The sequence below is a fragment of the Streptomyces sp. NPDC047108 genome (assembly GCF_040643575.1).
Taxonomy (GTDB): Bacteria; Actinomycetota; Actinomycetes; order Streptomycetales; family Streptomycetaceae; genus Streptomyces.
In genome coordinates this window covers 57,672-111,097 of sequence record NZ_JBEYUP010000021.1, presented here as the reverse complement: position 1 = coordinate 111,097, position 53,426 = coordinate 57,672, and the positions used below count along the sequence as shown (strand labels likewise).

The 53,426-nt window shown below is 72.2% G+C and carries 40 protein-coding genes, 4 pseudogenes and 1 riboswitch (1 of these 45 only partly in view); of the genes and pseudogenes, 24 read left to right on the top strand and 20 right to left on the bottom strand.

The features are described 5' to 3' along the window. Positions 1-85: 85 nt before the first annotated feature. The 5 genes and pseudogenes from ABZ822_RS28160 to mgtA form a co-directional block, all read left to right on the top strand. Positions 86-667 (top strand): annotated as a pseudogene (locus ABZ822_RS28160) (thioredoxin domain-containing protein); the annotation flags it as partial. Further along, on the top strand, positions 664-1,569 hold the full coding sequence (locus ABZ822_RS28155) for a cytochrome c biogenesis CcdA family protein (protein WP_360860195.1): 906 nt from the start codon (positions 664-666) through the stop codon (positions 1,567-1,569). The pseudogene ABZ822_RS28160 and the gene ABZ822_RS28155, both read left to right, overlap by 4 nt. Before the next feature lie 520 nt (positions 1,570-2,089). Then, positions 2,090-3,064: a helix-turn-helix domain-containing protein gene (locus ABZ822_RS28150; RefSeq protein ID WP_360860192.1), complete on the top strand. Its 975-nt coding sequence runs from the start codon at positions 2,090-2,092 to the stop codon at positions 3,062-3,064. Between the two features lie 155 nt (positions 3,065-3,219). After that, a complete protein-coding gene (locus ABZ822_RS28145; RefSeq protein WP_360860189.1) occupies positions 3,220-3,582 on the top strand; it encodes a metalloregulator ArsR/SmtB family transcription factor in 363 nt (120 codons plus the stop codon). Between the two features lie 5 nt (positions 3,583-3,587). Continuing rightward, positions 3,588-6,230: a magnesium-translocating P-type ATPase gene (gene mgtA / locus ABZ822_RS28140; protein WP_360860186.1), complete on the top strand. Its 2,643-nt coding sequence runs from the start codon at positions 3,588-3,590 to the stop codon at positions 6,228-6,230. Between the two features lie 148 nt (positions 6,231-6,378). Here the strand turns inward: mgtA and ABZ822_RS28135 are convergent. Continuing rightward, positions 6,379-7,389: pseudogene (locus ABZ822_RS28135) on the bottom strand (LCP family protein); the annotation flags it as partial. A gap of 289 nt (positions 7,390-7,678) precedes the next feature. Here ABZ822_RS28135 and tatA point away from each other — a divergent pair. Further along, complete coding sequence (gene tatA / locus ABZ822_RS28130; protein ID WP_360860182.1) at positions 7,679-7,960, top strand: Sec-independent protein translocase subunit TatA; 282 nt, start codon at positions 7,679-7,681, stop codon at positions 7,958-7,960. Between the two features lie 42 nt (positions 7,961-8,002). On the opposite strand, the gene ABZ822_RS28125 is transcribed toward tatA, so the two are convergent. The 3 genes from ABZ822_RS28125 to tsaD all read right to left on the bottom strand — a co-directional run bounded on the left by ABZ822_RS28125 (position 8,003) and on the right by tsaD (position 10,203). Next, positions 8,003-8,434 (bottom strand): Sec-independent protein translocase subunit TatB, encoded by a 432-nt coding sequence (locus ABZ822_RS28125; RefSeq protein ID WP_360860179.1) that lies wholly within the window; start codon positions 8,432-8,434, stop codon positions 8,003-8,005. 150 nt (positions 8,435-8,584) lie between these two features. Continuing rightward, positions 8,585-9,139, bottom strand: a complete 555-nt coding sequence (locus tag ABZ822_RS28120; RefSeq protein ID WP_360860176.1) for a GNAT family N-acetyltransferase — start codon at positions 9,137-9,139, stop codon at positions 8,585-8,587. Then, entirely contained in the window at positions 9,136-10,203 is a 1,068-nt protein-coding gene (gene tsaD, locus ABZ822_RS28115) for a tRNA (adenosine(37)-N6)-threonylcarbamoyltransferase complex transferase subunit TsaD (RefSeq protein ID WP_360860173.1), read from the bottom strand. Before tsaD ends, ABZ822_RS28120 begins: the two co-directional genes overlap by 4 nt. 205 nt (positions 10,204-10,408) lie before the next feature. On the opposite strand from tsaD, the gene cbiE reads away from it, so the two are divergent. Beyond that, positions 10,409-11,752: a precorrin-6y C5,15-methyltransferase (decarboxylating) subunit CbiE gene (cbiE, locus tag ABZ822_RS28110; protein WP_360860170.1), complete on the top strand. Its 1,344-nt coding sequence runs from the start codon at positions 10,409-10,411 to the stop codon at positions 11,750-11,752. After that, positions 11,749-12,498, top strand: a complete 750-nt coding sequence (cobM, locus tag ABZ822_RS28105) for a precorrin-4 C(11)-methyltransferase (RefSeq protein ID WP_360860167.1) — start codon at positions 11,749-11,751, stop codon at positions 12,496-12,498. The genes cbiE and cobM overlap by 4 nt, the downstream gene beginning before the upstream one ends. Before the next feature lie 123 nt (positions 12,499-12,621). On the opposite strand, the gene ABZ822_RS28100 is transcribed toward cobM, so the two are convergent. Both ABZ822_RS28100 and ABZ822_RS28095 read right to left on the bottom strand, forming a co-directional pair. Next, positions 12,622-13,254, bottom strand: a complete 633-nt coding sequence (locus ABZ822_RS28100) for an HAD-IA family hydrolase (RefSeq protein WP_360860165.1) — start codon at positions 13,252-13,254, stop codon at positions 12,622-12,624. A gap of 130 nt (positions 13,255-13,384) precedes the next feature. Beyond that, the gene (locus ABZ822_RS28095; RefSeq protein WP_360860162.1) at positions 13,385-14,545 is read right to left on the bottom strand and encodes a cobalt-precorrin-5B (C(1))-methyltransferase; all 1,161 of its coding nucleotides are present in this window, start codon (positions 14,543-14,545) and stop codon (positions 13,385-13,387) included. Positions 14,546-14,556: 11 nt separating this feature from the next. Between ABZ822_RS28095 and ABZ822_RS28090 the strand changes: the two genes are divergently transcribed. After that, on the top strand, positions 14,557-15,396 hold the full coding sequence (locus ABZ822_RS28090) for a cobalt-precorrin-6A reductase (protein WP_360860159.1): 840 nt from the start codon (positions 14,557-14,559) through the stop codon (positions 15,394-15,396). Here ABZ822_RS28090 and ABZ822_RS28085 read toward each other — a convergent pair. Genes ABZ822_RS28085 through cobG form a run of 3 tightly spaced genes read right to left on the bottom strand, consistent with a single transcriptional unit; the run spans position 15,381 to position 18,948 of the window. Then, the gene (locus ABZ822_RS28085; RefSeq protein WP_360860156.1) at positions 15,381-16,976 is read right to left on the bottom strand and encodes a precorrin-2 C(20)-methyltransferase; all 1,596 of its coding nucleotides are present in this window, start codon (positions 16,974-16,976) and stop codon (positions 15,381-15,383) included. The two genes, ABZ822_RS28090 and ABZ822_RS28085, sit on opposite strands and share 16 nt — an antisense overlap. Continuing rightward, positions 16,973-17,599 carry a precorrin-8X methylmutase gene (locus tag ABZ822_RS28080; protein ID WP_360860213.1) on the bottom strand — a complete coding sequence of 209 codons (627 nt, stop codon included), beginning with the start codon at positions 17,597-17,599 and terminating at the stop codon, positions 16,973-16,975. The genes ABZ822_RS28085 and ABZ822_RS28080 overlap by 4 nt, the downstream gene beginning before the upstream one ends. Positions 17,600-17,613: 14 nt before the next feature. Continuing rightward, positions 17,614-18,948 (bottom strand): precorrin-3B synthase, encoded by a 1,335-nt coding sequence (gene cobG, locus ABZ822_RS28075; protein WP_360860210.1) that lies wholly within the window; start codon positions 18,946-18,948, stop codon positions 17,614-17,616. Positions 18,949-19,049: 101 nt separating this feature from the next. Then, a riboswitch (cobalamin riboswitch) is annotated at positions 19,050-19,122 on the top strand. A 54-nt stretch (positions 19,123-19,176) separates the two neighbouring features. On the opposite strand from cobG, the gene cobN reads away from it, so the two are divergent. After that, positions 19,177-22,776, top strand: coding sequence for a cobaltochelatase subunit CobN (cobN, locus tag ABZ822_RS28070; protein WP_360860207.1), 3,600 nt, complete (start codon positions 19,177-19,179; stop codon positions 22,774-22,776). 113 nt (positions 22,777-22,889) lie between these two features. Here the strand turns inward: cobN and ABZ822_RS28065 are convergent, their stop codons facing one another. Further along, positions 22,890-24,704 (bottom strand): hypothetical protein, encoded by a 1,815-nt coding sequence (locus ABZ822_RS28065; protein WP_360860154.1) that lies wholly within the window; start codon positions 24,702-24,704, stop codon positions 22,890-22,892. A gap of 162 nt (positions 24,705-24,866) precedes the next feature. Then, entirely contained in the window at positions 24,867-25,922 is a 1,056-nt protein-coding gene (locus tag ABZ822_RS28060; RefSeq protein WP_360860151.1) for a HoxN/HupN/NixA family nickel/cobalt transporter, read from the bottom strand. Positions 25,923-26,293: 371 nt separating this feature from the next. Here ABZ822_RS28060 and ABZ822_RS28055 point away from each other — a divergent pair, with 371 nt between their 5' ends. Both ABZ822_RS28055 and ABZ822_RS28050 read left to right on the top strand, forming a co-directional pair. After that, entirely contained in the window at positions 26,294-26,719 is a 426-nt protein-coding gene (locus tag ABZ822_RS28055) for a hypothetical protein (RefSeq protein WP_360860148.1), read from the top strand. A 472-nt stretch (positions 26,720-27,191) separates the two neighbouring features. Then, positions 27,192-27,938: a hypothetical protein gene (locus ABZ822_RS28050; RefSeq protein WP_360860145.1), complete on the top strand. Its 747-nt coding sequence runs from the start codon at positions 27,192-27,194 to the stop codon at positions 27,936-27,938. Between the two features lie 105 nt (positions 27,939-28,043). Here the strand turns inward: ABZ822_RS28050 and ABZ822_RS28045 are convergent, their stop codons facing one another. After that, positions 28,044-29,165: a bifunctional class I SAM-dependent methyltransferase/NUDIX hydrolase gene (locus ABZ822_RS28045; protein ID WP_360860142.1), complete on the bottom strand. Its 1,122-nt coding sequence runs from the start codon at positions 29,163-29,165 to the stop codon at positions 28,044-28,046. Between the two features lie 251 nt (positions 29,166-29,416). Here ABZ822_RS28045 and ABZ822_RS28040 point away from each other — a divergent pair, with 251 nt between their 5' ends. After that, positions 29,417-29,680 (top strand): hypothetical protein, encoded by a 264-nt coding sequence (locus ABZ822_RS28040; RefSeq protein ID WP_360860139.1) that lies wholly within the window; start codon positions 29,417-29,419, stop codon positions 29,678-29,680. Positions 29,681-29,728: 48 nt separating this feature from the next. On the opposite strand, the pseudogene ABZ822_RS28035 reads toward ABZ822_RS28040, so the two are convergent. From ABZ822_RS28035 to ABZ822_RS28025, 3 genes and pseudogenes are all read right to left on the bottom strand, one after another. Beyond that, positions 29,729-31,435, bottom strand: a pseudogene (locus ABZ822_RS28035) (ATP-binding SpoIIE family protein phosphatase); the annotation flags it as partial. A gap of 1,927 nt (positions 31,436-33,362) precedes the next feature. Continuing rightward, on the bottom strand, positions 33,363-33,569 hold the full coding sequence (locus tag ABZ822_RS28030) for a hypothetical protein (RefSeq protein WP_360860136.1): 207 nt from the start codon (positions 33,567-33,569) through the stop codon (positions 33,363-33,365). Between the two features lie 180 nt (positions 33,570-33,749). Further along, positions 33,750-34,592: a glycoside hydrolase family 16 protein gene (locus ABZ822_RS28025; RefSeq protein ID WP_360860133.1), complete on the bottom strand. Its 843-nt coding sequence runs from the start codon at positions 34,590-34,592 to the stop codon at positions 33,750-33,752. 397 nt (positions 34,593-34,989) lie between these two features. On the opposite strand from ABZ822_RS28025, the gene ABZ822_RS28020 reads away from it, so the two are divergent. Beyond that, the gene (locus tag ABZ822_RS28020) at positions 34,990-35,439 is read left to right on the top strand and encodes a hypothetical protein (protein ID WP_360860130.1); all 450 of its coding nucleotides are present in this window, start codon (positions 34,990-34,992) and stop codon (positions 35,437-35,439) included. A gap of 241 nt (positions 35,440-35,680) precedes the next feature. Then, the gene (locus ABZ822_RS28015) at positions 35,681-38,521 is read left to right on the top strand and encodes an MMPL family transporter (protein ID WP_360860128.1); all 2,841 of its coding nucleotides are present in this window, start codon (positions 35,681-35,683) and stop codon (positions 38,519-38,521) included. A 146-nt stretch (positions 38,522-38,667) separates the two neighbouring features. Here the strand turns inward: ABZ822_RS28015 and ABZ822_RS28010 are convergent. Further along, positions 38,668-38,949: pseudogene (locus tag ABZ822_RS28010) on the bottom strand (DUF6228 family protein). Between the two features lie 103 nt (positions 38,950-39,052). On the opposite strand from ABZ822_RS28010, the gene ABZ822_RS28005 reads away from it, so the two are divergent. Beyond that, on the top strand, positions 39,053-39,793 hold the full coding sequence (locus ABZ822_RS28005; RefSeq protein ID WP_360860125.1) for an alpha/beta hydrolase: 741 nt from the start codon (positions 39,053-39,055) through the stop codon (positions 39,791-39,793). A gap of 102 nt (positions 39,794-39,895) precedes the next feature. Here ABZ822_RS28005 and bla read toward each other — a convergent pair whose 3' ends face one another. Further along, on the bottom strand, positions 39,896-40,855 hold the full coding sequence (bla, locus tag ABZ822_RS28000; RefSeq protein WP_360860204.1) for a class A beta-lactamase: 960 nt from the start codon (positions 40,853-40,855) through the stop codon (positions 39,896-39,898). A 174-nt stretch (positions 40,856-41,029) separates the two neighbouring features. On the opposite strand from bla, the gene ABZ822_RS27995 reads away from it, so the two are divergent. The 3 genes from ABZ822_RS27995 (at position 41,030) to ABZ822_RS27985 (ending at position 43,042) form a co-directional block, all read left to right on the top strand. Further along, positions 41,030-41,938, top strand: coding sequence for a LysR family transcriptional regulator (locus ABZ822_RS27995; protein ID WP_360860122.1), 909 nt, complete (start codon positions 41,030-41,032; stop codon positions 41,936-41,938). Continuing rightward, positions 41,928-42,830, top strand: coding sequence for a serine hydrolase (locus tag ABZ822_RS27990; protein ID WP_360860119.1), 903 nt, complete (start codon positions 41,928-41,930; stop codon positions 42,828-42,830). The genes ABZ822_RS27995 and ABZ822_RS27990 overlap by 11 nt, the downstream gene beginning before the upstream one ends. A gap of 65 nt (positions 42,831-42,895) precedes the next feature. Continuing rightward, positions 42,896-43,042 (top strand): hypothetical protein, encoded by a 147-nt coding sequence (locus ABZ822_RS27985; protein ID WP_360860116.1) that lies wholly within the window; start codon positions 42,896-42,898, stop codon positions 43,040-43,042. Between the two features lie 47 nt (positions 43,043-43,089). On the opposite strand, the gene ABZ822_RS27980 is transcribed toward ABZ822_RS27985, so the two are convergent. Both ABZ822_RS27980 and ABZ822_RS27975 read right to left on the bottom strand, forming a co-directional pair. Further along, entirely contained in the window at positions 43,090-44,514 is a 1,425-nt protein-coding gene (locus ABZ822_RS27980; protein ID WP_360860113.1) for an SPFH domain-containing protein, read from the bottom strand. Between the two features lie 159 nt (positions 44,515-44,673). Beyond that, complete coding sequence (locus ABZ822_RS27975; RefSeq protein WP_360860110.1) at positions 44,674-45,177, bottom strand: hypothetical protein; 504 nt, start codon at positions 45,175-45,177, stop codon at positions 44,674-44,676. A gap of 444 nt (positions 45,178-45,621) precedes the next feature. Between ABZ822_RS27975 and ABZ822_RS27970 the strand changes: the two genes are divergently transcribed. The 3 genes from ABZ822_RS27970 (at position 45,622) to ABZ822_RS27960 (ending at position 49,998) form a co-directional block, all read left to right on the top strand. Continuing rightward, on the top strand, positions 45,622-46,809 hold the full coding sequence (locus tag ABZ822_RS27970) for a pyruvate carboxyltransferase (RefSeq protein ID WP_360860107.1): 1,188 nt from the start codon (positions 45,622-45,624) through the stop codon (positions 46,807-46,809). An 85-nt stretch (positions 46,810-46,894) separates the two neighbouring features. After that, entirely contained in the window at positions 46,895-48,829 is a 1,935-nt protein-coding gene (locus tag ABZ822_RS27965; protein WP_360860104.1) for an FAD/NAD(P)-binding protein, read from the top strand. Then, positions 48,826-49,998, top strand: coding sequence for a pyridoxal phosphate-dependent aminotransferase (locus ABZ822_RS27960; protein WP_360860101.1), 1,173 nt, complete (start codon positions 48,826-48,828; stop codon positions 49,996-49,998). The genes ABZ822_RS27965 and ABZ822_RS27960 overlap by 4 nt, the downstream gene beginning before the upstream one ends. Positions 49,999-50,091: 93 nt before the next feature. On the opposite strand, the gene ABZ822_RS27955 is transcribed toward ABZ822_RS27960, so the two are convergent. Then, positions 50,092-50,823 (bottom strand): response regulator transcription factor, encoded by a 732-nt coding sequence (locus tag ABZ822_RS27955; protein WP_360860098.1) that lies wholly within the window; start codon positions 50,821-50,823, stop codon positions 50,092-50,094. A 383-nt stretch (positions 50,824-51,206) separates the two neighbouring features. Between ABZ822_RS27955 and dhaL the strand changes: the two genes are divergently transcribed. Continuing rightward, the gene (gene dhaL / locus ABZ822_RS27950) at positions 51,207-51,905 is read left to right on the top strand and encodes a dihydroxyacetone kinase subunit DhaL (RefSeq protein ID WP_360860094.1); all 699 of its coding nucleotides are present in this window, start codon (positions 51,207-51,209) and stop codon (positions 51,903-51,905) included. 445 nt (positions 51,906-52,350) lie between these two features. Beyond that, positions 52,351-53,426, top strand: the 5' portion of a protein-coding gene (leuC, locus tag ABZ822_RS27945; RefSeq protein ID WP_360860091.1) for a 3-isopropylmalate dehydratase large subunit. 328 nt of this gene lie beyond the right edge of the window; only the first 1,076 of its 1,404 coding nucleotides appear in the window; its start codon is at positions 52,351-52,353; the stop codon falls past the right edge of the window.

Below are 53,426 nucleotides of genomic sequence, written 5' to 3'. Positions count from 1 at the left end.
CAAACTGGAGTTGTTGCGCGATGAACAAGCGAACCGTGTGCTGTGCAGTGTCCGCTGCCCTCGCATCGACGTTGTTTCTTGGCGGTTGCGGAGGCTCGCGCGCCGCAAGGCCGGGGACACGATGGCGCAGGGCCGCAAGGACGCGCCCGTCGTGCTCGTCGAGTACGCCGACTTCGCCTGCTCGTTCTGCGGGAAGTTCGCCCGCGACACCGAGCCCGGACTCGTACGGAAGTACGTCGAGCGCGGCACTCTCCGGATCGAGTGGCGCAACCTGCCGATCTTCGGCGAGGACTCCGAGCGCGCGGCGCGCGCGGCCTGGGCGGCCGGCGAGCAGGGCCGTTTCTGGCAGTTCCACCGGGCGGCCTACGCCGACGAGGACTCCAAGGCCAAGGGGTTCGGGCCGGAGCGCCTGGACGCGTTGGCGCGTGAGGCCGGGGTCCGCGACCTGAAGCGGTTCCGCCGCGACCTCGGCAGCGACGCGGCGCGCGCGTCGGTGCGCCGCGACCAGGAGGAGGGATACGGACTCGGGGCGACCAGCACCCCGTCCTTCCTCGTCAACGGGCGGCCGATCGCGGGGGCTCAGCCGGGCGAGGTCTTCACCGAGGCGATCGACGCGGCCGCGAAGGCGGCGCGGGAGCAGCCGGGCGGGAAGGGTGCGTCCCGGTGACCGACATCGGCTATCTGGCCGCGTTCCTGGGCGGGTTGCTCGCGCTTCTCAGCCCGTGCAGCGCCCTGTTGCTTCCGGCCTTCTTCGCGTACTCCATACAGTCCCAGGCCCGGCTGCTGGCCCGGACGGGAATCTTCTACCTCGGTCTGGCGACCACCCTGGTCCCGCTGGGCGCGGCGGGTTCCTACGCGGGACGCCTCTTCAGCGCCCACCGTGACCTGCTCATCGCCGTGGGCGGTTGGCTGATCATCGCCTTCGGCGTGGCCCAGATCCTCGGGCTCGGCTTCGCGTCCCGGAGGCTCCAGGCGGCGTCGGGACGTATCCGGCCCACGTCCGCCGCGTCGGTCTACGCACTGGGTGCGGTCTACGGGCTGGCCGGTTTCTGCGCCGGCCCGATCCTCGGGAGCGTCCTGACGGTGGCGGCGGTGAGCGGCAACCCGGTGTACGGGGGCGTGCTGCTGGCGGTGTACGCGCTGGGCATGGCAGCGCCCCTGTTCCTGCTCGCCCTGCTCTGGCAGCGCTACGACCTGGGCCACCGCCGCTGGCTGCGCGGCAGGCCCCTGCGGCTCGGCCGCCTGCGGCTGCACACGACGTCGCTGGCGTCGGGTCTCTTCTTCGTCGCCATCGGCGCGGTGTTCCTGCTCTACGACGGGACGTCCGCGCTGCCGGGCCTGTTCGGCGTCAACAGCGCCTTCACGGCGGAGCGTTGGGCCCAGCGGCTGGGTGCGGCCGTCCCGGACGCCTTGCTGCTGACGGGTGTGGTGGTGGTCGTCGCGGCGGTCCTCGTGGTCCGCGGGGTGCGTGCGCGGCGCCGCGAAGGGGCGCCGGAGGGCGCGGGCCCCGAGGACCGCCTCGGGGCGCCGGGCGGTGCGGACTCGCCCGGCCAGCGGCAGGAGACCTAGCGCACCGGCACCTGAGATGCCTTCCGGCTTCAACGCCCGTTCACTGAAGGGGCGTTGAAGCCGGGGAAGGACGTGGTCCCCTCGCGTGTGACGCGCTGTGCACGGCACCGCACGGTACGCCCCGCCGCCGACATCGTCCACGTCTCGGTCGCGAGGACGGAGGTGATCCGGAGCCGTACCCGTCACCGTACTGCGGGCGGACGCCGGGCGTGATCGGAGAATCCGTGACCGCAGAGTTCCACCGTCGAGGTGGCCCTGGCCGTGATCGACCGCCGACTGGGCGTCCTGCGGGGAGCCTGCGGCGGGCGGTGGATCCGCGGTGACCCGTGCCCGCTGATACCCCCGCAGCAGGTGGGGCGGCCGCGTCGGACCCGCCGCGAGGATGCCGGGACAGGCCAGGGATGCGCCGGGTTCCGGTCATCCCGCGCGGGTCTGGGTGCGCCGTCGTGAACCGCGGTGCACAGGCGTGTCAGCCTCCTCGGTGGCGACGACCGGAGCGGTATGGCGAGGAGGGGGCTCCGTGCTGGGAGCGACGGTGTTCCGGACCGTGGAAGTGGACCCGGCCGACCGGTTCGACTGCTGGCGCGAGCTGATGTCGAAGACCTTGTGTCCCATGGAGATGAGCAGCGAGGACGCGGACCGGTTCCAAGCGGAGACACGGCTGTTGGAACTGGGACCCGTCAGCGTGTGGCCGACCGTGGTGAAGCCCATGACCTGGCGGAGGACGTCCCGGCTGATCCGGCAGTCCGACCCGGAGAACTATCACGTCACGCTCACGATCGCCGGGTCCGTCGGGGTCACCCAGGCGGACCGGGAGACCGTCCACGGGCCTCTGGAAATGCACGTGGCGGACACCTCGCAGCCGTTCCACTGCGTCACCAGCTCCCTGCGGGCGGTGGGTCTGGAGGTGCCCAGGAGGCTGGTGCCCCTCCGCAAGGAGAGGGCCGACCTGCTGCTCAACCGGCACCTACCGGTGCATGAAGGCTACGGAAGCCTCCTGGCGCAGCTCCTGGGGCAGTTGGCGAAGGACACGGGAGCGTACGGCCCCGCGGACGGGCCGCGGCTGGGCTCGCTCATCGTCGACCTGCTGTCCTCGCTGCTGGCCCATGTCCTCGACCGGGACACGTCCCTGCCCCAGGAGACCCGTCAGCGGACCCTGACCCTGCGCATCCGGGACTTCGTCGAGAACAACCTGGGCGATCCGGGGCTCACTCCGCGCGCCGTGGCGGAGGCGCACCACATCTCGCTGAGCCATCTGCACCGCCTCTTCCAGCAGGAGGAGGAGACCGTCGCCGCCTGGATCCGCCGCCGGCGCCTGGAACGCGTACGCCGCGACCTCGCCGACCCGGTTCTGAGCGACACCCCGATCCACGCCCTCGCGGCCCGCTGGGGCTTTCCCCGCGCCGCCGACTTCAGCCGGGTCTTCCGCCGGGCGTACGGAGTGCCGCCACGGGAGTTCCGGCGGCGGGCGCTGGTGGGCACCGGGACGGGGTGAGCGGCGGGGCAGGCCACGAGCGCCGGACACCGTACTCGTGCGGTCCGCCCGAGCGCCCGGGGTTTCCCGGAGAGGCGCCTAGACTGGGGCAGCGCGAACGCGGTGCTGACGCCGCGGGCGCGGTGGTGACGATCGGGGCGGAACGGGAGAAGGCTGTGGCGGCAGGCGTCGATGGCTTCGAGGATCCGTCCGCCGAGGTGCTGGCCGAGGCGGCCGCGGCCTTCGGGCTGCTGGCGTCGTCGGCACGGCTGCACATCATGTGGGCACTGGCGCAGGGCGAGAGCGATGTGACGGCTCTCGCGGACCGCGTGGGCGGGGCGCTGCCCGCGGTCAGCCAGCACCTCACCAAGCTGAAGCTCGCCGGTCTCGTACGCGCCCGCCGCGAAGGGCGGCGACAGGTGTACTTCGTCGACGACCCCGACATCGTCACCGTGGTCCGGTTGATGGTCGGGCAGCTCACGGCCCGCGCCGGGGACGCCTCCCCGCCCGTGGCCCGGCTGCGCGGGACCGGTGCCTGAGGCCGGTGCCCGAGCACGTCACGGCACCTCCGCACGCCCCCGCCCTCGAGGCCGGGGGCGCGACGCCGGACGCGCCGACCGTGCTGGAGGTGCTGCGACGGCTCGGCACCGGCACGCGGGGGCTGACCGAGACGGAGGCCGCGGAGCGCCTGGCCCACTCCGGCGCGAACACGGTTCCAGACCGGCACGGCCCGTCCTGGCCGCGGCTCGTCGCCCGCGGCCTGCGCGATCCGTTCACCGCGGTGCTGCTGTGCGCGGGCGCGGCGTCGGCGCTCGTGGCCTGGTGGGGCACCGCTTGTGTGGTGCTCGTCCTGGTCGCGGTCGGCGTGGGCCTGCGCGCGTACGGGGAGCAGCGGGCCGACCGGTCCATGACGGCCCTGCGGGACCTCGTGGTCTCCACGGCGACGGTGCTGCGCCGCGACAGCGCGGGCACGGCGCCGGTGGAGCGGGAGATTCCCGTGGAGGAGCTGGTCCCGGGCGACGTGATCCGCCTGGGCCCCGGCGACCTGGTGCCGGCCGATGTCCGTCTCCTGCGGGCGTACGGTCTGTCGGTGCACCAGGCGGTGCTCACCGGAGAGTCGTCCCCGGCGCCGAAGGACGCCTCCGATACGGCGGACGCGTCAAGAACCCCGGACACGGCACGGGACGACGGCCTCCTCGCGCCTCAACTGTGCTTTCAGGGCAGCAGTGTCGCGTCCGGGAGCGGCACCGCGGTGGTCGTCGCGACCGGCGCGCGGACGCGGCTGGCCGCGGCGCACGGACTTCTCGCCGCCCGGCGCGAACCGGGCGCCTTCGACCGCTGTGTGCACGGCGTCTCCTGGGCTCTGGTCCGGCTCATGCTGCTGGTGCCGCCTCTGGTGCTGCTCGCGGACGCGGCACTGCGCGGGCGGGGCCTGGCGACGCTGCCGTTCGCGATCGCGGTGGCGGTCGGCCTGGTCCCGGAGATGCTGCCGGTCGTGGTCACCACCTGCCTGGCGCGGGGAGCCGGGGCCCTGGCCCGTACGCGCGGGGTGCTCGTACGGCGGCTGCCGGCGCTGCACGACCTCGGTGCCGTCGACGTCCTGTGCCTGGACAAGACCGGGACCCTCACCCGGGACCGGCCCGTCGTCGAGCGCGCGCTGGACGGGCGGGGCCGGGAGGATCCGGAGGTGCTGCACTGGGCCGCGGTGAACGCGTGGTGGACGCTGCAGCTCGCGGACCTGCCCACGCCCGACGCCCTGGACGAAGCGGTCCTCGACGCGGCGGGCGAGGACGGTCCGGCGGCGTACGAGGGGGTGGCGGCCGTACCGTTCGATCCGGTACGGCGGTTGTCGGTCGCCGTCGTCCGGACACCCGGTCGGCTCGGCACGCACACCGTGGCCGTCAAGGGCGCCGTCGAGACCGTCCTGGAGCGCTGCGCGCTGACCACGGAGGAGCGCGAACGCCTCCTCGTCGCCGCCGCACGCCAGGCGGGGCGGGGCCTGCGGGTGCTGGCGGTCGCCGCCGCCGAACGCCCTGTCCGCCTCCGTGCCCCCTCCCCCGCCGAGACGCGCGGGCTGACCTTCGTGGGCTTCGTCACCCTGCGGGACACGGTGACAGACACTGCCGCCGATGCCCTGGCGGCGCTCGCCGACCGGGGCGTCACCGTCAGGGTCGTCACCGGCGACCATCCGGGGACGGCCGTACGGGCCTGCCGCGATCTGGGGATCCCCGTGTCCGCGGGCGGGGTGCTCACGGCCGACCGCGTGGACGCGATGAGCGACGGTGAACTCGCCGAGGCTGCCGGGCGCGTGACCGTCTTCGCCCGCTGCGCTCCCGGACACAAGGCGAGGATCGCCGCCGCCCTGCGTGCCGGTGGGCACACCGTCGGGTTCCTCGGGGACGGCGTCAACGACCTGCCCGCGCTGCGCGTCGCGGACGTCGGGATCGCGCCGCGCGACGCCGTGCCCGTCGTCCGGGAAACGGCGGACGTGGTCCTCGCCGGAAAGGACCTCGGCGCCGTCGGCCACGCCATCGAAGAAGGGCGCCGGTCGAGCGGCAACATCACCACGTATCTGTGTGTCAGCCTGTCCTCGAACCTCGGCAACGTGGTCGCGATGCTCGTGGCGGGCGTGCTCCTCCCCTTCCTGCCGATGCTCCCTTCGCAGGTGCTGGTGCAGAACCTCTGCTTCGACGCGGCCCAGCTCGCCTTCGCGCACGACCGCCCGCACCCGGGGGTGCTGCGCCGCCCGACCGTGGTGCGCGCCCGCGGCCTGCTGCGCTTCGTGACGGGATTCGGCGCCCTCAACGCCGTCGCCGACCTCGCTACTTTCGCCGTGCTCGCGCTCACCTTGCACGGGACCGGCTCCCTGGGCGACGAAGCGCTGTTCCACTCCGGCTGGTTCACCGAGAACCTGGTGACGCAGGCGCTGGTGATGGTGCTCCTGCGCGCGGGCGGAAACGCGGCCCGGGGAGGCATGCCGGGGCCGGTCGGCCGGGCGGCGGTCGCGCTGGCCGCCGCGGGCGTGCTGCTGCCGCTCTCGCCGCTCGGACCGCCGCTCGGCCTGACCGCGCTGCCCCCTCTCTTCTACGCCCTGCTGGTCGTCGTACTCGCCCTGTACGCGGCCGCGTTGGCCGTGCTGCGGGCACGCCGCGCCGGGGCGGGCGGGGAGCCGCGCGCCGCCGCGTGAACCCCCGGTGCGGGCGGCGCAGGCGTCATCCGAAGGAGAGCCCGGAGCAGAGGTCGTCGGCGGCGGACCGGGAGTCGTCCTTGACTCTCGGGGGCACGGGAGAGGTGCTCTTCATCCCACGACCGTCCTTGCCGCGCCTCTCCTTGTCCTTCTCGCTCTTCCCGCCCGCGAACTTGCCGTCGATCGTCCGGTCGTCCTTGATCGCGCGCCACAGGGCGTCGGTGTCCGGCTGGACGAGGGCGACACGCGAACCCTCGTACCGCCAGGGGACGGTGACGAACCTGACGTCCGACAGGTCGATGTCCTTCAGCGACATCGCGAACGAGATCAGCTTGTCGGCGGATCCGAGCCCCGGGTCGACGGTCAACGACTTCGTCGCGGCGTCCGCGAGGGGCAGCAGCCTGGTCGGGGTCAGCCCGTCGCTCTTCACCTTGGCCATCAGGCTTGCCACGAACGCCTGTTGGCGCTTGATGCGGCCGATGTCCGAGCCGTCCCCGATGCCGTGCCGGATGCGGACGTAGTCCAGCGCCCGGTCCCCGGCGACGGTCTGCCTGCCCTTGCGGAGCAGCCTTCTGCCGCGGGTGGCACGGCCCGGGTCGAGGTCCTTCTGGTAGACGTCCTGGGGCAGGCACACCGGCACGCCCCCTACCACGTCGGTGAGGCGCGAGAAGCCCTTGAAGTCGACGACGACGGTGTGGTCGACGCGTAGTCCGGTCAGCTTCTCGACCGTGTTCTGGGTGCAGGCGGGGTTGCCTTCGTCGGTCTGTCCTGTCGAGTAGGCCTCGTTGAACATCGTGTTCCGCCGGGTGCTGGTCCAGGAGCCGTCCGGGAGCTTGCAGGGCGGGATGTCGACCAGGGTGTCGCGCGGGATGGAGACGGCGACGGCGTGGCGGCCGTCGCCGTAGACGTGGAGCAGGAACGCGGTGTCGGAGCGGCCCGTGTCGTCGGCGCTGCCGCCGCCCAGGGCGGAGTTGCCGGAGGTACGGGCGTCGGAGCCGAGGACGAGCACGTTCCGGCCCTTGGACGAGCCGGGCGCCGGGCGGTTCCGTGCGATGCCGTCGGCGCCGAAGGTGTCGATGTTGCCGTCGAGTTCGGCGTAGAGCCAGCCGGCGCCGGCCACGATCAGGGCGAGGACGGCGGCGGCGACGGCGAGGGCCACCCGCGTACGGCGCCGTCCGCGGCTGCTCCTGCGTCGCCCGCCGCCCGCTCCGCGTCGGGAGCGACGATCGGAACGACGGTCCGAAGGACGGTCGGCATGACCGTCGAAACGGCGGGACGGCTTGGGCGCGGTCCTCCTGTGGCGCGGTCCCTGCCTGCGGCTGGTCGTCGTCGTCGTACGCGTCGCGGTGCGCGTGGAGATGCGGCTCATATCCGAGAGGACGACCGAAGACGCCCATTGGTTGTACAGTTGCGCAATCCAGCAATTATCAAGAAGGAGGGTGGGGCGGATGATCCGCAACGCACTGGAACCCTGGCACCTGCTGATCGTGGTGCTCGTCGTGATCGTGCTGTTCGGCTCGAAGAAGCTGCCGGACACCGCGCGGGCCCTGGGCAAGTCCATGCGGATCCTCAAGAGCGAGGCCAAGGCGATGAAGGGGGACGACGGCGCCCCGCCGACCCCCACGACAACGGCATCCCGCGCCGGAGAAGGCCCGGCGGCACCGCACGTCGTCAAGGCCGCACCAGGCGAGGCCCGTCCAACGGCCGCCGAGGACGCGTCCACCCGCTGAGACCGCCGACCCCCTGCCCCGGCGAGCACGCGCGGGCCCCCTTCAGGTGGCATCCGGGTCGAACGGCGGGTGCGCGGCCGCCTCGACCGGCTCGTCCTTCATGAGGCCCACCGGAGCCGTCGCGGACCGCGCCGACCCGTCGCCACCCCTCCCACCCCTCGCGGTCGCGGCGACCTCCGCGATCTCCTCCCTGGGGTCGAGAGCCTGCCGGACCTCGTCGAGCCCGAGGCGATCACCACCCTGGAGCTGCTTGCGCACGAACGCCCGGGGGTCGAGGTCCTCGAACTCGAAGTCCTTGAACTCCGGCCCCAGTTCGGAGCGGATCTGCTCCTTGGCGCCGTCGGAGTACTCCCGCACGGCGCGCAGGAAACCCAGCGCCTTCCCGACAGCCCCCGGCAGCCTCTCGGGACCGAAGAGGAGAAAGCCGAGAACGGCCATGGCGACCAGCCCCAGCGGGCCCACATCAGCGAACACCTACCCCACCCCATCACCGTCCGGATCACCTGCACACAGCCCCGACACTTTCAATATTGCGCAAGTAATGCAACCATGGCGAGTGGCGGACGGCGACCGCCAGAGAGCGATCAGAGACCGGCCGGAACGGTCAGAGAGCAGCCGGAACGGTCAGAGAGCAGCCGGGTGGCGGGGGCCCAGGAAGACGACGACGCCCCGGCCCTCGGGCGCGGGGTGGGTGGCCTGACGCCAGCCGATCCGCCGGTAGAAGCGGAGCGTGGAGCGGGCCCGTACGGAGGTGAGCAGCCAGCACCGGCCGTCCTGCGCCGGGGCGGTGACCCGCTCCAGCAGCGCGGCACCGAGGCCGAGGCCGCGCGCCCCGCCGCGGACGGCGAGCTCGTCGACCTCACGGCCGCCGCACAGCCAGGCGCCGGTGCGCTCCGGCCCCAGGGCCGCCGTGACCTGCGAATAGCTGCGGTCGGACGGGAACGGCTCGGGGGTGGTCCAGCCGGTGGCGAAGCCCAGTACGCGGTCGCCTTCGAGGGCGACCGCCGCGGCGAAGCCCGGTCGGGCCGCATCCGCGGCCAGCCGCTCCAGATAGGCGTCGGCCATCGACTCCTCCTGGCCCCAGGGCGGCCGGGCGAAGGCGTCGGCGTACACCTGCCGTACGCCGTCGCCGTACGCCGACAGCCGCTCGCCGCCCAGGAGTTCGACGCGGGCGCTCATACCGCGGCCTCCGGAGCGAGGCCCGGCGTCAGGGCGGCGAGGTGAAGGGGCGCGGACGGGTCGATGGAGAGGTGGAGCGGCGCCGGAGCGGCTCCGGCCCGTACGAGCAGGTCGCCGACGGCGGCGATCATCGCGCCGTTGTCCGTGCACAGCCCCGGCCGCGGGACGCGCAGGGTGATGCCCGCGGCCCGGCAGCGCTCCTCGGCCAGCGCGCGGACACGGGAGTTGGCGGCCACGCCTCCCACCACGACCAGGGTGCCGACGCCGTGATCGGTACAGGCGGCCACGGCCTTCGCCGTGAGTACGTCGGCGACGGCCTCCTGGAGGGAGGCGGCGCCGTCGTGCAGCGGGAGTTCGGCGCCGGCGGCGCGGTGACGTTCGGCCCAGCGGGCGGCGGCGGTCTTCAGACCGGAGAAGGAGAAGCCGTACGGGTACGCCCGGGACGCGGCGAGCGGCCGCGGGAAGTCCACCGCGTACGGATCGCCGTCCCGTGCGGCCCGGTCGACGGCCGGTCCGCCGGGGTAGGGCAGCCCGAAGATGCGGGCCACCTTGTCGAAGCACTCCCCCGCCGCGTCGTCGAGGGTGTCTCCGAGGTGCGTGATCGGATCGCGCACCAGGTCCCGTACGAGCAGCAGGGAGGTGTGGCCGCCGGAGACGACGAGGACCATGCAGGGCTGCGGCAGCGGGCCGTGGTCGAGGGTGTCCGCGGCGACATGCCCGGCGAGGTGGTGCACGCCGTGGAGCGGTACGCCGAGCGCGTAGGCCAGTGCCTTGGCGCCGGAGACGCCGACCTGAAGGGCGCCGGAGAGCCCGGGCCCTGTCGTCACCGCGACGGCACCGATGTCGCCGTAGCCCAGTCCGGCGTTCTCAAGTGCCCTGCGGATCACGGGAGTCAGGGCCTGTACGTGCGCGCGTGCCGCGATCTCCGGCACCACCCCGCCGAAGCGGGCGTGTTCGTCCATGCTCGACGCGACGGCGTGCCCGAGGAGGCGGCCGTCGCGAACCAGGCCCGCGCCCGTCTCGTCGCACGACGACTCGATGCCCAGCACCACCGGTGACGCCATGACCCACTCCTCTTGCCAGGTTTCCGTAGTTGCAACCTATACGCAATAAGTGAGACGGGAGGGGTCCCGGAGAGGAGACGCAGGTGAGGCGGCCAGTAGAGTGCGGTTCCGCACGCCCTCCCGTCCCCGTCACACGCGCCGACCGCCACCACCACACCTCCCGTCCCGTCACACACCGCGTCTCCCCGTCCCGAGGAATCCCGCCGTGAGCCCCGCACCCGAACCCGCCGTGACCGTCGTCGGCATCGGCGCCGATGGATGGACCGGGCTCCCCGCGCCCTCGCAGGAAGCGTTGCGGAGCGCGGAGACACTCATCGGAAGCGCGCGCCAACTGGGCCTTCTCCCCGAGGAGTGCGCCGGTGAGCGCGTGGCCTGGCCCTCGCCCCTGCGACCGGCCGTCCCCGGGCTGCTCGCCGCGCACGCCGGACGCCGCGTCTGCGTCCTGGCCAGCGGAGACCCCATGTTCTACGGCATCGGACGGGCGCTCACCGAGGTGCTGGGCGCGGACGACCTGCGCGTACTCCCGCATCCGTCCTCCGTGGCCTACGCGTGTGCGCGCCTGGGCTGGTCTCTGGAGGACACCGAGACGGTGACGCTCGTCGGGCGACCGGTCGCGGGCATGACGGCGGCGCTGTACGACCACCGCCGGCTGCTCGTCCTCAGCGCCGGATCCGCCACCCCCGGCGACGTCGCCGTCCTGCTGCGGGACCGCGGGTTCGGACTGAGCCGGATGCGCGTACTGGAACGGCTCGGCAGCGAGGAGGAGCGGTGCGTGGAAGGGGTCGCCGACACGTGGGCCGAGCCGCCGGGCGACCCGCTGAACGTCGTGGCCGTCGACTGCCGCATCGCGCCGGACGCCGTGCGGCTCGGCGCCGTTCCGGGACTGCCCGACGAGGCGTACGAACACGACGGCCAGCTCACCAAGCGACACGTACGCGCCGCGACGCTCGGGGCTCTCGCGCCCGCGCCCGGGGAACTCCTCTGGGACGTCGGCGGCGGCTCGGGTTCCATCGCCGTCGAGTGGATGCGCACCCATCGCTCGTGCGCGGCGATCACCGTCGAACGCGATCCGGTACGGGCGGAGCGCATCGTCCGTAACGCGAGGGCGCTGGGCGTACCGGGTCTGCGTGTCGTCACCGGGGCCGCGCCGGGTGCACTGGCCGAACTGCCGCCTCCCGACGCGGTGTTCATCGGTGGCGGGCTGACGGCACCCGGGCTGCTCGACGCGTGCTGGGACGCGCTGCCGCCCTGCGGCCGTCTGGTCGCCAACACCGTCACCCTGGAGTCCGAGGCCCTGCTCGCCGCTTGGCACCGCCGCCACGGCGGCGACCTGGTGAAGCTCTCGGTCGCGCACGCCGTGCCCGTGGGCGGCTTCACCGGCTGGCGTCAGGCCATGCCGGTCACGCAGTGGTCCGTGCGCAAGGCCGACGCCTCCGAGACCCACGCCGACTCCGCCACCGGCACCGGCACCGGCTCCGGCTCCGGCTCCGCAGGCGATGCCGACACCGCGACCGACTCCGCCGATCCTCCGACGGGAGACCAGAGATGACCGTGTACTTCATCGGCGCCGGGCCCGGCGCCGCCGACCTCATCACGGTGCGCGGTGCCCGTACGCTCGCCTCCTGCCAGGTCTGCCTGTACGCGGGGAGCCTGGTGCCGCGCGAACTCCTCGACGCCTGCCCGCCCGACGCCCGCCTGGTCGACACGGCGAACCTCACGCTCGACGCGATCACGGCCGAGCTGTTGCGCGCCCACGAGGAGGGGCACGACGTGGCGCGGCTGCACTCCGGCGACCCGTCGGTCTTCAGCGCGGTCGCCGAGCAGATGCGGCGCCTGGACGCGGCCGGCGTCCCGTACGAGGTGGTGCCGGGCGTACCCGCCTTCGCCGCCGCTGCGGCAGCGCTGAAGCGGGAGTTGACCGTGCCGACGGTAGGTCAGACCGTGATCCTCACGCGCATCGCCCAGCAGGCCACCCCCATGCCCGAGGGCGAGGACCTTGCGACGCTCGGCCGCAGCGGCGCCCTCCTCGTGCTGCACCTCGCGGCCCGCTACGTGGACCGGGTCGTGGACGAGCTGCTGCCCCACTACGGCGCGGACTGCCCGGCCGCGGTGGTGGCGATGGCCAGCCGCCCTGACGAACTGGTGCTGCGGGGAAGGCTCGACGGCATCGCGAGCCAGGTGAAGGAGGCGGGCGTCGTACGGACCGCGGTCATCATGGTCGGCCGGACGCTGGGCGCGGAGCAGTTCCGCGACAGCCACCTGTACTCGGCGGAACGCGACCGGCACAGCTGTTAGCCGCTACGGTCTTCCTCTCGTCCCGTACCGGGAACACCGCCGGATCGATTCCCGCTCGGCAGCGGAGGATTCAGGACGCCTCCCGGCTTCGACCGGGCTGGTGGCCGAAGGGGACGTACCTGCTCAGCCGGCGAGTACGGTGCCCAACGCCTTCCGGAGGTCGGCAGGTTCGCGGTACCGCACTCCGGTCATCCCGAGTTCCACGGCGGCCCGGACGTTCTCCGGCCGGTCGTCGACGAACAGGCACCGGTCGGCAGGGGCTCCTGCCAGCTCCGCAGCGATCTCATAGATCTCCCGGTCCGGCTTGGCCACCCCTACCTCGGCGCTGCCGACCACGTGGTCCGCCAGATCCGTCAGTCCCATCGTCTCGAGGTCGCGTTCGAGCTCGGAAGTCGCGTTGGTCACCAGTACCAGGGGCATCCGGCTCCGCACCCGCCGCAGCATGGCCACCACGACGTCGTCCGCCCGGAACGGAGCATCGGCCAGAGCCGACGCGAGCTCGACGGCTCGCGCCTGCGGTACCTGGTCGGAGAGCGCCGACACGATGGAGTCCACCCATTCCTCTTTGGTGATCTTGCCGAGCAGGAGCGGCAGATCGATGTCAGGGGCGTAAGCCACACTTGCGGTGGAGCCCTCGGCCAGTCCGGCAGCACGCTCCAGTTCGGCCAGTCGCGCCATGTCGTAGAAACGGATCACGTTGTCGAGGTCGCACAGCACCGCGTCGCAGGGCCTGCTGGTCGTCCCGGAAGGTGTCACGTCTCCAGGAGTAGCACAGCGCTCGATCGCTGCCGGACCGCAGCTCGCAGCGGCAGATACCGGGCGTCGGTCGCACGGCTGAACGGTGCCCGCCTCCGGGTTCGGTGTGCGCCGGGTGATGAGGGCCCGGTCAGGCCGGCGCGCAGCGGCCGACGACCGTTCCCGCGCGGTCGATGCAGAGGACGTCGACCGCCACCGGCGCACCGCGCAGCACCTCCAGGGCCTGGTCGCGGGCGGTCAGTGCGACGAGGTCGCCCAGGGGTACGCCGTGGGCCCTGCACAACTGCAGTGCGGCGAGGCCCGTGTTGGCGTGCGCGACCTCCGCGGCGAGGGCGTCGTCCGCGCCGCCGTGCCGGGCCAGTTCCGCGAGGAAGGGCTTGTCGACCTGGGAGCGGGCGGAGTGCAGGTCGAGATGGCCGGCGGCCAGCTTCGAGAGCTTGGCGAAGCCTCCGCAGAGGGTGAGGCGTTCGACAGGGTGGCGGCGTACGTACTTCAGTACCGCGCCGGCGAAGTCGCCCATGTCGAGCAGCGCGTCCTCGGGGAGGCCGTACACGGACACCACCGTCTTCTCGGAGGTGGAGCCGGTGCAGCCCGCCACGTGCGTACGTCCCGCCGCTCGCGCCACGTCCACGCCGCGGCGGATCGAGTCGATCCAGGCCGAGCAGGAGTAGGGGACGACGACGCCGGTCGTCCCGAGGATGGAGAGGCCGCCGAGGATGCCCAGCCGGGGGTTCCAGGTGGAGCGGGCGATCTCCTCGCCGTCGTCGACGGAGACGGTGATCTCGACGTCACCGCTCCCCCGGTGGCGTTCGGCGACGCGCGCCACATGGTCGCGCATCAGCTGCCGCGGCACGGGGTTGACCGCCGGTTCCCCCACGTCGAGCGGCAGCCCGGGGCGGGTGACGGTTCCCACACCCGGACCCGCCCGGAACACCACGCCCGACCCGGCCGGCAGTGGCCGGACGGCGGCGCGGACCACGGCGCCGTCGGTGACGTCGGGGTCGTCGCCCGCGTCCTTGACGATCGCGGCCATCGCACGGCCGTCGCTCAACTCCTCGGCCGCCAGCGCGAAAGCCGGGGTCTGGCCCTTGGGCAGGGTGATCGTCACGGGGTCCGGGAAGTCGCCGGTCAGCAGGGCGGTGTACGCGGCGGTGGCGGCGGCGGTCGCACAGGCCCCGGTCGTCCATCCGGGCCGCAGGCCGGTGTGCTTGAGTTGAGCGGCGCGCCCACCCGCGGCCGCTCCTCCGCCCGTACTCGTCTCCGTCCGTCCGCCCGTGTCCGGTTCAGCCACGAAAGGCCCCCATGCCCGCGCTACGCCATGTGCTGCTCCTCGGCGGCACGACGGAGGCCCGCCGTCTCGCGGAGGCGCTCGACGGCCTCTCCGCTGAGGGCCCGCGACCTGACGGGCACGCGCACCCCCACCCGCGCCCGCACCCCCACGTACGCGTCACGACCTCGCTCGCCGGACGCGTGGCCCGCCCCGTGCTGCCCCCCGGGCAGGTACGCATCGGAGGCTTCGGCGGCACGGACGGACTGACGCACTGGCTGCGCGAGCACCGGGTCGACGCGCTCATCGACGCCACACATCCCTTCGCCGGCACGATCAGTTTCCACGCGGCCGTCGCGGCCGCGGAGGCCCATGTTCCCCTGCTCGCCCTCCGCCGCCCCGGCTGGGTCCCCGGTGACGGCGACATCTGGCACCCGGCGGGTTCCCTCGCCGAGGCGGCCGCGCTGCTGCCGTCGCTGGGGCGGCGGGTGTTCCTCACCACGGGCCGCATGGGGCTCGCCGCGTTCGCCGATCTGGACGGGCTGTGGTTCCTCGTACGGTCGGTCGACGCGCCGGAGGCCCCGCACCCCGCGGCCATGGAAGTCCTGCTGGACCGCGGGCCGTTCACGCTCGACGGTGAGCGCGAGCTGCTGCGCCGCCACCGCGTCGACGTCCTCGTGACCAAGGACAGCGGCGGCGAGGCGACCGCGCCCAAGCTGACCGCGGCCCGCGAGGCGGGCGTGCCGGTCGTCGTGGTGCGGCGGCCGCCGGTGCCGGAGGGCGTGCCCGTGGCCGCGACTCCGCAGGAGGCCCTGGCCTGGCTCGACGCCCTGCCCTCACCTGCGGAGGCGGGACGGGGTCAGGTCTCCGGATAGCGGCGCGGGGTCCAGACGATCTCGTGCCCGTCACCGCGCCGTACCACCCGGGTCTGCGAGGAGCCGACGAGCAGGATGGTGCGCATGTCGACCGCGGACGGGTCCAGATCGGCCAGCCGCACGATCCGTACGCTCTCCTCCGGACCGCCGACGTCGCGGGCCAGGACCACGGGGGTGTCGGGCGCGCGGTGCTCGAGGAGCAGTTCCCTGGCCTTCCCGACCTGCCAGGTGCGGCTGCGCGAGCCGGGGTTGTAGAGGGCGAGCACCAGGTCGGCCGCCGCGGCGGCGTGCAGGCGCTCGGCGATGACCTCCCACGGCTTCAGCCGGTCGGAGAGGGACAGGGCCGCGTAGTCGTGCCCGAGGGGGGCACCGGCTCTCGCGGCGGCCGCGTTCGCCGCGGTCACCCCGGGCAGCACGCGGACCGGGACGTCCCGGAACTCCTCCTGAGCGGCCGCCTCCAAGACGGCGGTGGCCATCGCGAACACCCCGGGGTCACCCCCGGAGACAACCGCCACCCGGCGGCCGCGCCGGGCGAGGTCGAGGGCGAACTCGGCCCGCTCGGACTCCACCTTGTTGTCCGAGCCGTGACGGCGCTGGCCTGGGCGCCGGGGCACCCGCTCCAGGTAGGTGGTGTAGCCGACGAGGTCATCGGCGGCGGCCAGGGCTCCCCGTGTCTCGGGCGTGAGCCAGAGCGGCCCGGCGGGTCCTGTGCCGACGACGACGACCTCGCCGGTCCGTGTGCCGCCGTCGGCGCCCTCGGCCTCGCGCTGCCGTTCCGGCGCGACGGCATCGGTCCCGGCCAGCCGTTCCGGCGCGGGGCCGTCGCCCACGGGCGGTTGCTCCGCCGCGACGCCGATACGGCTGGGCAGCACCGCCACCGAGAAGTACGGCACGGACTCCGGGTCGGTGTCCGCCAGTCGACCGGTGCGTTCGCCCGCCATCGTGGCCCGCTCGACGTAGCGGGCCTCCTCCAGCCGCCCGGCGCCCTCGAACGCCCGGCGCACGTGCGGGAAGGTCCGGCCGAGCTTCATGACCACGGCGGCGTCCGTCGAGGCCAGGCGCGCGGTCAGCTCCTCCTCCGGCAGCGTGCCGGGGAGGATGGTGAGGACCTCCTCGCCCTCGGCGAGCGGGGTCCCGAGCCGGGCCGCGGCGGCGCTCACCGAGGTGACGCCGGGGATCACCTCGGTCGGGTAGCGGTCGGCGAGACGCTTGTGCATGTGCATGTACGAGCCGTAGAAGAGCGGGTCGCCCTCCGCGAGCACGGCGACCGTGCGGCCCGCGTCGAGGTGGGCGGCCAGCCGGGCGGCGGCCTCGGCGTAGAAATCGTTCAACGCGCCCCGGTAGCCGCCGGGATGGTCGGTGGTCTCCGTGGTGACCGGGTAGACGAGCGCTTCCTCGACGTGGTCGTCGCGGAGGTGCCGGGCGGCGATGGAGCGGGCGATGGACCGTCCGTGCCGGGCGCTGTGGTATGCGATCACGTCGGCGCCGGCGATGACCTCCACGGCCCGTACGGTCATCAGCGACGGGTCGCCGGGGCCGAGCCCGACGCCGTAGAGCCGGCCGGTTGTCTGCTCGTTCACTCGTCCTCACTCGCGATCGCGTTGAGCGCCGCCGCCGCGAGCGCGCTGCCCCCGCGGCGCCCGCGCACCACCAGGTGCTCCAGGCGCGAGGGATGCGCGGCGAGAGCGTCCTTGGACTCGACCGCGCCGACGAACCCGACGGGGACGCCGACGACGGCGGCGGGGCGCGGGGCGCCGTCCTCGATCATCTCCAGCAGCCGGAAGAGGGCGGTCGGCGCGTTGCCGACGGCGACGACCGCGCCGTCCATGCGGTCACGCCACAACTCCAGGGCGGCGGCGGTGCGGGTGGTGCCCATGTCCCGCGCCAGGCCGGGGACGGAGGGGTCGGAGAGGGTGCACACCACGTCGTTGTCCGCCGGGAGACGCCTGCGCGTGACGCCGCTGGCGACCATGGCCACATCGCACAGGACGGGGGCACCGGCGCGCAGGGCCTTCCGTGCGGCGAGCACGACGTCGGGCGTCCAGAGGAGGTCGCGGACCAGGTCGACCATGCCGCAGGCGTGGATCATCCTGACGGCGACCTGGCTCACCTCGGCCGGCAGCCCCGTGAGGTCCGCCTCCGCGCGGATGGTGGCAAAGGACTGGCGGTAGATCGCCGCGCCGTCCTTCTCGTAGTCGAACACGGTGCTCTCTCTCGTCACGGCCTGGGTGGTGTGGTCCGCGCCGCCGCGACGGCGGAGGCGAGGTCGGAAGGTTGGGTGCGCGCCACGTGTCGTGCCGGCTCCTGCGCCGCCGGGCGCTGTCGTACGCCGCGGGCGGACACCGCGTAACCGTCGCCGGTCGCCAGGACGTCCACCCACTCCCCCCGCGGGTGGCCGCAGCGGCGTTCGCAGCCGGACCAGTACACGGGGAGACCGCCGGGTGCCGGGCGCAGCGCCGCCTCGGCGTCGGCCCGTACGTCCGCGAGGGACTTGGCGCAGCCGGGCCGGCCGGTACAGGCACCCACCCCGATCCAGTTCGACCGGGAGTCGGTGACCAGGCCGGCGGACCGGAGGGCGTCGAGGCGGAGGGCCGCCGCGTCGCGGACCAGTCCTGGTACGACGGCTCCACGCCAGGGGGTGAGGCGCAGTTCACCGCGGCCGTCCCTGCGGGCGATGTCCGCGAGCCGCCGCCACTGCGCGACGGTGAGCCTCCCGAGCGGGGCGAGGACCGACAGCGTGCGCGTGCCGTCGGGTCCGTCGACCGCGCCCGGCTCGGGTCCGCGGCCGCGGCCGCGGGGAAGGACGGTATCGGCCGCGCCCGCCGCCACGCCTTCCGCCGTCAGGCGCCGCTCCACCTCGTGCGTCAACGCCAACCCGCTGTCGGGCAGTTCGCGGATGCGCCAGGCGTGCGTACCGCCGTCCCGTGCCGTGGTGACGAAGGTCTCGGCCGCGGCGAGGGCGGCACGCGGCGCGGCGGCTCCGGGCACGCGGAGCGCCGGGGCGTCGCCCAGGTGGAGCGCCACATGGGCACCGCCGGATTCTGCGACGATCGTCACATCGGCGCCGAGTGCTGCGACGTCACCGCGCCCGTCGTCGAAGGCGAAGAGGAACCGTCCGGACAGTTCGGCGGCCGCCTCGCTCGCGCACAGGAGGCCGTCCAGCGTCCGGGCCCAGGGCTGTACGTCGGGACGGCCCGTGCGGTCGATGCCCGAGAGCGGCGAGGCGACGATGTTGCGTACGCGCTCGTGGCGGCGCGAGGGCAGAAGTCCGGCGGCTTCGAGGAGTTCGGCGAGGGGGCCGCCGCAATTCCCGCCGAGGCCGCGCAGTTGCACATTGCCGCGCGAGGTCAGATGCAGCGATCCGTCGCCGAACCGCTCGGCCGCGTCGGCGAGCGCCCCTGCCCGGTCCGCGTCCAGCACCCCGCCGGGGACCCTCACCCGTGCCAGCGCCCCGTCGTCCGCGGAGTGGAGACGGAGCGCGCCGGGGCACGCGTCGTCACGGTTCCGCGCAGGTGGAAGCGGGTCGGAGGGGGAGGGCATGGCGGCGAGCATACCCATGGGCCCCTCGGCCGTATGCCCCGCGTCCGCCCGCCGCCCTTACTATGATCCCGGCGGGCCGGCCCGGCCCGCCATCGCCATCGACGGCGACAGGGGAGGAAGCCCGGTGCGAATCCGGCGCGGTCCCGCCACTGTGAATCCGGCGTCAGCCGGATGAGCCAGGAACTCCCGCCGTCCGACACCGCCCGGGGCGCGGACACCCCGAGGAAGGCCAGACGCCGCATGATCCTGCTCCTGTCGACGTCCGACACCGATCTGCTCAGCGCCCGAGCGGCGAACGGGCCGGTGCCCTACCGCTACGCCAACCCCTCGCGCCTCGGCCTCGACGAGCTGCCCGCCCTGCTGGAGGGCGTGGAGCTGGTCGTCGTACGCCTCCTCGGCGGTGTCCGCGCCTGGCAGGAAGGACTGGACCAACTGCGCGGCAGCGGCCGCCCGGTGGTCGTCCTCACCGGTGAACAGGCCCCGGACGCGCAGCTGATGGAGGCCTCCACGGTCCCGGTCGGCATCGCGGCCGAGGCCCACGCCTACCTGGCCCACGGCGGGCCGGCCAACCTCGAACAGCTCGCCCGGTTCCTCTCCGACACCGTGCTGCTGACCGGGCACGGTTTCGAGCCGCCCGCCCCGGCACCGACCTGGGGCCCGCTGGAGCGGACCGCGCGTGCGGACGCCGGCGGGCCGTGCGTCGCGGTGCTCTACTACCGCGCCCACCACATGAGCGGCAACACCGCCTTCATCGACACCCTCTGCGGTGCCATCGAGGACGCAGGCGGCCGGCCGCTCCCCCTGTACATCGCCTCGCTCCGCGCGCCCGAGCCCGAACTCGTCGACGCGCTACGGGACGCGGACGCCATCGTCACCACAGTCCTGGCGGCCGGCGGCACACGGCCCGCGGAGGCGTCGGCGGGCGGCGACGACGAGTCCTGGGACGCCGGAGCGCTCACGGGCCTGGACGTCCCCATCCTTCAGGCGCTGTGCCTCACCGGCTCGCGCGGCGACTGGGAGGAGAACGACGAGGGCGTCTCGCCCCTCGACGCGGCCAGCCAGATCGCCGTGCCCGAGTTCGACGGCCGGCTCATCACCGTGCCGTTCTCCTTCAAGGAGATCGACGAGGACGGCCTCCCGGCGTATGTCGCGGATCCCGAACGGGCCACCCGCGTCGCCGGGATCGCCGTCCGGCATGCCCGGCTGCGCCACATCGCCGCGGCCGACAAGCGGCTGGCCCTCGTCCTCTCCGCGTACCCGACCAAGCACTCCCGCATCGGCAACGCCGTCGGGCTCGACACCCCAGCCAGCGCCGTCGCCCTGCTGCGCCGCCTGCGGACGGAGGGTTACGACTTCGGCGGCGAAAGCGTCCCCGGCCTGGAGACCGGTGACGGCGACGAGCTGATCCGGGCGCTCATCGAGGCGGGCGGCCACGACCAGGACTGGCTGACCGAGGAGCAGCTCGCCCGGAACCCCGTACGCATCCCCGCCGCCGACTACCGGCGCTGGTTCGCCACGCTCCCGGCCGAGCTGCGCGAGGCCGTCGAGGAGCACTGGGGGCCCGCGCCCGGCGAGATGTTCGTCGACCGCAGCAGCAACCCGGACGGCGACATCGTCCTCGCCGCGCTGCGCCGCGGGAATCTGCTCATCGTCATCCAGCCGCCGCGCGGCTTCGGCGAGAACCCCATCGCGATCTACCACGATCCCGATCTGCCGCCCTCGCACCACTACTTGGCGGCCTATCGCTGGATCGCCACCCCGGCGGCCGACGGCGGCTTCGGGGCCGACGCGATGGTCCACCTCGGCAAGCACGGCAATCTGGAGTGGCTGCCCGGCAAGAACGCCGGGCTGTCCTCCGCCTGCGCGCCCGACGCCGCCCTCGGAGACATCCCGCTCGTCTACCCGTTCCTGGTCAACGACCCGGGCGAGGGCACGCAGGCCAAGCGCCGCGTCCACGCCACCCTCGTCGACCACCTCGTCCCGCCCATGGCCCGCGCGGAGTCCTACGGGGACATCGCACGCCTGGAGCAACTCCTCGACGAGTACGCGGCGATCTCCTCCATGGACCCGGCGAAGCTGCCCGCGATCCGCGCCCAAATCTGGACGCTCATCCAGGCCGCCAAGCTGGACCACGACCTCGGCCTGGAGGACCGCCCCGACGACGACGGTTTCGACGACTTCCTCCTCCACGTCGACGGCTGGCTGTGCGAGGTCAAGGACGCCCAGATCCGCGACGGTCTCCATGTCCTCGGCCAGGCGCCGACCGGTCCCGAGCGCGTCAACCTCGTCCTCGCCATCCTGCGCGCCCGCCAGATCTGGGGCGGCACGGCGGCCCTGCCCGGACTCCGGGAGGCCCTGGGCCTGGACGAGTCCGGCGCCACGCGGACGTCGGCGGACGCGGTCGAGGAGCAGGCGCGCGCCCTGGTGCAGGCGATGGAGGACGCGGACTGGGATCCGGCCGCCGTGGAACGCGTCGCGGACGGTCGTCCCTCGGACGTGACCCGCATTCTCGACTTCGCCGCGCGCCAGGTCGTCCCGCGGCTGGGCGCCACGACCGACGAACTCGACCACGCCGTCCACGCGTTGGCCGGAGGGTTCGTCCCGGCCGGACCGTCCGGCTCGCCGCTGCGCGGCCTGGTCAACGTGCTGCCGACGGGGCGCAACTTCTACTCCGTCGACCCCAAGGCCGTTCCCTCGCGCCTGGCGTGGGAGACCGGCCAAGCGCTCGCCGACTCCCTGCTGGAGCGCTTCCGCGGTGACAACGGCGCATGGCCCACCTCCGTCGGGCTGTCCCTGTGGGGCACCAGCGCGATGCGCACCTCCGGCGACGACGTCGCCGAAGCCCTCGCGCTCCTCGGCATCCGGCCCGTCTGGGACGACGCGTCCCGCCGCGTCACCGGCCTCGAACCCGTCCCGCTGCCGGAGCTGGGCCGACCGCGGATCGATGTGACCCTCCGCATCTCGGGCTTTTTCCGCGACGCGTTCCCCCACACCATCGGCCTCCTCGACGACGCGGTGCGGCTCGCCGCCTCGCTGGACGAGCCCGCCGAGTCCAACTACGTCCGCGCCCACGCGCAGGCCGACCTCGCCGAGCACGGCGACGAACGCCGCGCCACCACCCGTATCTTCGGCTCCCGGCCAGGCACGTACGGCGCCGGTCTGCTCCAGCTGATCGACAGCCGCGACTGGCGCACCGACGCCGATCTCGCGGAGGTCTACACCGTGTGGGGCGGCTACGCCTACGGGCGGGAGCTGGACGGCTGCCCGGCGCGCGAGGACATGGAGACGGCCTACCGGCGCATCGCCGTGGCGGCGAAGAACACCGACACACGCGAACACGACATCGCCGACTCCGACGACTACTTCCAGTACCACGGCGGCATGGTCGCGGCCGTGCGGGCGCTGCGCGGCTCCGCGCCCGAGGCGTACATCGGGGACTCCACGCGCCCCGAGACCGTCCGCACCCGCACGCTGGTCGAGGAGACCTCACGCGTCTTCCGAGCCCGCGTGGTCAACCCGCGCTGGATCGAGGCGATGCGCCGCCACGGCTACAAGGGTGCCTTCGAACTCGCCGCGACCGTGGACTATCTCTTCGGCTACGACGCGACGACGAACGTGATCGCCGACTGGATGTACGACAAACTCACCGAGACGTACGTCTTGGACCCGGAGAACCGCGCCTTCCTCCAAGAGGCCAACCCCTGGGCGCTGCACGGCATCGCCGAGCGCCTGCTGGAGGCGGAGTCCCGCGGCATGTGGTCCAAGCCCGACCCCGCGGTGCTCGACGCGTTGCGTCAGGTGTTCCTGGAGGCGGAGGGCGACCTGGAGGGCGAGGACTGACGCCGCTGCGGCGTGGGGCCTTCGCCGGGGATCCGCCCCGGCGAAGGCCCGCCGCCGCCCGTACGCTCGACGGCGGGCCCCGGAGCAGCGGCGAGGCCCGCGTCCCCGTTCCGTCAGCGGTACTGGGTACCGACGTTCCTGGAACGGTCGACGGCCAGGCACTGGCTCGTGGTGCGTGAGCCCGTGGAGGTCAGGTCGAGGTTGTTGGGGTTGGCGCAGTCGTTGTTCTGCCGCCCCTCCTGCGCCACGTTCTGCTGCAGCAGGTCCGCGGTGGCGGAGCCGCCCTCGGCCTCGGCGCCCCCACCGATGTCGCTGGTGCCGACGTTCGCGGAGCGGTCGGCCGTCCCGCAGCCCGCGCTCTGCCGGCCCCCGGTCACTTCGGAGTCGAGAAAACCCTGGGGATTGGCACAGTTGTTGTTCTGCCGCCCCTCCTGCGCCACGTTCTGCTGAGCCACATTGGCGGCGCTGCTGCCGCTGTCGGCGTGGGCGCCGCCGCCCTGGGTGAACGCGCCCCGGTTGAACGAGCCGTCCGCGTTGGCGCAGCGGTTCTCCGCCCGGGCACCCGTCAGTTCGAGGTCGTTCTCACCGTTGGCGTTGGCGCAGTTGTTGTTCTGCCGACCTTCCTGTGCCACGGTCTGCTGCTCCAGTGTGGCACCGGTGGTGCTGCCGCCGTCGGCGTCCGCGCCGCCGCCCTGGTACGAGGTGTGCTTGCTGAACGAGGCGTCGGTGTTGGCGCAGCGGTCCTCCACCCGGCCCCCTGTCGCATTGATGTCCGCCAAGCCGTTACGGCTGGAGCAGTTGTTGTTCTGCTGCCCCTCCTGCGCCGTGTTCTGCTGGATGGCGTCCGAGCCGCTGCCGCCTTCGGCGTCGGCGCCGCCGCCCCGGTACGAGGTGTACTTGCTGAACGAGACGTCCTTGTTCCCGCACCGGCTCTCGGCCCGGCCCGGCTCCAGCGTGACGTCGTTGGAGTTGGGGTTGGCGCAGTTGTTGTTCTGCCGCCCCTCCTGCGCCGTGTTCTGATGTTCGGGAAAGAGGTCGTCGCCTCCGCTCCTGGCGTTGGCGCCGCCGCCCGTGCGATGGGTGTACTTGCTCAGTGAGGCGTCCTCGTTGCCGCACCGGTGTGCGGCGCGCCCGCCGGTCAGGTCGACGCTCCCCGCGCCAGGATTGACGCAGTTGTTGTTCTGCCGCCCTTCCTGCGCGGTGTTCTGCTGGTCGACCGTGGAGACGCCGCTGCCACCTTCGGCCTGGGCACCGCTCCCCTTGTCAACGGTGTGTTCGCCCGCGGAAGTGTTCTTGTTCCCGCACCAGTCGTCGTTCCTTCCTCCGTCGATGAAGGGGCCGGCCGAGTTGGGACTCGCGCAGTTGTTGTTCTGCCGTCCTTCCTGCGCCGTGTTCTGCTGCAGCAGGTCCACGGTCTGGTTGGAGCCGCCGTCGGCCTTCGCCCCACCGCCCTTGCGGTACGCGTCCTTGGCGCGCGAGGCGTCCAGGTCGACGCAGCGGGTCGCGAGCCGTCCCCCGGTCGCGAGGACGCCGGCTTGGTTGGGGTTGTCGCAGTTGTTGTTCTGCCGGCCGCGCTGGGCCGTGTTCTGCTGGATGGCGTCCGCGGCCGCGGAGCCGCCCTGGGCATCGGCACCACCCTGGCTCTCGAAGACGCGGTGGTTGAAGGAGCCGTCGACGGTCACGCACCGCCCCTTCGCTCGCGTCCCGGTCAGCGTCACCACATCGGCCTCGGGATTGTCCTGGGCGCAGTTGTTGTTCTGGCGCGCCTCTTGAGCGGTGTTCTGCTGGAAGACACCGCCGGCTGCGGCCGAGCCGCCGGCCGCGGAGGCACCACGGCCGTCCGCGAACGCCGCCCCCGCCCCGAACCCGAGGCCGCCGATGGCCATTGCCACCACAGCGGTGGCCGTGGTGGCCTTGTGCACGCGCATTCTTCCTCCCGATACCGCTCGAACACGGCCTGTCGACTGAATCAACCAACGGAGAGGGAGCCTGAGCGGACATGGCAGCACCAGCCGGATGACCCGGACGGCCCACCGCTCGTCCGGGACTGGGGCCTATGGAGCGACGGCAGAACCAGGGGCCGGAGACGGCTACTTGCCGAAAGGAGTACGGCGGGCGGCCGGCGCGTCCCGCAGACCGGCCGACCATCTCTCCTCGATACGCCCGTACTTCCAGGCGGCTACGGCGGCGATCCAGGTGAACAGGAACAGGCCGGCGACGAAGAAGCCGAGCACGTTGAGGTCGAGGGCGCCGATCCAGGTCCAGAACGCGCCGCGCCAGGAGAGCTTCTCCGCGAGCAGTGCCAGCAGTTCGACGGTTCCGATGAGCAGAGCGACGGCCACGGACAGCCCGGTGACCGTGAGGTTGTAGTAGATCTTGCGGACCGGGCGGGAGAACGCCCAGCCGTACGCGAAGTTCATGAACGTGCCGTCGACGGTGTCCAGCAGCGACATCCCGGCTGCGAACAGCACGGGCAGGCACAGGATCGCGTACCAGGGCAGTCCGGAGGCCGCGCCCGCGCCGGCGAGCACGAGGAGGGCGATCTCGGTGGCGGTGTCGAAGCCGAGCCCGAAGAGCACGCCGAGCGGGTACATCTGCCAGGGCCGTCTGATCGACTTCATCAGGCGGCCCAGGAACCGGTTCATGACGCCGCGGTGGTCGAGCCGTTCCTCGAGGGCCGCCTCGTCGTAGGCGCCCGCGCGCAGTTCCCGGAACATCTTCAGGATCCCCAGCAGGACCACCAGGTTGAGTGCGGCGATCACATAGAGGAAGACGCCCGAGACGGTGGTGCCGATCAGCCCGGTGACGTCGTGCAGTCCGGAGCCCTCGTCACGGAGCGGGCTGCCGAGTGTCCGGATGCCCAGGGACAGCGCGAAGGCCAGCCCGAAGACGACGGTCGAATGCCCGAGGGAGAACCAGAATCCGACGGAGAGCGGCCGCTGCCCGTCGCTCATCAGCTTCCGGGTGGTGTTGTCGATGGCGGCGATGTGGTCGGCGTCGAAGGCATGGCGCAGCCCGAGCGTGTACGCGGTGACGCCGATGCCGATGCCGAAGGTCTTCGCGCCGAGGCTGTAGTGCTCCGGCGCGACGACGGCGACCAGGGTGAACCATCCGACCAGATGCAGTCCCAGCACGACTGCGGCCATTCCCGCGACTCGGCCCCACTCGCGCCGCGAGAGGGAACGGCGTACGCGGCTCAGACGCGAGCCCCTGACGCGGTCGGCGGCCGGTGGCGTGGGCGTGGGCGTGGGCGGCATGATCCGGGCCTCCCGGTCGACGCAGACCGATGGATTCCACCCTAATTGCGCCACTATCGCATGTGCGAACGCAGCTCAAGAGTCACCCTGTGCGGTCGAGTCAGCGCTCTAAGTGCTTCATCCCGGGGTCGGCGAAAGGAGATCCGCCGGAGGTCCGGGTGAAGCGTGGTGTACATCTGGAGCCCATGGATGAGCTCCAGCAGACACAGCCGGCGGGCCACGGCGCCCCCTCCACGCCACCCGCACCGCAGAACCGAGGAATGACGCGGAGCCGGGGAGGGTCCGGCTGGATATCCGTACTTCTCTGGACGCTGGCGGCCTTCGACCTCGGACTTGCCCTGACGGCGTTCACGGCGCCGGGGTGGTGGTTCGACGTCATGCACGGCGCCCCGCACGTCGATCCGCAGGGGCTGTTCCCCCGGACCGGCGCCTCGTGGGCCATGTTCGCCGCCCTCCAGGCGACCGCCGCTCTCCGCTGGAGGAAGGAGTCCGCCTGGCTGTTCGCCATCGCGGCACTGCGGGCCAGCGACATGGCGACCGACTGGACCTACGTCGCGGCCAGCAGTGACCTCTCTCCCCTGGGGACCGTCCTCCTCGGCGGCGCCTCCCCCGCCAACCTCGTCCTCGCCGTGGCGCTGTGGACCTGCTGGAAGAAGCAGAAACGCCTGGCGGCGCCCGCGAGTTGACCTCCGGACGCAGGGCGTTCCGTCACTGTGTCCGGGGGCTCCGTCGGCCTGCGCGGCCGGGTCCGCCCTTCACCGGACACCTGCCCCCTCCAACAGCGCCGCCCGTACGCCCCGTTGCGTAGCCGTGTCCACGTCCCGGTCGCACCGCATATGAGGCGTGTCGCGCAGGAGAGGTAGTCATTACTCATGCGTACGGACCTGGTTCCGTTCGAGAGTTCACCAGGCCGTACGAGGGCTCCGCACCGTCCTCGGCCGCCCGCCGGCATAGCGCCACCCCCACGTATCGCAGCCGTGAGCAGCCGCAGTACACCGGAGGTCGACCGTGAACAGCACACCGAGGAATCCAGGCCGCCGTCGCTTCGTCCAGGTCATGATGGCCGGGTGCGCGGCAGGGGCGATGGGCCTGGCCGCATCCAGAGCGTCCGCCGGAGAACCCGCACCGGGTCGCTCCGCCGCGCGCGGTGGACGTCGTGTGCGGGCAGGCGGGATCCCCGACCGGCCCGCGGACGCCCGGACCGGGAGTGCCGTACTGGCCGCGACCGACGGCATGTCCGCGGTCGAGCGCGACAAGGTCTTCGCCGACGAACTGGCCCAGGGCAATCTCCCGGACTTCCTGCGTTCCTTCCGTGAGATCGAGCTGACCGCATCGGGTGCCGCCGCGCAGACCGCCGTCGTCTCGGTGATGCCGGACTACCTCGCCGTGGGCTCGGACGACGACTGGATCCGCTTCCCCCTGATGTGCCAGGCGGCCCAGACGCTGGCCGACGCCTGGGGTCTGCAGATCCCCACCACCAAGGTCGTGGACGCCGCGTGGCAGCAGGCCGCGTTGCAGCTCACCCCGTCCCCGCTCCCGGCCGGACCCGACATGGGCTCGAACGCCTTCATCGCCAAGCATCAGAAGCTCGTCGAGGAGCAGCGCGGGGACGCTCCGCACGACCTGACGTCCGGTCAGAAGAAGGACGTCGTCGTCAGCAACCGGCTGGAGTCCCACCCGGGTTCGGTCGCGATCTACGGCTGGCACCAGCCGGACGGCGTGCCGATCCAGCCGCTGAGCACCGCCCACGAGAAGACCTACACGGACTACAGCCACGGCATCCGCCTGGTCGGCGGGACGGTCCGCGTGGACGGCGAGGACCGCCCGTTCGCGGACGCCGTGGCGGATCCGGGGCTGGCCGCCCTGCTGAGCGACGAGGGCCCGATCGCGACGCCGCACTACTGATCCGCCGCGCAGCACGGACGGTCGCGGCGGAGGCGCACGTCCGCACCTGCCGGGGCCGCCCGCTCTCGTGTCCTGCGAGCGGCCGGCCCCGGCGGCGCAGCATCATCAGGCGCCGGGGCCGGTGCCGGTGGTGCCGGGCCATCGGCCGCCACCGGCGTACGGGGTGAACGCGGCAGGCGGATGGTCGATCGGAAGGTCCGGGCGCCATGCGGTGAGCACCTGGGCGCTGCACACGAACAGCCCCTCGGGGAAGCGTTCCGGTCGGCACCAGCGCCAGGATCCGACACGTTCGCCGTGCTGGTCGGCCGGCTGCCCCTCCCATGCGGTGACGATCGCCGCGACGGTGATCCGTACGACGCTCTCGACGTGGTCCACGAGCGTTCCGAGGAGGACGACGTTCTCCGGTCGCGCGGCGAGGCCGGTCTCCTCGCGGAGTTCACGCACGGCTGTCTCTTCCAGCCGCTCCCCGGGCTCCACCGTCCCGCCGGGCAGCTCCCATGTGCCCCTGTGGTGACGCCCGAGCAGCACGCCGTCCTCGCCGGCGACGATGATGCCGACGCCGAGGGCCGCCTGCGGCACGGGCGGTCGCGTTCCGCGCGGGCGCGAGGAGACACGGGCGGGGCGCCGGGCCCGGAAGACCTGGTGCGACACCCCGCTGTCCGGGTCGGGCGCGCCGAGGACGTCGACGCCCTCCAGTTGCAGCCCGTGTTCGGCGAGCATGCTCTCCCACCGCTCCGGGGTGAGCACCCCCATGTCGGCGGTCGGTTCGCCGCCCCCGGGCAGCGGAGGGAGCTCCGGTCGCGCGGTCACCTCCGGGGAGGGGCCGTGGGCTGGTGACGTGGCGTGGAGGGCGGTGAAGACGAACGTGCCGCCGGGTGCCAGCGCCGCTGCGACGGCGGGCAGCAGCCGATGAGGATCGTTGTCGGGGGCGGCGTTCACGGAGCAGATCACGTCGTAGGGCTCGGCCGACGTCAGGTGATCGACGGCGTCGCCCACCAGCAGGCGCAGACCGGCGAGTTTCCCGTACCGGGCCTGAGCCCGTTCGCGCCGGCTCCGTGAGGAGTCCAGCGCGTCGACCACCGCGCCGTGTTCGCGGACGAGACAGGCGGCCTGGCGCCCCAGGCCGCAGCCGAGGTCGAGTACGCGTTTCCCGTCCAGATCCCCCAGAGCCTCGGCGCCCGGTCCCGTGCCCCAGAACTCCTCGTCGAACCTGGCCTGTTCCGGCACGGGCGTACCGCGTCTCCGATCCGGCTCGCCGTACCCCTGCCCAGAAGTGGCGTTCCTCGACTCCGCGTTCATCCGGGCCCTTTCGGTCGGCTTCGTTCGGGTTCCGCGGGCCTCTGCGATCCGCGGACCGTGTGCGATCTACCCACCTCTGCGGCGCACCGGTCGCCCTCGGCCGCCGTGACGGCCGAATTACGCGCCGGCGTGGCTGAGTCGTCGGTGTACGGGCGCGGCCGCGCCGAGACCTTGACGTCATGAACAGACCCGAGCCCGAGCACTCCGACGCCCTCCTCGCCTCGATGCACCGGGTCGACGAGGCCGCGCAGGGCTCCCCCGGTCTCATCCGTATCGGGGCCTGGCGGGATCGGAAGAGCGACCGGCTGATCGGCCTCGCCCTGTGGGAGTCGCAGGAGGACTTCCAGGCGTCCGCCGAGCGGATCTTCCGGACCGTCGCCGACGACCCGTTCGACACGTGGTGCCGGCGACCACCCGAGGTCTTCCACCTCGACCCGGCGTAGGTACGCCAGCCTCGCCGGCCCGACGGGCCGAGTCGGGGGCGGCGCGCGTCAGCCGCCGAGCGTCCCGGGCAGCGTCTGTTCGGCCCAGATGACCTTGCCGTCCTCGGTGTAGCGCGTGCCCCAGCGCTCTGCCACATGGGCCACGAGGAACAGGCCCCGTCCGCCCTCGTCCATGGTGGCCGCGTAGCGAAGATGCGGGGAGGTGCTGCTGTGGTCGAAGACCTCGCAGAAGAGCGTGCGGTCGCGGAGCAGCCGCACGCGGATGGGCCCCGCGCCGTGGCGCATGGCGTTGGTGATCAGTTCGCTGAGGATCAGCTCCGTGGTGTCCACGAGGTCCTCCAGGCCCCACTCCGCGAGGTGCTCGCTGACGGCGGCACGTACACGGCTGACGGCGGCGGGGTCCGACTCCACCTCCCACTCGGCGACCTGCCCGGCGCTCAGCATCTGCGTACGGGCGACGAGCAGCGCGATGTCGTCGCTCTGGACATCAGGGAGCAGGGTGTCGAGCACCGCGTCGCAGGTCTCCTCCGGCGACTGGTCGGCGTGCGCCAGGGTCGCGCCGAGCAGTCGGAGCCCGGTGTCGATGTCCTGCCCGCGGCGCTCGACGAGGCCGTCGGTGTAGAGGACGAGCCTGCTGCCCTCGGGCAGTCGCACCTCGGTCGACTCGAAGGGCAGTCCACCGATGCCGAGGGGAAGGCCGGAGGGTACGTCCAGGAAGTCCACCGTGCCGTCGGGGTGTGCGAGCGCGGGCGTCGGATGGCCGGCCCTGGCGATGGCACACACGCCGGAAACGGAGTCGTAGACGGCGTACACGCAGGTGGCACCGGTGATGGTGGTGTCGTCGCCGGCAGCGACCGCGTCCTGGTCGATGAGTGCGACCAACTCGTCGAGGTGGCCGAGGATTTCGTCCGGAGGCAGATCGAGCGAGGAGAAGTTGTGCACGGCGGTGCGCAGCCGCCCCATGGTCGCGGCGGCATGGAGCCCGTGCCCGACGACGTCACCCATGACCAGCGCGACCCTGGCGCCCGGCAGGGGGATGACGTCGAACCAGTCGCCGCCGACTCCCTCCTGGGCGGGGAGGTACCGGGAGGCGACTTCGACCGCGTTCTGTTCGGGCAGTGCGCGGGGCAGCAGGCTGCGCTGCAGGGCCACGGCCATACCGTGCTCGCGGGTGTAGCGGCGGGCGTTGTCGAGGGACACCGCGGCGCGGGCGGCCAGTTCGGCCGCGAGGAAGAGGTCGTCCTGTTCGAAGGGCTCGGGCTTCTCCGCGCGCAGGAAGGTGACCACGCCCAGCAGCATGCCGCGGGCGGGCAGCGGCGCGGTGATGAGCGAATGGATCCCGTAGTCGAGGACGCGGGAGGCCCGCGCGGGGTCCACCGCCTGCCATCCGGGGGAATCACCCAGGCGAGGTACGAGTACGGCCTGTCCGCTCTCGATGCTGCGGACCTGCGGTGAGGACCGCACGAAAGTGATCAGGTCGCCGATGGCGTAGAGGGGGGCGTCGTCGCGGATGCCGCTGGAGGCCAGGCGCCGCATCCGCGCACTGCCGTCGGCGTTGCTGATGCTGGACCCGTTCGCCCCCGGCTCGTCACCGCGCAGCACGGGCTCGGCCAGGTCGACGGTGACGAAGTCGGCGAAGCGCGGCACCGCGACCTGGGCCAGTTCCTCGGCCGTATGGATCACATCGAGGGTCGTGCCGATGCGCCCGGTCGCGTCGTAGAGCAACCTCAGCCGCCGCCGGACCAGCTCGACCCGCTGCGACGCCTCGCCGATCATCTCCATCACGTCATCGGTGCCGATGTGCTCCTCTCCTGCCACCGCGTCGACCGCGAGCCGCGCGGACGCGGCGCCGACCGATCCGGCGAGCTGGCCTTCCGCGTAGTGGGCCAGCTCCGGGGCCGCTTCCGAGGCCAACGAGTCGGGGCTCCTCCCGGGGTAGGCGCGCAGAGCCCGCTGGGCGCCTTCCTTGCCGAGGAAGCGCTCGAGCAGCGCCTGCAGCTCGCCGACCGTGGCGCGGGACTGCCAGCGGCGCCGCTCCCTGACGGGCTCTGCGAGGACCTCGACGAACTGCATGGCCTGCGCCCGTTCGACGGCATCCGGCCGGCCGGCGAGTGAGACCGCGACATAGGCACCGATGTTCAGCAGGGCGCTCCAGAACATCGCATGGCTGATCGCGTCCATTCCCGTCAGGCCGAACAGGTGCTCCGGCCGGAGCACCTCGATCCCGAGCGGGCCCTCGCGTACGAACGAGGCGGGCAGCAACCCGGCATCGGCGAAGATCGGCAGCAGCATGGTGTACGCCCACACCGCGAACCCCGCCACCAAGCCGACCAGCACGCCCCGGCGGGTACCGCCCTTCCAGAAGAGGCCGCCCAGGATCGCGGGCGCGAACTGTGCCACCGCCGTGAAGGACACCGTGCCGATCGATCCCAGCGCGGGACCCTCGCCTGCGAGCCGGAAGTACGTGTACCCGAGCAGCAGGACCAGCACGACGGTCACCCGGCGAATGCCCAGCACCAGCCCGGCGACGTCGGCCCGGTGCGCCAGCCGGGACCTGCCGCGCAGGAGAAGCGGCATCACGAGTGAGTTCGACACCATGATGCTGAGCGCGATCGTCTCGACGATGATCATGCTGGTGCCCGCGCTGATGCCTCCGATGAAGACGAGCAGAGCGAGAACCTGCGGGCCTTCGGCCATCGGCAGGGCGAGTACATAGGTGTCGGCGTCGACGGAGTCCCCGAACGTCAGCAGCCCCCCGGCCGCGATCGGGAGCACGAAGAAGGTGATCGCGAGCAGGTACAGCGGGAAGAGCCACATCGCCCGTTTGAGGTGCCCCTCGTCGACGTTCTCGACGACGATCATCTGCCACTGCCGGGGCAGCAGCACGATCGCCAGCATGGAGAGCACGTTGAGCCAGACCCACTCGCCGTAGCCGGTCTCCTCCCGCACCGTGAACAGCTCCGTGAGACCGGCGTCCGCCGCCTGGGAGAACAGGTCACCGAACCCGCCGAACATCCAGAACGTCACGAAGATCCCGACCGCGAGGAACATCACCAGCTTGACCACGGACTCGAACGCGACAGCGGCGACGATGCCCTCATGGCGTTCGGTGGTGTCCAGGTGACGGGTGCCGAAGAGAATCGTGAACGCGGCGAGCAGCAGCGCCACGTAGAACCCGGTGTCCTGGAACAGCGGAACATTGCCCAGGTCCGAGGTGGAAGTGATGTCGGGGTGCCGACGAAGGATCTCGAAGGTGTTGGAGATCGCCTTCAGCTGCAGCGAGATGTACGGAACGATCCCCACCACGGCGATGATCGTCACCAGGCCGCCCAGCGCGGCGCTCTTGCCGTAGCGGGCGGAGACGAAGTCGGCCAGCGACGTGATCCGGAGCCGTCGGCTGACCCGGATGATTCTGCGCAGCACCAGCCAGCCCAGCGCGAACATGAGCATCGGCCCCAGGTAGACCGACAGGAAGCCGACACCGGCCGTGGCGGCCGTGCCCACGTTGCCGTAGAAGCCCCACGCGGTCTCGTACACCGCGAGGGACAGCGCGTAGATGGTGGCGTTGTTGATCACGCTCCGGCCGGCGTCCGCCCGTCGCTCGGCGAAGGAGGCGACAGCGAAGAGCAGACCGAGGTACCCCACCGAGACAGCGACGATGACCCAGGTCTGGAGCACGGCGCTACCTCGATCTGCCGCCGATGACGGCGACCAGGGCGATCACGACCGCCCAGACGATGTACAGGTAGGCCCAGAGGAGCGGGACGCCGAAGACCCGGTCCGCGCGATCGAACTGCGCGAGCAACGGCGGAACGATCAGCACCAGTCCCAACGCCGCCACGGCCACCAGGCGGCCCGCGAGCCGCTCGTCGTTTCGCGCGTCCGCCACGGGCTGCCTCCGTCTCCTCGATGTCATGCCGCAGGACCGCCCAGGTTCGTGCCATGCCATCACGCCGGCGGACAGCACCATGATCAGCCTCTGCCCAGTCCAACACGGCACCGAGACACGTCGAAGACGCCACGCCCACTCCGTGTCGTCGGTCGGGGCGGCGAGAGCGAATGGTGGGTGTCAGCCCGAGGGCCCCGGGGTGTGCCGTCGTGCCGGGCGGTAGCCGCGGACGTAGTCGACCGTGAACTCCTTCGGGTAGGGGCGGGCCGGCGCGGGGGCGCTGGGGTCGTCGGGGAACTCGTAGATGTTGAGCATGAACTGCATCGGGTAGTCCGGTGCCTGCTCCACGACCTTGACCAGCTGGTGGTCCACGAAGAACGCCACGTGCTCCGCCGTCCACTCCGCGGCGTAGACGTGGAACTCACGCGCGTCCACGGCCACGCTCTCCGCGGCGAACTCCTCGCGGACCGCGGGATCGGTCCAGGGGTGCAGGCCCATGCCGACGGCCGCCCGGCCCGGCTTCACGTCCCGGCCGAAGATCTCGCAGATGCAGATCTCCGCCGAACGCTCGGGCGTGTCCTCGTAGCCGATCATCCACAGGGCCACCATGCACCGCGGGTCGTCGATCGCCTTGGCGCGCATCTCGAACAGGCCGTGGTGCGGCGTGTAGAGGCGGACGTCGTCCTGCTCCTCGCGGACGGCGAGCCCGGGCCTGAAGCGGAGCTGCCCGACGTTGCTGCCGAGCGGACCGGAGAACAGCCCGGTCTGGAGGGAGGAGACGCGGATGCCGCCGTCGAACTCGGGTGACCAGGGCTGCTGGTCCTCCTCGATCAGCAGCCGGAGCGTGCCGTCCCCGATGCGGTAGCGGGCGGCCGTGGCCTCGCGGGAGCTCCAGTGGGGCAGGTAGTACGGCAGCCAGCGGGACTCGTCCAGGGTGTCGCCGTCGAAGGTGTCCTCGAACTCCAGCACGTAGCCGTCCTTGGTGACCGGATCGACGACGCGCCGGGCTGGGCGCTCGGCCATGGAACCGCCTTCCAGGGAACCCCCTCGGGACCGGCGACTCTACTCTCCGGACGGGACGGGGCCGCAGGATCCGGCGCGCGCACCGGTCCCCGTCGTGTCCGTCGCCGAGTTCCGGTCGCCGAGTTCCCTTCGCCGCGCCCCGACGCGTACCGGCGGGCACCGGTTCTCCAATGGCGTACGGGCACACCCCGGGCGCGTCGGGCGGCGGGTTCGGGCGCCGATACCCGTGCCCCGGTCATCTACGGGAAGGCATCGGAGGACGAACCCGTCGCGGGCGGAACCCCTCGCCGGCGGCGGCGTCTCTTGAAGGGCAGAGGCCGATCAGGGCCGCTGTCACACCACGTGGCGCAGTCCCGGGACACGACCCGGGGGACGGACCCGGCGGAGAGGGAGAACGATGACGAGCGCAGCAGGACGGACCGAGCGCCCGAGGGAAGTGGAGACGGCCTTCATGCTGTCGGTCGCGGCGATGGCCGTCCAGGTGGTGACGTGGATGCTGGACGTGTTCGTCATCGCGCCCACGGGACTGGAACAGATGCGCGACGCGGACGGGGAGCGCGGGGCCCTGCTGCAGGTCGCCCTCTCCGGCGGCGCGACGGTGGTCGTCACCGGGCTGTGGCTGTACTTCGCCGTCATGATGCGGGCGGGCCGCAACTGGGCGCGGATCGTGCTCACGGTCGGCGGCGCCCTGAGCCTGTTCCTCCTCATGAACAGCCTCAGCATGAGCGGCTTCGCACGCGAGGAGATGCTCCGGATCGCCCCGGACCTGCTCGCCACGGCGGCCATCGTTCTGATGTTCCTGCCGGCGTCACGGGCGTACTTCTCCCCCGCCCCGCGGACCGCGTAGGCGCCCACCGGCCGTGGTCCCCGTCCCTCGCCCTTCGCGGGCAGGGGGCGGGGACCACGGCGTTTCCGCACGCCCGCAGCATCGTCCGGGCGTTTTCCCCTCTCCCGAGGGTGTATCCAGCACCACCGCGAGAAGTCGCCTTCCGCCTCCGCGAAGGTGTGCCTCGGCGGCTGGGAGCGAACGTGGCCGATTTCTAACGTCGGGCCCTGACGTTTTCGCATCTCAACCCCGGAGAAACACCATGAGGCACAACCTCGCGGCCCGGCTCGGCATGTGGAGTTCACGCCACCGGAAATCCGCGATCATCGGCTGGCTGCTCTTCGTCGTCCTCGCCGCCGGACTCGGCGGCATGTCCGGACTGAACGTGATGACGCCCTCGGAAGAGGGGGCGGGGGACTCCGCGCGCGCCACCAGAATTCTCGAGGACGCCGGTTTGGAGAAGCCGGCCGGCGAGATGGTGATGGTGACGAGCGGCGCGTCCGGCGGCTGGAAGAGCGCGGCGCGGGATCTTTCCAACGCATTGCGCGACACCGGCGAAGTTCAGCGCCTTCAGCCGCCGACGCGCTCCGAGGACGGCAAGTCGGCCTTGATCAGTTTTGAGATGAAGGGGGATGCAGAGACCGCCGGGGACCGGGTGCAGCCCGTGCTGGACGCGGTCGACAAGGCCGAGTCCAGGCATGGCGGCGTCACGTTCCGCCAGTTCGGCAGCGCCAGCTCCGACAAGGCGTTCGGGGATCTGCTGGCCGAGGACTTCTTCGCCGCCGAGGTCACCGCTGTGCCCTTGGCCCTCGGGATCCTGCTGGTCGCCTTCGGGGCGGTGGTCGCGGCCCTGCTGCCCGTGTCCCTGGCGCTGACCGCCTGCGCGGCGGCGTTCGGTCTGATGTCGCTCGCCAGCAAGGCGGTGCCGCTGAGCGAGACGACGTATTCCGTGATGTTCCTGATGGGGCTGGCCGTCGGTGTCGACTACTGCCTGTTCTATCTGCGGCGTGAGCGCGACGAGCGAGCGCTGGGTCGCACCCCGGAGACCGCCCTGCGGATCGCCGCGGCCACGTCGGGCCGCGCGGTACTCATCTCGGGGCTGAGCGTCATGGTGGCGATGGCCGGCCTGTTCCTGTCCGGGATGATGCTCTTCTACGGATTCGCCGTCGTGACCATCATCGTGGTCCTCATCGCCATGCTCGGCTCCGTGACCGTCCTGCCCGCCCTGATGTCGTGGCTCGGTGACCGGATCGAGAAGGGGCGCCTCCCCTTCATGGGGCGTCGCCGCAAGCGCGCGCCGAGCCCTGACTCGGGCGGCCGCTTCGCCGGCAAGCTCGTTCGTCCCGTCCTCACACACCCCAAGCTGTTCGCCTTCGCCGCTGGGGCGCTGCTCCTGGTCCTGGCCGCGCCGGCCGTCGGCATGAAGACCGAGCAGCTGTCCGTACCCCAGCAACTCGGCAAGGACTCCCCGCTGGGTTCGGCCAGCCTGGAGATCGCCAAGACCTTCCCCGGCGGGCCCTCCCCCGCAGAGATCGTCGTCGAGGCCGACGACATCGGCTCACCGAAGGTACGGGCCGCGTTCGCGGAGTTCCGTGACAAGGCCGCGGCGTCGGGTGAGTTCGGTAAGACCGTCGAGATCACGGTGCACAAGAAGGAGAACGTCGCCGAGATCGAGGTACCACTGGCGGGCGACGGCAGGGACAAGACCTCACGGCACGCCCTGGAGACACTGCGCGAGGACCTCGTCCCCGACACGATCGAACCGGCGGTGGAGAAGGCCTACGTCACCGGCGAGCTCGCCCAGTCGGTCGACTCCAGCGAGCAGTTGGAGGGCGGCATTCTGCCGGTCGTCACCTTCATCGCGGTCGTGACGTTCCTCATCATGCTGTTCTGCTTCCGCTCGATCGTCATCGCGGTCACCTCGATCGCGCTGAACCTGCTGTCCGTAGCAGCCTCGTACGGCGTGATGGTCGCGGTCTTCCAGCACGGCTGGGGCGACGAGCTGTTCGCCACCGAAGCGGCCGGGGCCATCGAGCACTGGATGCCCCTGTTCGTCCTCGTGATCCTCTTCGGCCTCTCGATGGACTACCACGTCTTCGTGGTCTCCCGGATCCGCGAGGCCCGCGACCGCGGGCAGTCCACCGCGAACGCGATCGCCGAGGGCATCCGCTCGACCGCCGGTGCCGTCACCAGCGCCGCGATCATCATGGTGGCCGTGTTCGCCGTGTTCGCGACCCTCTCGATGCAGGACTTCAAGCAGCTCGGTGTGGGACTCGCGGTCGCCGTCCTGCTGGATGCCACGGTCGTACGGATGGTGCTTCTGCCGTCGCTCATGGCCCTGATGGGCGAGCGCAACTGGACGGTGCCGCGCTGGCTCGACTGGCTGCCGCAGATCTCCCACGGCGAGGAGGCCGAGCCCGCGCTCGCGGGTGCGCCCGCGGCGACCGCGCCGGTCGCGGCCGCCACGGTCGCGTCCGCCGGGGCAGCAGGTCCGGGAGCGCCCGTGGCCGACCGCTTCGCCCTGTCCGAGGGTGGCTGGGAGGGCCCGGGCCACGGCTCGGGCGGACCGACGGCCACGGCGACGGCCACGGCGACCGGATACGCCGAACCGCCGCAGGACTCCTGGGCACCGCCCCGGCAGTTCCCGGAGCCGACGCGTGACGTGCCTGCCGCACCGGATGTGCCGACGCGCCACCTCTCCGTTCCGCAGCAGGAAACGGCGTACGGATCCCGGGACGGCGTACCTCCGCATCAGGGTCGGTACGGCGGTCCCGGGCCCGAATGGACGACGGGGAACGGGAGCGAGCACGGGCACGCCGACCGAGACCCGTACGCTCCGAGCGTGCCGCAAGCCACCGGCCGCAGGGGACGCATCGCCCCCAACGGCCTGCCGTACTCCCGCAAGTCGAGGCGGGTGGCCGGAGTGCTCCAGCTCCTGCTGGGCTTCCTGGGCGTGGGCCGGTTCTACACCGGACACATCTGGACGGGAATCGCGATGCTGCTCACCGCGGGCGGCGGCATGATCTGGGCGCTGATCGACGGGATCCTGTACTTCGCCAAGAGCGACCGCACCGACAAGAAGGGACGGATACTGCGCGGCTGATACCGCCGGGCTGAGCGAAGACGTCGATGCCGCGGCGCCTGCGGGCGCCGCGGCATCAGTCTGCCGGGGCACCCCATGAGGAGCTTGGCTTCGCCTCCGGCATGACGTGCTGTTCGGCGTGGGCGGCCAACCGGTCAACCCTCCCTTCACGCCAGTGGTTCGGACTCCAGGAAGCTGCGCATCTCCGTGGCGAGATTGCGCATGTCCTCTCCAGGAGCGTGATCGGTCCTCGCCTCGAAATGCCACTCGTCACCGGGGGGTCGGTCGTGCAGCCCCCAGGTCTACGTGACGCGTGACCCCGCATGCTCAGCGGAGACCGCCAGGTCCCGTTCCATTGACCGCCAAGTCCGGGCACCGGTCCACCCGCGGAACTCTTCCGCGAGCTCAGCCAAGAACGCGTCAAGGCCGTCACCTCCGTGCCAACGCATTCGTACGGTCAGTCAGCCCTGGTGAGGGCGCCCTCACGCACGTTGGTCTCCCGCACGGGTCGGTAGAGTCTCCCTGGAAGATCACGTGAACCAGGGGGAGTTCATGACCACGGCCCAGCCCGGATCACCGCCGCCCATCGTCCTCGTCCACGGGACACGATTCAGCGCGGCCCAGTGGAGTCCGCAACTCGCCTCGCTGGAGCGGGACTTCCCCGTCGCCGCCGTCGATCTGCCGGGCCACGGCAGCCGGTCCGCCCAGCCGTGGAGCCTCGGCGCGGCGACCGAGACGGTGGCCGCCGCGGTGGACTCGCTGGGGCGCGGGCCCGCGCTCGTCGTCGGGCACTCGCTCGGCGGGTACGTGGCGCTGGAGTTCGCTCGACGTCACCCGGAGCGGCTGCGCGGTCTGGTCCTCGCCGGGGCGAGTGCCGCGACGAAAGGTCCGTGGGCGATGCCGTACCGGTGGGTGGCCGGGCTCGTCCCCCGCGTTCCGCAAGCGCGGTTGACCCGGTGGAACGACCGGTTTCTGCGACGGCTCTACCCACCGGAGGTGGTGGAGGCGACCATCCGCTTCGGCTACGCGTTCCACACCCTGCCCGTCGCGTGGGGCGAGGTGCTGGGGCGTTTCGATGCGAGCGCGATGCGTCATGTCGCTGCCCCCGTGCTGATCCTGAACGGCGAGAAGGACTCCGTCTTCCGGTCCGGAGAGCGGGAGTTCGCCCGGGCGCACCCGGACGCGCGGATCGAACTCATCCCACGGGCGCGGCACCTCGCGAACTTCGACGATCCGGAAGCCTTCGCCGACGCGGTCCGCCGCTTCGCCCGGCAGCTCGTCCCGGAGCGCTGACACCGGATCGCGTGACACCGGGTCGCGCTCACCCCTTCTCCCCCGCTTCTCCCCCGGCCTCGCCCCGACTCGTCCGCCCTTGCCGTACCGGCGCCCGCCGCCTCATCCGGCCGAGGCGCCACGCACCGCGTCGGCGACCACCGACGCGGCCTCCGCGACGAGGTCGTCCTGGTACTCGGCGTCCCGGGTGTCACGGCTCGTCAGGACCGCCATCACGACGGGCTTGCCGCCCGGGGGCGTCACCACGGCGATGTTGTTGCGCGTGCCGTACTCGCCTGCCCCGCTCTTGTCGGCGACGGTCCAGTCCTTCGGCACGCCGGCCCGGATCAGTGTGGATCCGGTCTTATTGGTCTTCATCCACCGCATGAGCAGGGCGCGTTCGTCCTTCTTCAGGCCGTCGCCGAGTGCGAAGGTCCGCAGGTCCTTGGCGAAGGCGCGCGGCGTGGTGGTGTCGCGCGGGTCGCCCGGGGTCGCCTCGTTGAGCTCCGTCTCGCGGCGGTCCATGTGCGTGACGTCGTCGCCGAGGTCTTCGAGGACGGCGTCGAGCGCCTTCGGGCCGCCGAGCGCGTCGAAGAGCAGATTCGCCGCGGTGTTGTCGCTGTAGCGGAGGGTCGCGGCGCACAGGTCGCGCAGGCTCATGCCGGTGCCGGTGTGCTTCTCGGTGACGGGCGAATGCGCGACCAGGTCGTCGCGGTCGTAGCGCATCACCTTGTCGAGGCCCTTCACGGAGTACTTGCGCAGGACCGCCCCCGCGGCCAGGGCCTTGAACGTGGAGGCGTACGCGAACCGTTCGTCCGCCCGGTAGGCGACCTCGCGCCCCGTACCGGTGTTGAGGGCGTAGACCCCGAGCCGGGCGTCGAATTTCCGCTCGAGCTTCTTGAACGCGGACGTGGAGGCGGCCGCGGACGCGCCGGTTCCCGGCGCCGCATCCGATGCGGCGGACGTCTTCCGGGGCGCCGCGGACGAGCCGGCGTCGGCGCCCTGGCCGCAGGCCGCGAGCGGGACGAGCGTGAGGGCGAGGGCCGTCCCGAGGGCGGCGCGACGGGCGATGCCGTTCTGCATGATCAACACGATCCGTTACCTCCGGGTCCGTACGCCCACCGGCGCACGGGTCGTCTCCTGGCGGGCCGCGTACGAGCGCGGCCCGCTGACCGGTGGCAACCCTCCCCTGCCTGGGCTTATGCGGTCCAAGACGTGAATGCGCGCTTCCATGCCGATTCGGCATACGCTGGGGAGGTGGATCTTGTCGCAGCGTGCCGGGCCTTCGTCCACGTGGGCGAGCGCGGCAGCTTCACCATCGGAGCGGCGGCGGCCCGGATGTCCCAGTCGGTCGCCAGCCGCCGTGTCGCCGCCCTGGAGAAGCACTTCGGGGAGCAGCTCTTCGAACGGACCCCGCGCCGGGCGGCCCTCACGCCGTTCGGCCGGGACATGCTGCCCGTGGCACGGCGGCTCGTCGGGCTGGCCGACGACCTCGAACGCGAGGCGGAGACCGCCAAGCGCAAGCCGCTGCGGCTCGCCGTTCCGGACACCTGCTCCACGGCCGCCCTCGCGCGCCTGGTCGCCGACGCCCGCGGCCACGGCATCTCGCTCGAACTGCGCGTCGCCCCGCCCGCCGAGCGGACGGAGCTGGTGCACACCCAGGAGGTCCGGGCGGCCCTGATCGCCGTACCACCCGACCAGGCGTCCTGGTCGGTGCCGCTGGGGCTCGCCGGTACGCACGCTCCGGAGGTGTCGCGCGTCTACGTCGAGACGCTGCGCGCGGGTCGCGCCGACCGGTCTCCGCCCCGCCGAATCTGGATCCAGCCGGAGGACGACGTGCCCCACATCAGGGACCGCATGACGCGCCTGGGCGACGCGGTGGGGCTGCGCCCCGCGCAACTCCGGGTCGCCACGAGCGTCCCGGCGGCCTCAGCCGAAGTGCTGTGCTCGCACGACGTCCTGCTGTGCTCGCCCCCGCAGGCCGGCGAACTCGGCTTGCACTGGCGGCCGATCGGTGAGACGAGCCCGGTACGGGGCTTCGCCGTCGCGGCGGCCGCTGCGGGCGACCCCGACCGGCTGCGGACGCGCCTGGGCGAGGAGATCGCCCGCTTCCTCGGGGCCTCCCCGGCGGCCGGAGAGGAGACGGAGGACGGTCGTGAGCGCTGAGAGGCTGGTGCGCGACCTGCGCCAGGAGCTGGCCGACGGGGGCCTGTCCGGCTCGTTCCTCGTACGGGATCTGGAGACGGGGGACGAACTGGGCATCGACCCGGACATCGAGTTCCCGTCCGCCTCCCTGGTCAAGGTGCCGCTCGCGCTCGCGACCCTGGAACGCATCCGCCGGGGCGAGCTGGACGGCGCGACGGCGCTCGAGGTGCAGCCCGGACTGATCACGACACCGGGCCCGACCGGGCTGACCCGGTTCCGCCACCCCGCCCGTATCGCCGTCGACGACCTGCTCTACCTGAGTACGTCCGTGAGCGACGGGACGGCGGCCGACGTCCTGTTCGACCTCACACCGCCCGCCCAGGTCGCTTCCGTGCTGGGCGAGTTGGGCCTGCGAGGTCTCTCCGTCCGCCACACGATGCGCGATCTGGTCGACACCCCGGCGGAACGACTGGACGCCGCAGAGGTGCACCTCGCGCACGCCATCGCGATCGACGCGGGGACCAGCGGCCGCGGGCACCGGCTGCCGCAACTCGACGTGACCCGCGCCAACACGGGCACCGCACGCGCCTTCGTCGACCTGCTCCAGGCTCTGTGGACGCCGTCGTCGATCGACGCGACGGTGGCCGAGCGGGTACGCGAACTCATGGCGGACAACGTGCTGCGACAGCGGCTCGCACCGGACTTCAGTTCCGACGCCTCGGCGTGGTCGTCGAAGACCGGCACGCTGCTGAACCTGCGGCACGAGATCGGCGTCGTCGAGCACGCCGACGGGCAGTCCTTCGCCGTCGCGGCCCTCACCGAGTCCCGGGTCCCCGCGAGCCACCAACCGGGCGCCGAAGCGCTGATGGGGCAGGTGGCCCGGAGACTGCGGGACCGGCTGCGGCAGCTCTGAACCCGCGCCGTTTCGCCTTGTCCGCGGGGGGCGGAACCGTCTGCTCTCGGCGGCACTCCGACCTGATGCATCGCGGGCACCTGGAGGATGCCGCCACGGTGATCGGCTCGGATTTCGTCCTCCGGATCGCCTGGGACGAGCGGCGGCGTCTCCAGGACCCCTCGCGCGATGAGGCGCTGTCCTGCGCAACGGAACGCCACACCGACGCGTGAGGCGGGCGGGCCTGTCACGGCCCGTCCGCCTCACGTGCCCCTGGCGTCTACGGCTGGGCGCCGATCCCGGCCGCCGCCCCGTTCTCACCGGGCTTCTGCACGACCTGCTTCTGCGCGATGCCCTGCAGCATCCCCGCCAGGTCGACTCCCGTGGTGGAGCTGAGGAGTTCCATGCCCTGCGCCACGTTGTCGGCGACGGTGCGGGGAAGCTTCCCGGCGCCGTCGGTGGAGATGACGGTCATTTTGTCCACGGCGGCCAGCGGTTCGGCGGCCTTGCCGACGACCTGGGGCAGCACCTCGACGAGCATCTGCAGGACGGCCGCGTCCCCGTACTGAGCGAACGCGTCGGCCTTCTTCCGCATGGCCTCGGCCTCCGCCGAGCCCTTGGCGGCGATCGCGGCGCCCTCCGCCTCGCCCTCGATGCGCGTCGCGTCGGCGAGCGCCGCGCGGTGGGCCTTCTCGCCCTCGCCGGTGAGGCGGGCACGCTGGGCCTCCGCCTCGGCCTCCTTGACGTGCGCGATGCGGCGGGCCTCCGCCTCCTGCTCCGCGCGGTAGCGGTCGGCGTCCGCCGGCTTGCGCACCTGGGTGTCGAGCTCCCGGTCGGTCAGCGCGGCCTGCCGCTCGGCGACCTTCTCCTGCTGGCTCAGGATCTCCTGCTGCCGGTCGGCCTCGGCGAGCGGTCCCGCGGCGGCGGCCCGTGCCGCGGCCTCGTCCGTCTCGGCCCGGATCTCCGCCTGCTTGAGCGCGAACGTGCGCTGCGCGACGGCGATTTCCTCCTCGGCCTTCAGCCGGGCCTGCTCCGACGCACGCCGGGCCACGGCCTCGGCGATGTCGGCCTCCTGCTTGGCGCGGGCGGCCTCGGGCCGTCCGAGGTCCTCCAGGTACGACCCCTCGGTGGCGATGTCCTGGATCTGGAAGGCGTCGAGCACCAGGCCCTGTCCCGACAGGCTCGCCTCGGCCTCCTCCGCGACCTGCCCGGCGAAGGCCGCACGGTCCCGGATGATGTCCTCGACCGACATCCGGCCGACGATCGAGCGCAGTGCGCCGGAGAGCACTTCCTGGGTGAAGCCGACGATGCCGTCCTGCTGCATGAGGAACCGCTGCGCAGCGGCCCGGATCGAGTCCTCGGTCCCGCCGACCTTCACGATCGCCACGCCCTCGAGGTTGGCCTTGACGCCGCGCAGGGTGACGGCGCCGCGGACGGCCACCGGGATGTGCCTGCTGGACAGGTCGAGCGTGAACCGCTGCTGCACGAACGGCACGACGAAGACGCCGCCGCCGACCACGACCTTCTGCCCGCTGTTGTCGGTGGACACCCGCCCGGTTTCGGGGTCGGTCGACGTCTTGCCTCTCCGGCCGGTGACGATGAACGCCTGGCTGGGCCCGGCGACCTTGTACCGGGTGACGACGGCGAGGGCGAGCAGCGCGGCGAGGACGACGATGCCCACCAGGGCAGCGAGAACTGGGCTCATGGCGAATCCCCTTGGGGTGAAGAAACGGTCGGTCACTGGGCCACAGGGCGGCGGGGCGGAAGGCTGCGGACGGCGGATCCCGTACGGCGCCTACGGCGGCTTACGGCTTACGGCTTACGGCTTACGGCTTACGGCTTACGGCTTACGGCTGACGGCTTGTCAGGGCTCGACGGGGCGCACCACGACGGACGTCGGGGACGGCATGGACTCGACCCACACCGCGGCACCACGAGCCACCGGCGCGGAGCTTCGCGCCGCGAACTTCGCGGGCTGGCCGCCGAGATGCACCAGCACCTCGCCGTAACCGTCGGCCGGGATTCCGGTCACCACCGTGCCCGGTCCCCCGACCAGGTCGTCGCCGCGGGGCACGACCGCCGTCCGCTCCGTCATCAGGCTCCGGCTGACCCTCCAGGTCACCCATCCTGCGCCGGCACCGGCCGCCGCCCCCACGCCGGTCGCCGCCACCGCCCCGAGACCGGTGGTCCCCAGGGTGATCGCGCCCGCGAAACCGAGCATCGACAGGAATCCGGCGATCACCGGCAGGGACAACAGCCCGTCGAATCCTCCCAGTCCGTCGAAGAGGCCCTCCAGCACGCCGTCGAGAAGCAGCGCGAGCACGAGGAGTACGAGTCCGGCAACACCGAAGCCGAGAAACCAGGCCACGCGAACTCACCTCCCATAGGGCTGATCTGCGAAGCCGATGCGATCGTCGCACGTCAGGCAAGTTCGGATCATTGCCAGGTTCCGGCAATCTTTACGCGTCCTTGATGCCGCATTCGCACGCCGGGCGGCCACACCCGGCCGGCGCCGCTCGACGCGCCACCGTTCGATCCCGCCCCACGCGCCACCGCTCGATCCCGCCCCACGCGCCACCGCTCGATCGATCGCCATCGGCCCGGCTCGATCGGCATCGGTCCCAGGAGGAGGCGGTGTGCGGACCTTGGCCTTTGGTGGACGCCGCTCCACCAAAGGCGCGGGAGTGATGCCGAGTGTGCGGTGCCGCGCCCGGCGCTCCTCCATCGGCTGATGCGGGCGGAGCCCGCCCTTGCCAAGGATCGGATCCGTTCGGCTGTGGAGTCCGAGCGCATCCCGGCCCTTGGGGGAGAAGTGAACGAGCACGCAACACCCCGTCGTATCTCCGTCTTCGACACGACGCTCCGCGACGGCGAACAGGCGCCGGGCAATGCGATGGATCCCGAGCAGAAGCTCGAACTGGCCCAGCTGATCGCGGGGTTGGGCGTGGACACGGTCGAGGCGGGTTTTCCGGCCTCCTCACCCAGCGACTTCCGGGCGACGCGGCTGATCGCGCAGCATCTGTCCGGCACCAAGTTCGCCACGTTCTCCCGCACCACCCGCAGGGACGTAGAGATCGCTGTCGAAGCCGGCGGCACCGACAACCATCAGGTGCAGATGGTGGCCACCGGCAGCCGGATCCACCTGACCCACAAGCGCGGCATCACCCGGCACGCGGCGGTGCAGGAGGTCGTGGACACGGTGAAGTTCGCAGTCTCCCTGGGCGTCAGCGACATCGCCGTCGGCATCGAGGACGCCAGCCGTGGCGAGGACGACCTGCTGCGCGCGCTGACCGAGGCGGCCGTGGACGCGGGCGCGACGTGCATCATCCTGGCCGACACGACCGGGTGCCACCTCCCTGAGGAGTTCGGCACGCTCATCGGCAAGATCCGCCGGTGGGCGCCGCCGCCCATCAAGGTCTCCACCCACTGCCACAACGACTTCGGCCTGGCCACCGCCAACACGCTGGCCGGTCTCGCGGCCGGCGCGGACGAGATCCAGGTCGCCCTGGGCGGCATCGGCGAGCGGGCCGGCAACACCTCGCTCGAGGAGGTCGCGGCTGCCCTCGCGTACAAGACCGAGCTGCTGGGGATGACGACCGGTGTCCGTCTGGAGGCCATGTACGCGGCGTACAACCGGCTGCGCGAGATCATCCGGATGGAGGTGCCCCGCAACAAGCCCATCTTCGGCACGTACGTCTTCGGCACCGCGGCGGGTATCCACCAGCAGGGCATGCTCAGCGACCCGAGCACCTACGAGTACGTCGAGCCGGCGCGGTTCGGCCGCGAACGCTCCCTTCTCATCGGGCGCCACTCCGGACGGACCGTGCTGCGCCACCTCATCGAACAGCTCGACATACAGGTCGACGACGCCGAGCTGGACGAGCTGTACCGCGTCCACATCGCCGAGCGCGAGAGGGGCGACTGCGAGGACCTGTCGGTCGTACGGGAGCGGCTCGCGCAGGAGCTCGGCATGCGCATGGCGGTGGCAGCGGCGCGATGACGTTGCGCTCCATCGACTCGCTGAACCTGCTCGGGAGTTCTGTGCACATCGTCGACCGCGAGGTCGGCGGGGAGAGGGCGGACGCATGAGTGCGACGCGCATCGCCGTGATCGGCGGCGGGCCCAGAGGGATGATGGTGCTCGAGCGGCTCGCCGCCCGCCTCTCGGAGCACCCGGGCCCCCTGGATGTCCGGCTGTTCCTGGTGGACGCGGTGGAGCCGGGGGCGGGCCAGGTCTACCGGACCGACCAGCCCGACTGGTTCCTGATGAACACCGTGGCGGGACAGTGCTCCGCGTACTCGGGCGAGCCCGACGGCGGCCCGGCGCGGGCCGGGGCCGGTCCGTCGTTCGGCGAGTGGTGGGAGTCCGTCGGGGACTACCCCGGCCCGGACAGCTACGCGCCGCGCGGGCAGTACGGCCGCTACCTGCGCGCGGTGCTCACCGCGGTGGAGGAATCCCTGCCGTCCGGCGTACGGCTGCGGTGCGTCAAGGAGCGGGTCGAGGACATCGCGCGCGTCGACGGCCGCTACAGGATCGCGCTGTCGGGCGGCGAGCAGCTGGACGTCGACCGGGTCGTCCTCACCACCGGACACTCCCGCAACCGGCTCACCGGCCGGGAGGACGGCCTCGCCGACTTCGCCCGGCAGCACCCGGAACTCCGTTACATCCAGGGCGAGTCGGCGGCCGACATGCCCCTGGACGCGATCGCGCCGGGCTCCGGCGTCGGCGTGATCGGGCTCGGCCTGTCCTTCTACGACGTGATGGCCGCCCTCACCATCGGACGGGGCGGCCGTTTCACCTCGCGCGAGGACGGCACTCTCGTCTACCGGCCCAGCGGCGAGGAACCGGTGATCGTCGCCGGTTCCCGCAGCGGGATGCCGCTGCCGGCCCGGGGCCGCAACCAGAAACCTCCCCGGTACTCCTACCGCCCGGTGCTGTTCACCCCCGAACGCGTCCGCGCCCAGCAGCCGCGCGGGCAGCTCGACTTCCTGCGTCATCTCTTCCCGTGGCTCATGGCCGAGATCGAGCTCGTGTACTACGGAACGGCGCTGCGGCGGGCGTTCGGAGGCGAGGTGGCGCAACGGTTCGGCGCACAGGTGGAGCGCGCCGCCGAGGCGGGCGTGCCGCCGGTGGAGGCCATCGCCGGGCGGCTGGGGCTGCGGGACGTTCCGCCGGTCGACCTCGACGCGCTCGCCCGGCCGTTCGCGCACCGGACGTTCACCGGTCCGGGAGACTTCGAGCGCGCGCTGCGCGAGGAGATCGAACAGGACCTCAGGTACGCGGCCGAGGGGAACGTCGACGCCCCGCTCAAGGCGGCGCTCGACGTCATGCGCGACACCCGCTGGGTCATCCGCGACCTGGTCGACTTCTCCGGGCTGACCGGGCGCTCACAGCGGGAGGACTTCCTCGGCTGGTACGTGCCCAGGGCCTCGTTCCTCGCGGCCGGGCCGCCGAGGGAGCGGCTCCAGCAGGTGCTCGCCCTGATCGACCAAGGCCTGCTGCGCATCGTCGGGCCGCGGACCCGCTTCGACGCCGGGCCGGAGGGGGGCTGCTTCGTGGTGTCCTCGCCCCAGGTCCCCGGTTCCGCGGTCCAGGTCCGGACACTGGTGGACGCCCGGATCCCCGAACCGGATCTGCGCCGGGACCTCAGCCCGCTCTCCGCGCGGCTGCGCGAGTCCGGCGCGTGGACGAGTTACGTCAACGACAGCGACGGCGCGCGCTACGACACCGGCGGGGTCGCGGTGACCCGCAGCCCGTACCATCCCGTGGACCGTGACAGCGGTGTCGACGAGGGCATGTACGTCCTCGGCATCCCCACCGAGCACACCCGGTGGTTCATGCAGGTCGGCAGCAGCCGACCGGGCATGTGGAGCGACTTCGTGCATGACGCCGACGCCATTGCGGCGCACGCGCTGCGTCCGGTGGCCCGGGCCGGGGTGCCCCGGGCTCGTACCCCCGAACTGGTCGGCCCGGGTGCCGAGACGGCAGGCGAGCGGTCGCCGGAGGTGAAGGCGGGATGAGCGTGCGCGTGGCACAGCGGTTCTCGGGTGTCGAGCGGTCCGCGACCGTCGCCCTGCTGGAGACGGTGCGGCGGCTGCGGCGCAGCGGTGTCGAGGTGCTGGACCTCAGTGGTGGCGAACCGGACTTCACCACGCCCGCTCCCGTCGTCGCGGAGGCCGTATCGGCGCTGCGGGACGGCGACACCCACTACACCCCGAGCCGGGGCGTCCCCGAACTCCTGCGGGCCGTCGCGGACAAGCTCGCCACCGAGAACGGCATCCGCGTGGATCCGGCTACGGGTGTCATCGTGACCCCGTCCGCCAAACAAGCGCTGTTCACGGCCCTGATGACCGTGCTCGACCCGGGGGACGAGGTCATCGTGCCCACTCCGGCGTGGGTGAGCTACCCGGCGATGGCGGGCCTGCTCGGCGCCCGCGCGGTGGCGGCCGAGCTCTGCGCCCGGGACGGGTTCCGGCTGTCCCGGCGGCTCCTGGAGGACCGGGTCACGGCCCGCACCCGGGCGCTGGTCGTGAACACCCCGGCCAACCCGACGGGGCACGTGCTGGACCGCGAAGAGGCCGAGGAGATCGTGGCGTTCGCCGTGGCACACGACCTCGTACTCGTCGTCGACGAAATCTACGAGAAGATCGTCTACGACGGCCGCAGCCACCTCAGCCTGGCGAGCCTGCCCGGCGCGGCGGACCGGACGATCACGGTCAACGGCTTCTCCAAGGCGTATGCGATGACGGGCTGGCGGCTCGGCTACCTGGCGGGCCCCGAGCCACTGATCTCCCATGCCCTCAAGGTCCAGGAACACACGGTGAGTTGCGCCGCGTCCTTCGTGCAGCGCGGGGGTGTGGCGGCACTGACCCGGACGGCCGACGACGTCGCGGCGATGATCGAGGAGTACACCGTGCGACGGGGAATGGCGGTCTCCGCGCTGAACGCGCTGCCCGGCGTCTCCTGCACCTCTCCCGAGGGCGCGTTCTACGCGTTCGCCGACGTACGGGACACGGGGCTCACGTCGGCAGCCTTCGCCCAGCGGCTCCTCGACGAGGCGGCCGTCACGGTGGCTCCGGGCTCGGCGTTCGGGGCGGGCGGCGAGGGGTACGTGCGGCTGTCGTTCGCGGCGTCCCGGGAGGTCCTGCAGAGCGCGATGGAGCGGCTGGCCCGGTGGGCGGCGAACTGATCGGAGGCGACACGGACCGACATGGACGAAAGGAGGGACGCCGCCCGCTCGGGGCGGCCGGCGTCCTTTCGTCCGTCTGCCGTCGGGCCGGTTTCAGGCCACGTCGGCCGGCCGGCGCGGGGCGGCGGGTGGGGCTGTCCGGCTCTCGGCGCGCCAGGACTGCTGGAACAGCAGCACGGCCTCCAGCCGGTTGCGGGCGCCGAGCTTGGTCAGCGCGTGCGAGACATGGCTCTTGACGGTGGCGGGCGAGACCCGTAATCGGACCGCTGTCTCGGCCGTCGACATGCCTTCCGCCAGGTGCCGCAGCACCTCCTGTTCGCGGGAGGTGAGGGTGTGCAGGAGGTCCATGGAACCGGCGGGGGCCGGGACCGACGGGGCCGGCACCCGCCGTGTGTACAGGGCGCGCAGCTCCGGGGAGAGCACGCTGTGGCCGGAAGCCACCGCGCGGATGGCCGCGGCGACCTTGGCGACCTTGATGGTCTTCACCAGGCAACCGGTGGCACCGGCCGCGAAGACGGCGTCGAGGCGCCGCTGGGTCCAGCCGGTGCCGACGACCAGCACCCGCACCTTCCGCAGGTCCAGCTGCCGGATCAGGCCGGTGGCGTCCTCGCGCGGGGCGACCGCCAGGACGGCCACGTCGACGCGACTCAGCGGCCACTGCTGCAGTGGCTGCTGGTTGTTCACGCTGCCCACCACGTCGAGGTGGGCCGAGGTTCCGAGGACGCTCGTCAGGACGTGGCGCGAGATGGGGTCGTGGTCGGCCACCAGCACGCGCGCTCTGTCGTCGGCGGATTCCGCGCCGAACAGATCACGTTCCAGAGACATGAGGTACGCCCTTCGTCAAGTATGCGATCGCCTCGAAGCCTAATCTCGGGAAATGCGTTCAGCAATGACGAACAGCGTTCTGAACATACTCTTGACAGTCGGATTGCACGCGCCTCCCGTACGGTCCCGTTTGTATGGGTGTGAACCCGGGATTCGCCGACCGGAGGTCCGCACCGCCACGAGGCAACGACGCGTGAACTCCCCTCCCTCAGAAGCTCCTTGACCGGTCGACAGGGTCGGCATTACCGTCTGGCTCTTGCGGGGGAGGCAAGATCGGTTCTTTGCGTGAGCACACGGCAGCTCACCCAAGCCCCCTCCGACGGGTGTCGCTCGGCACGGCTGTCGGGTGCCGGCGCCCATGTGTCGCTGTTACGGGGGGAATCGTGGACATCGCGCTGGCCAGATCCTGGCTCTTAGCCTTCGCTCGGGCGGTCGAGGAGGGCGCGGACCGCCTCACCGCTCTTGATTCCGCGATCGGGGACGGTGACCACGGCGTCAACATGCGCCGGGGCATGTCCCAGGTCCGCCGACTCCTGTTGAAGGACGAGCCGCGGGGCACCGTGGGCGAACTGCTCGGCGAGACAGGGCGATTACTCCGGACCCATGTGGGCGGAGCGTCCGGCGTGTTGTACGGAAGTACGTTCCAGGCAATGGGCGCCGCGCTGCCCGTCCGCCGGGCCGGGGTGCCCCAGGTCACCGACGCCCTGGAGGCGGGACTCGCCGCGGTGGTCGGGCTGGGAGCGGCGGCCCTGGGCGACAAGACCATGGTCGACGCCTTTGCGCCGGCCGTGACGGCCTTTCATGAGGCCTGCGTGGCGGGCGGGGACCTGGAGACCGCGGCCGTAGCCGCCGCGGCGGCCGCCGCGGCTGGCGCCCGGTCCACCATCCCGCTGCAGGCGCGCAAGGGCCGCGCGTCGTATCTCGGCTATCGCAGCATCGGCCACCCGGATCCGGGGGCCGCTTCCACCGAGATGCTCTTCCGGTCCCTCGCCGAACAGGCGGCGCAGGAGGCGATGTCGCCCTGCGGACGGGAAGGATGTCTGCCGGTCGTGATCCACGAGGGCTCGTCGGCCCGAACCTGACGAAGGCCGCCGGTCCGGCCGATCAGGTCCGTCCGCCGGTGAACGCGCGCCGCACTCGGGGCAGTTCGTCGTCGGGGACGAGTGCATCGTGACGCGTCCGTACCGGTACTCCGCCCGTCGGCGAACCCCCTCGCGCGGGCGTCGCGGGCCGGCCAGGCGACGGTCAGGTCCGGGCCGGCGGTGAACCGGACGTCGACCGAGCCCGCCGGGTCGAGCGTGTCGAGGTGTCCCTGCACTTCTCCTCCGGGGTGCCGGCGGCCGACGGAACGGGATCGGGGCGCGCATTCATCCTGACGGGTCACGGGCGCCGCGTCATCCACCGACGGTGGAGATGACGGACCGTCATGGCACGGATGCGCCGAAGGAGGAGTGCGGTGCACCGGTGGAAGGAGGCCTCCACCATCGGCCGATGCCCCGCGCACCGCATGCCACGAGCCTTGCGGTCATGGGTTCAACGCTTGCGCAGAAGGTCTGGGCCGATCACACGGTCCGCCGGGGCGAGGCAGGTGGCGACGACCTCCTCTACGTCGACCTGCACCTGCTCCACGAGGTGAACACGCCCCGGGCGTTCGACGGCCTGCGGGCCGCCGGACGTGCCGTGCGGCGCCCCGAGCTGACGCTGGGCACCGAGGATCACAACGTGCCCACCACGTCCCTCCTCGACGGGTTCGGCGATCCGGCGGGCCGCCGGCAGGCCGCCCAGCTCCGGGACAACTGCGACGCCTTCGGGATCACCGTGCACCGGCGCGGCGACGAGGGACACGGCATCGTGCACGTCATCGGACCGGAACAGGGGCTGGTCCGGCCCGGGATGACGGTCGTGTGCTGCGACTCGCACACCACCACCCTGGGCGCGTTCGGCGCCGTCGCGTTCGGCATCGGCACCAGCCAGGTCGAGCACGTGCTGGCCACCCAGACCCTGTGGACGCGCCGGCCTCAGGACATGGCGGTCACCGTCACGGGACGGCTCCCTGCGGACGCGACCCCCAAGGACCTGGTGATGGCGCTGATCGCACTCATCGGCACCGGCGGCGGCCAGGGGCACATCATCGAGTACCGGGGTCCGGCCGTCGAGGCGCTGTCGATGGAAGGCCGCATGACCCTGTGCAACATGTCGGTGGAGGCCGGGTCCAAGGCCGGGCTCGTCGCCCCCGACGAGACGACCTTCGCCTATCTGCGCACCCGTCCCGGCATGCCCGAGGGCGCGGACTGGGACGCGGAGGTGGCCTACTGGGAATCCCTGCGCACCGACCCGGACGCGCGGTTCGACAAGGAGGTCACCCTCGACGCCGGCACGGTCCGGCCGTACGTCTCCTGGGGGACGAACCCGGCACAGAGCCTGCCGCTCGACGGCCGGGTGCCGAGTCCGGACGACTTCACCACCACCACCGAGCGCGCGGCGGCCGAACGCGCCCTGGCATACATGGACTTGAAGCCCGGCCGCCGACTGACCGACATCGGGGTCGACACCGTCTTCGTGGGCTCCTGCACCAACGGCCGCATCGAGGACCTGCGTGCCGC

What these genes read in the sequence shown, in the direction of transcription:
- cobM (WP_360860167.1), top strand. Translation starts at nt 11,749, where the DNA reads ATGACCGTGTACTTCATCGGCGCCGGGCCCGGCGCCGCCGACCTCATC.
- ABZ822_RS27965 (WP_360860104.1), top strand. Translation starts at nt 46,895, where the DNA reads ATGAGTGCGACGCGCATCGCCGTGATCGGCGGCGGGCCCAGAGGGATG.
- ABZ822_RS28090 (WP_360860159.1), top strand. Translation starts at nt 14,557, where the DNA reads ATGCCCGCGCTACGCCATGTGCTGCTCCTCGGCGGCACGACGGAGGCC.
- bla (WP_360860204.1), bottom strand. Translation starts at nt 40,855, where the DNA reads ATGCAGAACGGCATCGCCCGTCGCGCCGCCCTCGGGACGGCCCTCGCC.
- ABZ822_RS27985 (WP_360860116.1), top strand. Translation starts at nt 42,896, where the DNA reads ATGCATCGCGGGCACCTGGAGGATGCCGCCACGGTGATCGGCTCGGAT.
- tatA (WP_360860182.1), top strand. Translation starts at nt 7,679, where the DNA reads ATGATCCGCAACGCACTGGAACCCTGGCACCTGCTGATCGTGGTGCTC.
- ABZ822_RS28040 (WP_360860139.1), top strand. Translation starts at nt 29,417, where the DNA reads ATGAACAGACCCGAGCCCGAGCACTCCGACGCCCTCCTCGCCTCGATG.
- ABZ822_RS28055 (WP_360860148.1), top strand. Translation starts at nt 26,294, where the DNA reads ATGACGCGGAGCCGGGGAGGGTCCGGCTGGATATCCGTACTTCTCTGG.
- ABZ822_RS27960 (WP_360860101.1), top strand. Translation starts at nt 48,826, where the DNA reads ATGAGCGTGCGCGTGGCACAGCGGTTCTCGGGTGTCGAGCGGTCCGCG.
- ABZ822_RS27980 (WP_360860113.1), bottom strand. Translation starts at nt 44,514, where the DNA reads ATGAGCCCAGTTCTCGCTGCCCTGGTGGGCATCGTCGTCCTCGCCGCG.
- ABZ822_RS28025 (WP_360860133.1), bottom strand. Translation starts at nt 34,592, where the DNA reads ATGGCCGAGCGCCCAGCCCGGCGCGTCGTCGATCCGGTCACCAAGGAC.
- tsaD (WP_360860173.1), bottom strand. Translation starts at nt 10,203, where the DNA reads ATGGCGTCACCGGTGGTGCTGGGCATCGAGTCGTCGTGCGACGAGACG.
- ABZ822_RS28020 (WP_360860130.1), top strand. Translation starts at nt 34,990, where the DNA reads ATGACGAGCGCAGCAGGACGGACCGAGCGCCCGAGGGAAGTGGAGACG.
- ABZ822_RS28060 (WP_360860151.1), bottom strand. Translation starts at nt 25,922, where the DNA reads ATGGCCGCAGTCGTGCTGGGACTGCATCTGGTCGGATGGTTCACCCTG.
- ABZ822_RS28065 (WP_360860154.1), bottom strand. Translation starts at nt 24,704, where the DNA reads ATGCGCGTGCACAAGGCCACCACGGCCACCGCTGTGGTGGCAATGGCC.
- ABZ822_RS28120 (WP_360860176.1), bottom strand. Translation starts at nt 9,139, where the DNA reads ATGAGCGCCCGCGTCGAACTCCTGGGCGGCGAGCGGCTGTCGGCGTAC.
- cobN (WP_360860207.1), top strand. Translation starts at nt 19,177, where the DNA reads ATGATCCTGCTCCTGTCGACGTCCGACACCGATCTGCTCAGCGCCCGA.
- ABZ822_RS27955 (WP_360860098.1), bottom strand. Translation starts at nt 50,823, where the DNA reads ATGTCTCTGGAACGTGATCTGTTCGGCGCGGAATCCGCCGACGACAGA.
- ABZ822_RS28015 (WP_360860128.1), top strand. Translation starts at nt 35,681, where the DNA reads ATGAGGCACAACCTCGCGGCCCGGCTCGGCATGTGGAGTTCACGCCAC.
- ABZ822_RS28005 (WP_360860125.1), top strand. Translation starts at nt 39,053, where the DNA reads ATGACCACGGCCCAGCCCGGATCACCGCCGCCCATCGTCCTCGTCCAC.
- cobG (WP_360860210.1), bottom strand. Translation starts at nt 18,948, where the DNA reads ATGCTCGCCGCCATGCCCTCCCCCTCCGACCCGCTTCCACCTGCGCGG.